49 protein-coding genes are annotated in these 51,867 nt (G+C 40.4%); 11 read left to right on the plus strand and 38 right to left on the minus strand.

The window, feature by feature from the left end:
- Positions 1 to 415: 415 nt before the first annotated feature.
- From AC973_RS05185 to AC973_RS05195, 3 genes are all read right to left on the minus strand, one after another.
- Positions 416 to 1,159: an O-methyltransferase gene (locus tag AC973_RS05185; protein ID WP_082148242.1), complete on the minus strand. Its 744-nt coding sequence runs from the start codon at positions 1,157 to 1,159 to the stop codon at positions 416 to 418.
- A gap of 52 nt (positions 1,160 to 1,211) precedes the next feature.
- A complete protein-coding gene (locus tag AC973_RS05190) occupies positions 1,212 to 2,555 on the minus strand; it encodes a hemolysin family protein (protein ID WP_048728149.1) in 1,344 nt (447 codons plus the stop codon).
- A gap of 300 nt (positions 2,556 to 2,855) precedes the next feature.
- Entirely contained in the window at positions 2,856 to 3,068 is a 213-nt protein-coding gene (locus AC973_RS05195) for a hypothetical protein (protein WP_048728152.1), read from the minus strand.
- A 249-nt stretch (positions 3,069 to 3,317) separates the two neighbouring features.
- Between AC973_RS05195 and cbpA the strand changes: the two genes are divergently transcribed.
- Positions 3,318 to 3,965 carry a cyclic di-AMP binding protein CbpA gene (gene cbpA, locus AC973_RS05200; RefSeq protein WP_048728155.1) on the plus strand — a complete coding sequence of 216 codons (648 nt, stop codon included), beginning with the start codon at positions 3,318 to 3,320 and terminating at the stop codon, positions 3,963 to 3,965.
- 67 nt (positions 3,966 to 4,032) lie between these two features.
- Here the strand turns inward: cbpA and AC973_RS05205 are convergent, their stop codons facing one another.
- The 12 genes from AC973_RS05205 to AC973_RS05260 form a co-directional block, all read right to left on the minus strand.
- Positions 4,033 to 4,638: an MBL fold metallo-hydrolase gene (locus AC973_RS05205; RefSeq protein ID WP_048728158.1), complete on the minus strand. Its 606-nt coding sequence runs from the start codon at positions 4,636 to 4,638 to the stop codon at positions 4,033 to 4,035.
- Between the two features lie 84 nt (positions 4,639 to 4,722).
- Positions 4,723 to 5,217 carry a QueT transporter family protein gene (locus AC973_RS05210; RefSeq protein ID WP_016897820.1) on the minus strand — a complete coding sequence of 165 codons (495 nt, stop codon included), beginning with the start codon at positions 5,215 to 5,217 and terminating at the stop codon, positions 4,723 to 4,725.
- Positions 5,218 to 5,422: 205 nt separating this feature from the next.
- Positions 5,423 to 6,130, minus strand: a complete 708-nt coding sequence (locus AC973_RS05215) for a DUF2179 domain-containing protein (protein WP_048728161.1) — start codon at positions 6,128 to 6,130, stop codon at positions 5,423 to 5,425.
- 27 nt (positions 6,131 to 6,157) lie between these two features.
- Positions 6,158 to 6,823 carry an ABC transporter permease gene (locus tag AC973_RS05220; RefSeq protein WP_048728164.1) on the minus strand — a complete coding sequence of 222 codons (666 nt, stop codon included), beginning with the start codon at positions 6,821 to 6,823 and terminating at the stop codon, positions 6,158 to 6,160.
- Positions 6,823 to 7,806 (minus strand): osmoprotectant ABC transporter substrate-binding protein, encoded by a 984-nt coding sequence (locus tag AC973_RS05225; protein ID WP_029315839.1) that lies wholly within the window; start codon positions 7,804 to 7,806, stop codon positions 6,823 to 6,825. Before AC973_RS05225 ends, AC973_RS05220 begins: the two co-directional genes overlap by 1 nt.
- Positions 7,790 to 8,440: an ABC transporter permease gene (locus tag AC973_RS05230; protein ID WP_048728167.1), complete on the minus strand. Its 651-nt coding sequence runs from the start codon at positions 8,438 to 8,440 to the stop codon at positions 7,790 to 7,792. Before AC973_RS05230 ends, AC973_RS05225 begins: the two co-directional genes overlap by 17 nt.
- Positions 8,440 to 9,660: an ABC transporter ATP-binding protein gene (locus AC973_RS05235; RefSeq protein WP_048728169.1), complete on the minus strand. Its 1,221-nt coding sequence runs from the start codon at positions 9,658 to 9,660 to the stop codon at positions 8,440 to 8,442. Before AC973_RS05235 ends, AC973_RS05230 begins: the two co-directional genes overlap by 1 nt.
- Before the next feature lie 299 nt (positions 9,661 to 9,959).
- Positions 9,960 to 10,316: a holo-ACP synthase gene (gene acpS, locus AC973_RS05240; protein WP_048728171.1), complete on the minus strand. Its 357-nt coding sequence runs from the start codon at positions 10,314 to 10,316 to the stop codon at positions 9,960 to 9,962.
- A 324-nt stretch (positions 10,317 to 10,640) separates the two neighbouring features.
- The gene (locus AC973_RS05245; protein WP_048728173.1) at positions 10,641 to 12,182 is read right to left on the minus strand and encodes a DEAD/DEAH box helicase; all 1,542 of its coding nucleotides are present in this window, start codon (positions 12,180 to 12,182) and stop codon (positions 10,641 to 10,643) included.
- Positions 12,183 to 12,459: 277 nt separating this feature from the next.
- The gene (locus AC973_RS05250) at positions 12,460 to 13,854 is read right to left on the minus strand and encodes a UDP-N-acetylmuramoyl-tripeptide--D-alanyl-D-alanine ligase (protein WP_048728176.1); all 1,395 of its coding nucleotides are present in this window, start codon (positions 13,852 to 13,854) and stop codon (positions 12,460 to 12,462) included.
- A 126-nt stretch (positions 13,855 to 13,980) separates the two neighbouring features.
- The gene (locus tag AC973_RS05255; RefSeq protein ID WP_048728180.1) at positions 13,981 to 15,033 is read right to left on the minus strand and encodes a D-alanine--D-alanine ligase; all 1,053 of its coding nucleotides are present in this window, start codon (positions 15,031 to 15,033) and stop codon (positions 13,981 to 13,983) included.
- A 46-nt stretch (positions 15,034 to 15,079) separates the two neighbouring features.
- Positions 15,080 to 15,796 (minus strand): hypothetical protein, encoded by a 717-nt coding sequence (locus tag AC973_RS05260; protein WP_225968936.1) that lies wholly within the window; start codon positions 15,794 to 15,796, stop codon positions 15,080 to 15,082.
- Positions 15,797 to 15,983: 187 nt separating this feature from the next.
- On the opposite strand from AC973_RS05260, the gene AC973_RS05265 reads away from it, so the two are divergent.
- A complete protein-coding gene (locus tag AC973_RS05265) occupies positions 15,984 to 16,688 on the plus strand; it encodes an SMI1/KNR4 family protein (RefSeq protein ID WP_048728188.1) in 705 nt (234 codons plus the stop codon).
- 69 nt (positions 16,689 to 16,757) lie between these two features.
- Here the strand turns inward: AC973_RS05265 and AC973_RS05270 are convergent, their stop codons facing one another.
- The 3 genes from AC973_RS05270 to cysK all read right to left on the minus strand — a co-directional run bounded on the left by AC973_RS05270 (position 16,758) and on the right by cysK (position 19,482).
- Positions 16,758 to 17,462 (minus strand): class A sortase, encoded by a 705-nt coding sequence (locus AC973_RS05270; protein ID WP_048728192.1) that lies wholly within the window; start codon positions 17,460 to 17,462, stop codon positions 16,758 to 16,760.
- A 546-nt stretch (positions 17,463 to 18,008) separates the two neighbouring features.
- Positions 18,009 to 18,572: a serine O-acetyltransferase EpsC gene (epsC, locus tag AC973_RS05275; protein WP_048728194.1), complete on the minus strand. Its 564-nt coding sequence runs from the start codon at positions 18,570 to 18,572 to the stop codon at positions 18,009 to 18,011.
- On the minus strand, positions 18,562 to 19,482 hold the full coding sequence (gene cysK, locus AC973_RS05280) for a cysteine synthase A (protein ID WP_048728197.1): 921 nt from the start codon (positions 19,480 to 19,482) through the stop codon (positions 18,562 to 18,564). Before cysK ends, epsC begins: the two co-directional genes overlap by 11 nt.
- A gap of 277 nt (positions 19,483 to 19,759) precedes the next feature.
- Here cysK and AC973_RS05285 point away from each other — a divergent pair, with 277 nt between their 5' ends.
- Complete coding sequence (locus AC973_RS05285) at positions 19,760 to 20,224, plus strand: GNAT family N-acetyltransferase (protein WP_048728200.1); 465 nt, start codon at positions 19,760 to 19,762, stop codon at positions 20,222 to 20,224.
- A 144-nt stretch (positions 20,225 to 20,368) separates the two neighbouring features.
- Here AC973_RS05285 and AC973_RS05290 read toward each other — a convergent pair whose 3' ends face one another.
- The gene (locus AC973_RS05290; RefSeq protein ID WP_048728203.1) at positions 20,369 to 20,752 is read right to left on the minus strand and encodes a RidA family protein; all 384 of its coding nucleotides are present in this window, start codon (positions 20,750 to 20,752) and stop codon (positions 20,369 to 20,371) included.
- 87 nt (positions 20,753 to 20,839) lie between these two features.
- Positions 20,840 to 21,691 carry an aldo/keto reductase gene (locus AC973_RS05295; RefSeq protein WP_048728206.1) on the minus strand — a complete coding sequence of 284 codons (852 nt, stop codon included), beginning with the start codon at positions 21,689 to 21,691 and terminating at the stop codon, positions 20,840 to 20,842.
- Between the two features lie 252 nt (positions 21,692 to 21,943).
- Here AC973_RS05295 and AC973_RS09960 point away from each other — a divergent pair, with 252 nt between their 5' ends.
- On the plus strand, positions 21,944 to 22,192 hold the full coding sequence (locus AC973_RS09960) for a hypothetical protein (RefSeq protein WP_048728210.1): 249 nt from the start codon (positions 21,944 to 21,946) through the stop codon (positions 22,190 to 22,192).
- Between the two features lie 171 nt (positions 22,193 to 22,363).
- Here the strand turns inward: AC973_RS09960 and AC973_RS05305 are convergent, their stop codons facing one another.
- From AC973_RS05305 to AC973_RS05375, 15 genes are all read right to left on the minus strand, one after another.
- A complete protein-coding gene (locus tag AC973_RS05305; RefSeq protein ID WP_048728213.1) occupies positions 22,364 to 22,789 on the minus strand; it encodes a hypothetical protein in 426 nt (141 codons plus the stop codon).
- A gap of 190 nt (positions 22,790 to 22,979) precedes the next feature.
- Entirely contained in the window at positions 22,980 to 23,246 is a 267-nt protein-coding gene (locus AC973_RS05310; RefSeq protein ID WP_048728216.1) for a type B 50S ribosomal protein L31, read from the minus strand.
- A gap of 104 nt (positions 23,247 to 23,350) precedes the next feature.
- Complete coding sequence (gene rho, locus AC973_RS05315) at positions 23,351 to 24,643, minus strand: transcription termination factor Rho (RefSeq protein WP_048728219.1); 1,293 nt, start codon at positions 24,641 to 24,643, stop codon at positions 23,351 to 23,353.
- A 216-nt stretch (positions 24,644 to 24,859) separates the two neighbouring features.
- Positions 24,860 to 26,140 (minus strand): UDP-N-acetylglucosamine 1-carboxyvinyltransferase, encoded by a 1,281-nt coding sequence (locus tag AC973_RS05320; protein ID WP_016897839.1) that lies wholly within the window; start codon positions 26,138 to 26,140, stop codon positions 24,860 to 24,862.
- A 443-nt stretch (positions 26,141 to 26,583) separates the two neighbouring features.
- The gene (gene fba, locus AC973_RS05325) at positions 26,584 to 27,438 is read right to left on the minus strand and encodes a class II fructose-1,6-bisphosphate aldolase (protein WP_048728222.1); all 855 of its coding nucleotides are present in this window, start codon (positions 27,436 to 27,438) and stop codon (positions 26,584 to 26,586) included.
- 247 nt (positions 27,439 to 27,685) lie between these two features.
- Positions 27,686 to 28,966 (minus strand): NAD(P)H-dependent oxidoreductase, encoded by a 1,281-nt coding sequence (locus AC973_RS05330; RefSeq protein WP_016897841.1) that lies wholly within the window; start codon positions 28,964 to 28,966, stop codon positions 27,686 to 27,688.
- A gap of 19 nt (positions 28,967 to 28,985) precedes the next feature.
- Positions 28,986 to 29,591 (minus strand): NADPH-dependent FMN reductase, encoded by a 606-nt coding sequence (locus tag AC973_RS05335; protein WP_016897842.1) that lies wholly within the window; start codon positions 29,589 to 29,591, stop codon positions 28,986 to 28,988.
- A gap of 37 nt (positions 29,592 to 29,628) precedes the next feature.
- Positions 29,629 to 30,573 (minus strand): FAD:protein FMN transferase, encoded by a 945-nt coding sequence (locus AC973_RS05340; RefSeq protein ID WP_048728225.1) that lies wholly within the window; start codon positions 30,571 to 30,573, stop codon positions 29,629 to 29,631.
- A 19-nt stretch (positions 30,574 to 30,592) separates the two neighbouring features.
- Positions 30,593 to 30,967, minus strand: a complete 375-nt coding sequence (locus AC973_RS05345; protein ID WP_048728228.1) for a YbaN family protein — start codon at positions 30,965 to 30,967, stop codon at positions 30,593 to 30,595.
- A gap of 164 nt (positions 30,968 to 31,131) precedes the next feature.
- On the minus strand, positions 31,132 to 32,442 hold the full coding sequence (locus AC973_RS05350) for an MFS transporter (protein ID WP_048728230.1): 1,311 nt from the start codon (positions 32,440 to 32,442) through the stop codon (positions 31,132 to 31,134).
- A 126-nt stretch (positions 32,443 to 32,568) separates the two neighbouring features.
- Entirely contained in the window at positions 32,569 to 33,210 is a 642-nt protein-coding gene (pyrE, locus tag AC973_RS05355) for an orotate phosphoribosyltransferase (RefSeq protein ID WP_048728233.1), read from the minus strand.
- Between the two features lie 12 nt (positions 33,211 to 33,222).
- A complete protein-coding gene (pyrF, locus tag AC973_RS05360) occupies positions 33,223 to 33,930 on the minus strand; it encodes an orotidine-5'-phosphate decarboxylase (protein WP_082148243.1) in 708 nt (235 codons plus the stop codon).
- Between the two features lie 388 nt (positions 33,931 to 34,318).
- Positions 34,319 to 35,920 (minus strand): CTP synthase, encoded by a 1,602-nt coding sequence (locus tag AC973_RS05365; RefSeq protein ID WP_003142285.1) that lies wholly within the window; start codon positions 35,918 to 35,920, stop codon positions 34,319 to 34,321.
- Between the two features lie 232 nt (positions 35,921 to 36,152).
- The gene (gene rpoE / locus AC973_RS05370; protein ID WP_039935367.1) at positions 36,153 to 36,731 is read right to left on the minus strand and encodes a DNA-directed RNA polymerase subunit delta; all 579 of its coding nucleotides are present in this window, start codon (positions 36,729 to 36,731) and stop codon (positions 36,153 to 36,155) included.
- Between the two features lie 71 nt (positions 36,732 to 36,802).
- Positions 36,803 to 37,255, minus strand: coding sequence for a DUF1934 domain-containing protein (locus AC973_RS05375; RefSeq protein WP_048728243.1), 453 nt, complete (start codon positions 37,253 to 37,255; stop codon positions 36,803 to 36,805).
- Positions 37,256 to 37,382: 127 nt separating this feature from the next.
- Here AC973_RS05375 and AC973_RS05380 point away from each other — a divergent pair, with 127 nt between their 5' ends.
- Both AC973_RS05380 and AC973_RS05385 read left to right on the plus strand, forming a co-directional pair.
- Positions 37,383 to 38,297, plus strand: a complete 915-nt coding sequence (locus tag AC973_RS05380) for a lipoate--protein ligase family protein (RefSeq protein WP_048728246.1) — start codon at positions 37,383 to 37,385, stop codon at positions 38,295 to 38,297.
- Positions 38,298 to 38,359: 62 nt separating this feature from the next.
- Positions 38,360 to 39,748: an HD domain-containing protein gene (locus AC973_RS05385; protein WP_048728248.1), complete on the plus strand. Its 1,389-nt coding sequence runs from the start codon at positions 38,360 to 38,362 to the stop codon at positions 39,746 to 39,748.
- A 588-nt stretch (positions 39,749 to 40,336) separates the two neighbouring features.
- Here AC973_RS05385 and AC973_RS05390 read toward each other — a convergent pair.
- From AC973_RS05390 to AC973_RS05400, 3 genes are all read right to left on the minus strand, one after another.
- Entirely contained in the window at positions 40,337 to 41,578 is a 1,242-nt protein-coding gene (locus AC973_RS05390; protein WP_048728251.1) for an MFS transporter, read from the minus strand.
- Positions 41,579 to 41,772: 194 nt separating this feature from the next.
- Entirely contained in the window at positions 41,773 to 42,924 is a 1,152-nt protein-coding gene (locus tag AC973_RS05395) for a pyridoxal phosphate-dependent aminotransferase (protein WP_048728254.1), read from the minus strand.
- Between the two features lie 147 nt (positions 42,925 to 43,071).
- On the minus strand, positions 43,072 to 44,667 hold the full coding sequence (locus AC973_RS05400) for an ABC transporter ATP-binding protein (RefSeq protein WP_048728257.1): 1,596 nt from the start codon (positions 44,665 to 44,667) through the stop codon (positions 43,072 to 43,074).
- A gap of 375 nt (positions 44,668 to 45,042) precedes the next feature.
- Here AC973_RS05400 and AC973_RS05405 point away from each other — a divergent pair, with 375 nt between their 5' ends.
- From AC973_RS05405 to AC973_RS05425, 5 genes are all read left to right on the plus strand, one after another.
- Entirely contained in the window at positions 45,043 to 46,128 is a 1,086-nt protein-coding gene (locus AC973_RS05405; protein WP_048728259.1) for a hypothetical protein, read from the plus strand.
- Between the two features lie 87 nt (positions 46,129 to 46,215).
- On the plus strand, positions 46,216 to 47,325 hold the full coding sequence (locus AC973_RS05410; RefSeq protein WP_048728262.1) for an NAD(P)/FAD-dependent oxidoreductase: 1,110 nt from the start codon (positions 46,216 to 46,218) through the stop codon (positions 47,323 to 47,325).
- Positions 47,326 to 47,783: 458 nt separating this feature from the next.
- Positions 47,784 to 49,166: a citrate synthase gene (locus AC973_RS05415; RefSeq protein ID WP_048728265.1), complete on the plus strand. Its 1,383-nt coding sequence runs from the start codon at positions 47,784 to 47,786 to the stop codon at positions 49,164 to 49,166.
- 50 nt (positions 49,167 to 49,216) lie between these two features.
- Positions 49,217 to 50,068, plus strand: a complete 852-nt coding sequence (locus AC973_RS05420; protein WP_003142301.1) for a phosphosulfolactate synthase — start codon at positions 49,217 to 49,219, stop codon at positions 50,066 to 50,068.
- A 104-nt stretch (positions 50,069 to 50,172) separates the two neighbouring features.
- Positions 50,173 to 51,552 (plus strand): MmgE/PrpD family protein, encoded by a 1,380-nt coding sequence (locus AC973_RS05425; protein ID WP_048728270.1) that lies wholly within the window; start codon positions 50,173 to 50,175, stop codon positions 51,550 to 51,552.
- Positions 51,553 to 51,867: the final 315 nt, after the last annotated feature.

The following is a 51,867-nucleotide window of genomic DNA, read 5'->3' on the forward strand; positions in this document are numbered from 1 at the left end:
CTTCATTAGCAACTCATATATCATATCATCTTCATACGAGGTTTGTCAACAAAATGTTTTAAAAAGTTTTTTTGCTGTTTTATACAAACGATGTTGTTTTGACGACTTGAATATCTTATCACTTGGCTTGAGTTGTTGTCAACAAGAATTTAAAATTTCTTTTTATCTCGTTGTCGCCCTCAACAAGCAACTTATGTATATTAACTCAAGTTTAGAACTAAGTCAATAATTATTTCCCAATAGTATTTAACGCACGATGTCGTATCCGCTATTGGATATTTATACTATCACCCTATTCTATCAAAGTCAATGGTTTCGGATTAAAAACATTTGACTGATTTTACCTTCTCAAATTTCAAATTAAGAAAAAAGCCGTGAAGTTCTCTCCACGACTTGTTTTCTATCCATATTTCCCCTAGAAGTTTTTCTCTAACAAGTAGGAGAAATCTGTATCACCAATTTTCTCTACAAGTAAGACTCCATCACCTAGAGGTAGGACAGAGGTTTTTAAGTTTGGATGACCTACTACTTCTTCTAAAAGGAGATTTAATTTTTTATGGATTTTCCGCACACGTTTTGGAATGGTATCCAATTCATTAAAGACTGTACCGCCTTGGAAGATATCGTCAATCATCAAAATGCCGCCTACTTCTAGTCGGTCCATGATTAACGGGAAGAAGTCGAAGTATTTTGCTTTCGCTGAATCTAATAAGGCAAAGTCATATTTAGCTTCTAGAGTGGGCAATATATCTTTGGCGTCACCTTCATGGATAGTCACTTGGTCTGCTACACCTAATTTTTCAAAGTTGACTTTAGCAGCAGCAATCATTTTGTCATAACGATCAATGGTATCTAAGCTTCTTTCAGGGTGGTCATAAACCATTAGTGATCCGGAGAATCCAATGGCCATACCAATTTCTAGAATTTTCTTTGGTTGTTTAATACTTAATAGAAAATCTAAGAAAACTGCTGTTTCATGAGGAATTACTGGTACGCGGTTTTCATGGGCGTAATCTTCTAATTCTTTTAATGGTGCTGGAAAGTCGTTCTGTCCAGTACGCATGAAGTTCAATACACCTGCTTCTACTACTGGACGGTCCATCATTTCATTTTGCACTACTTTTTCTTTAGTCTCGTTTACTTCGTTTGCTTGAGTCATATTTACTCCTTTTAGTTGAAAAAAGTCCGGAAAGATTCCGAACTTTTTAATGCTATTTATTTTCTTCTTCTACTTCTTCAGCTAATTCATCGATATCCAACTTCTTAACCTGGATACCACGGATACGTCCATTTTCTACTGCAGTAGTCATTAGTTTATAATTTTCGATTCGGATTACTTCTTCTGCTCGGTCTTCAGGGAAGTAACCTAGAATTTCAATCATGTAACCTGCGATGGTATCTGATTCATCGGATTCTACGCTTGTTTTAAATAATTGGTTAAACTTATCGATTGGCATGATTCCATTGATGATGTAGGTGGTATCATTGATGCGTTTGTAAAGATGTGAAATTTCATCATACTCATCTTCAATATCGCCGACGATTTCTTCGATTAAGTCTTCTAGGGTAACTAAACCAACTACACCATTATACTCATCTTTGATGATGGCTAGATGTTGGTGATTTTTCTTAAAGTCGAATAGTAAATCATCAATAAAGCTTGTTTCCGGTGCAAAGAAAGCTGGTTTAAGAACGTTGGCGATTTCGATATTTTCAAAACCTACTTTACGCGCTTCACGTAAAATATCTTTTGTATGGATAATCCCAACAATGTTATCTTTATCATCTTTAAAGACTGGCACACGAGAATATTGCGAGCTTAAGATTTCATTTACGATTTCTTGGCTGTCATCTTCAATATCTACCATAAAGGTATCTGTACGAGGTGTCATTACCTCTCTAGCCAATTTAGTATCCAAGGATAATACACCTTGCATCATCTGGAACTCGTCACTATCAATTACACCTTCACGACGTGAGGAATTAATAATCCCTTGAATTTCTTCACGAGTAAATTGTTGGCTGTCTTCAGAAAACTCGAGTGGAGTGATTTTCTTCAATACATTTGTTGATGCTGTTAGCAACCATACGAAAGGTTTGAAGAATGTTTTTAACACAGAAATAATGCCAGCTGATTGTCGTGCATACGATTCAGGTACTTGTAAGGCTAATTGTTTTGGATATAACTCACCTAATACCAATGTAAAATATGACAAGATTATGGTTACAGCTGCTGTAGCAATTGTCTCACCTGCTGGAACACCAGATAGATACGGTTCTAAATAAGAAACGAAGGTAGTAGACGCCGCTGCAGACGAGAAGAAACCAGCAAAAGTAATCCCTACTTGAATCGTCGATAAGAAATCATCAGAGTTTTCAAGAAGTTTCAATACTTTTTGGGATTTTACGTCTCCTTCTTCTGCCATGGTTTCTAGTTTTGAATGGTTCACCGATACAAAGGCCATTTCAGCCCCTGCCAGGAAGGCATTCACCAATGTTAAAATAATAATTAGTAATATCTGTCCACCTACGTTTGAGGCCCCAGGATCTCCCATAATGTCGAATTCTCTCCTTTGTTATATGTATGTACAATAATCTGATTTTAGTATACAACCCCTAGGTTTAAAAGGCAAGATTCAACTTATAAGTATGGGTAAAGATTGCCGACCTCATCCTGTTTTTAAGCTTTTGAACTAACTCTTTTGCAAAAAGACCGAACCCAACAAACTAAAGAAGTTGTATAGAAAGCAAACATTCCTCACTTTTACAAATTCTAATTCTGTTCAATCAAAAAAGGCCCCTCACGCATGCAAGCCCTTAAACATTTTAAAGATTTATATGATTATTATTTAGTTTTAGACCGGGTTGATACGGTTAGCGTATACGTCAGCAGAAGAGTAACAAGTATCTTCAAAGTCAGTGAATGAATCAACTAGGTCACCACCAGCTCCAGTGTTCGCTGCAATTAATACTGGATATTTGGAGTGGCCTTGCAATACTTTGTTTTGTTCGTAAACAACATCTGCGTCTAAATTATAGGGCTGTTTAGTTAAATCTACTTTAGCCATGTGTGATATTCCCCTTTAAAAATAAGCAAACGCTTACTTGATGCTTATAAACGTCTACAGATGTTTATTAATAAAATTATCATAACAATAATTTCAATAAATATAACTCCTCTAAAGGATTTTTCCTACTTTATTTCATTTTTTAAACATTTTTTGCAAGGTTCTAACCTTACTATAATCTTTAGCATGATTTTGCCATTTTTATGATATAATGAGCTATGAATACAATGAAAGAGCGAGGTCATACATATGAACATCCGCGAGTTAAGCATTAAGAGAGAGGACGTTAAATATGTCACTGAGGCTAATACTTTACAAGAAGCCTTAGACATTATGAAAGAAAATAATTTCCGGTCCTTACCCATCTTAAGTCAGTCCGGAACGATGTATCGCGGAAACATTTACCGACAGCACATTTATAAGCGACTATTAAATGGTGAGTCTTTAGATGTATCTGTTACCCATCACTTAAAAAATGCGACAAAATACATCTATACCAATTCAACCCTTTTCCAAACAATTTTTGCTATTCGAGATCTACCATATATTAGCGTTTTGAATGAAGACCATACCTTCTATGGAATCCTAACCCACCGTGCGTTTGAACGTGGTTTATTCAAGGCATGGTCGCTAGATGAAGATGGTTTTGTTTTAACTATTCAGGCAAACCAGGAAGATCAAGGTGCATTAGCAGTAATATCGCGAATTATCGGTCGTTTTGCATCTATCAACACGGTTGTCACAACCGTTGATCCTAAAACCGATCTATCCAATATCATCATTTCATTAAAAGGTGACTGTTCACATCAGTCGCTTGAGAAAATTATTACAAGGATTGAACGAAAGAATTATAAGATCCTTTCAGTGGGCAATACTAAATCAATTGCCTTAAGCTAAATACGATTCTACAAAAAAGCCTAGCCCTTTGCCTGTTTTTAAGCAGTCATTGGTCTAGGTTTTTATTTTATTTATGTGTTTGTAAGAATGGATTATTCGCCTTTTCCTGACCAATCGTTGTAATGCCACCATGCCCTGGTAAAACTTGGGTTTCATCCGGCAGGGTCAATAAATGACGCTTGATACCAGTAACTAATGTATCTTGGTCACCGTGGTCTAAGTCGGTTCGACCAATGGTTCCTTTGAATAAGGTATCGCCCGCAACGACAAAGCCGTCTTCCTCAAAAATATATACAACGGACCCTGGGGAATGCCCTGGTACGTGTGCGGTTTTAAAAGTGAATCCGGCCACGGAGTGTTGCCCCATTTTATCCCAATAATGGGTACGAGTTTTAGGAACTCTGGTTTGCTTGTCTTTCAACCAGTCGGCTTCAATAATGTGCTGCCAAACGTCGATGTTGTAGCGCTCACGGATGTCTTCTACGGCACCGATGTGGTCGAAATGGGCGTGGGTCAAGAGAATCGCTACTGGATTTAACTGGTTTTCTGCGATTAGTTGTTCGATTGTTTCTACTTGGTCACCAGGATCAATAATCAGTGTGTCCTTGTTGTCTTTGACGATAAAGTAAGGATGTTCTTGGACAGGTCCTACTGTTAATTGATATACATGCATGCGTTATCCCTCCACCTTTACTAGACGGTTATAATGTGTCTTTTCTCACATATTTTAGCAATCAACCATCTAAAGGACAAGCAATTAACCTTCCATCAATTTGCGGAAGTTTAGGCGCTTGTCTAAGTAGTAGAATAGTGGTGCGGTGATTCCCATGATGATGAGTTCACTTAAGAATGTAGTAAAGTAAGTCAACCAGAATGGGAGTTGGATGACCCAGAATAATTCTAGCGCGATGATGAATATCATGACTGAGAATACCAGACTGATGATAATCATGCGTTGTTTGATGTCTTTAGCGAATCTGAATAGGTACTCGGCCACTAAGAATGATAGCAATGTATGTAGTGTCCCAAATACGATATCGTAAATACCTAGAGATGCTGAGAACATCAGGTTAGATAGGAATACCCCCAGCACCACGCCCCATTTGTAGTCTTTGTGGAAAACGGCTAAGTGGTTCAAGCCCTCTGATACGCGGAATTGTATGGCGCCGAATCCTACAGGTTGGACGAAATACATTAAAACGATGTAAATCGCGGTGATCATAGCTGAGTTCACCAATTTTCTTGTTTTCATAAAAATGCCTCCTAGTTTTTTTCTGTTGGATGGTTGCGAACAACAGTTATAAAAATACAGTAACTTTGACAATAATACAAGATAAGATAGCAGGCATTTACGCCTATCGTTACAGATTTATCACACCTTACTGAAATCATTAGTTTAGGTATCAAAAAAAGCAGTGACTGATTTTTGGTCAGTCGCTGCTTTTTTGATACGCTACTTATTCTTTATCTGAGTTTTTATCTGATTCTTGATTTAACTCTTGTTCAAATGAAGTGTCTTGTGTTTCTTGGTTGACCTCTTCTTCGAATAAATAACCTGTTTCTTCCACGTACTCTTCTCTTGATTCTACTTCTTCAACCACAATATTGTCGGTTTGTTGGTCTTTGGCTTTCGACCGTTTAATCAAACGCGGGTTCACCCGTTTAGACCAGAAACCGCCATGGATATATTTGGCATCATAAGATAGGTAGAACGCTTTGGGGTCAATTTCATCAATAGTCCGGTGTAGATAGATTTCATTTGACCGCGGTGTCAGGATAGTTAAGATCAACCGGTCACCGTCACGGCCGTAACCTACTTGAATGGTCACCCCGTAGCCACGTTCACGTAAGGCGTTAGCTAGGGTATGGTCATCATTTTGCACATAGACTTCGACAACTGAATAACCCAATGCGAGTTTATTTTCAATCATCATTCCACAATAAATCCCAACACCGAAACCTAAGGCATAGGCAATTAGGTAAATCGGATTAGATAAATATTGCATTACCATAGATAATCCTAAAGTGTAAATTGTCACCTCTACAACAGCTATTACCGGCGCAATCTTTTGGTAACCACGTATGGCTAATAGAGTGCGTATGGTATTCAACATGATATATATCAGGTTGATGAGAAAGATTTGCAGTAATAAGCTCCAATCCATAGTCTCATCCTTTCATTTGTTGCTAGATTATTTGGTTGATGAAGGGTCTAGTCGTTTTTCAATTAGTCCTAACAACCAGTCAGCTAAGATTGACATAAGTGAGATTGGAATCACAGCTGCGATGATGATAGAAGTACCATCTGACGCATTTACACCGCGTTGCAACACGTCACCAAGTCCACCGGCACCAACGAATGTACCGATTGTGGAAATTCCGATACCTGTAATGAAGGCATTACGGATACCACCCATAATAACTGAAAGCGCTAGTGGTAATTCAACTTTATAAATCACTTGCCAAGAGGTCATCCCCATCCCTTTACCAACGTCTACCATTGTATCATCTACACTGATAACACCGGTATAAGTATTTCGTAGAATTGGTAAGATTGAGTATAGGAAGATAGTAAATACTACCAAGTTAGGTCCTAGACCCATCACTAACATAACTACTGAAAGTAAGGCTAAGTTCGGCACAGTTTGAATAATGTTGGCTAAACCTAAGATAAAGCTAGATGTTTTACGCTTGTGGGCAATAAAGAAACCTAAGGGTACGGCCACAATAATCGCAAAGGCTACCCCGTAAGAGGTCATCAATAGTTGGCGGAAGAATTGTGATAGTAGGTACATCCCATTTTGCTGGAAGTAATACACGATTTGCTCAAATAAGTCTAATTGTGTAACGTCAACCATTATTCTTCACCTCCTAAATTATCTTGCGACACTGGTTCAATAAAGGGTTCTGCATCTTCGAAATAGTTATTTTCTTCTAAAAAGCGTTCTGCAACGACTTGTGGTTCCAGTAAGTATTGGTCACTTTGGAAGTTTAATTCTTGCATGGTTTCGTCAGAAATTGTACTAGCTAATTTTTGGAAAATGCCATCCAATTCAGGGTACTGTTCGCGTGCTTCATTTGTAACAACTGCAGCCCCATCATATGGTGGGAAAAGACGTTTATCATCTTCAAGGACAACTAAGTCCTCAGAAATGATACGACCATCTGTTGAATAACCTAATACAACATCCACTTCACCAGATGATACGGCTGAATAAACCAAACCGATCGTCATTGGGTACAATTCAGAGAATTCAAAACCGTAAATTTCTTTGAAGGCATTGTAACCATCACCTTCACGATTTAACCAAGTATTATCTACACCAACTGAAAATTCGTCAGCGTATTCTTCTAAGTCAGATACTGTTTCTAAACCATATTCTTCTGCATCTTCACGGCGAACCATGAAGGCATAAGTGTTGGCAAAACCATAACCTGGTGTGTACCAATGCATATCATATTGCGAATCAAATTCTGAAATAACTGTTTCTAAGGCCACTTCTGGATCTGTTTCAGCTTCCATACCCAGCTCACCTGTTAGTGAAGTCCCGGTATAGTTTACTGCTGATACGTTGGCGTCCCCTGTTTCTAAGGCCTGGTGGTTCATGGTTGATGAACCCAAGTTTGGAATGATGTTTGTTGTGGCATCCGTATAGTGGTTGACCATACCTTCAACAAGGTAACCTAAGATTTGACGTTCTGTTGTTGATCCAGAAACGATGGAAATCCCGTTTTCAGATGAACCCCCTAACCCAGGCAGTGAACAAGCTGTTAAAATAATCGTCGATAAGACAGCAACAACCGATGTCTTAAGATATTTCATCTTACGCAAGTGATTCATCTCCTTTCTTAGAAGAGGTTGTTGGTGTAACCCAATCCTCTATACGCGCCATCACCAAGTCAACAATGACCGCAAGGATGGTTACAGGAATCGTACCACCTAAAATTAAGTCTGGTCTAAATAGGTTCAATCCGTTAAAGATCATATCCCCTAGGCCACCACCACCGATATATGAGGCAAGTGTTGTCCAGGCGATAACATAGACTGTTGAAAGACGAATACCCGCCATAATAACTGGTACTGCAAGTGGTAGTTGTACTTGACGAATAATTTGCATCCGTTTCAACCCCATCCCCTTAGCAGCGTCAAGTAGATCTGGGTTTACGTTCGACATCCCTAAGTAAGTATTACGGAGAATCGGTAATAGCGAGTAGATAAATAAGGCGACAATTGCCGGCACCTTACCAACACCTAGGAAGGGAATCATTAAAGCTAAAAGTGCTAGCGTTGGAATTGTTTGTAACACTGATACGATAGAAATCACGACATTGGCTACTTTGGGTACTTGTGACAATAAGATTCCTAGTGGCACAGCCACAATAACCCCTATACCTAGGGAGATTAGTGACATATAGATATGCTCCCAAAGTAGGCGAATGACTTCACTACCTTGGCTGGCAATAAACTCTTGCATTATTTATCAGCTCCTTCAGTAGTCGCATCAATTGGGTGAACTGCTGTTGTTTCTGCGTTTTCAAATACGGGTTCATCAGTTAATTTGTCGATTTCTTCCTCGTCACCCCAAATAGAGTTGTAAACAAGGTTTACTAATGCGGAACGGGTAACCAGACCAGTTAAACGACCTTCCCGGTCAACAACTGGCATGTTAGGAATACGCCCTTTTAAGATTTGAGTAGTTGTATCTTGCACTAAAGCATCCTCAAACACTGGGCGAATTCTTGTGTGCATGACGTCTGCAACAGATAAACTTGAGTTTGCTGTACGTGAAGCAAGGTCATTTAAAGTTAATAGGCCTTTTAGATGGTGGTCATCATCGATAACAAATAGTGAATCGACATGGTTGTCACGCATGATTGTAATCGCCTTAGCTAAAGACATCCCTAAAGTAGCAGTTAATGGTGTAGTTAACATGATTTCTTTTACTGTAATGAAATCAGTTTGCGCTTGCATTAAGCGTTCTTCACCTAAGAAACCACGTACATGTTCGTTAGCTGGATTACGTAAGATTTCATCTGGCGTATCATATTGGATTAAGTCACCCTCATGCCATACTGCAATACGGTCAGCCAAGTTTAAAGCTTCATCCATATCGTGCGTTACAAACACAAAAGTTGAACCAAATTCAACCTGTAGTTCTTTAACCAATTCTTGTAATGCATCACGGGTAATTGGATCTAAGGCACCAAATGGCTCATCCATCAAAACGATTTTTGGATTGGCTGCTAAAGCACGGATAACCCCGATACGTTGTTGTTGTCCACCTGATAACTCGCTTGGATAGCGGTCTAAGTATTCTAAAGGTAATTCAACCCGGTTCATTAAACGTTCTGCGATATCTCTGTTTTTCTTCTCATCCCATTTTAGTAAGCGAGGTACTGTTACGATGTTGTCGTATACAGTCATATGTGGCATTAATCCTGTTTGTTGGATTACATAACCAATTCCGCGGCGTAATTCTACTGGATCTTTTGAAGTTGTTGCTTCGCCGTCGATCAGAATTTCCCCACCAGATGGATCGTGCATACGGTTAATCATCCGTAGCGCTGTTGTTTTACCAGAACCTGAAGTCCCAATGAAACAAACAAACTCACCATCATCAATTGTCAAAGAGGCATCTTTAACAGCGGTTGTGCCCCCTGGATATACCTTTTCAACATTCTTGAACTCTATCATTACTTAGTCCTCCTAATTTTTACCTTTTTATAAAAAAGTCTCTTTTAACTCTATCAAAATTTGAAAAAATGACCAAATTTATAGCTATTAATCTAGCAAAAAAGGCGATAAATCCGCTTTTTCAAGACGTTAACTTAACAATTGACAATGTATAAGTTATAGGGAATTGCACGCCCTTTTTATAACTTAAATTGATTTTTTAAAATATACAATAATTGTACACTTGTGCTGTAAAAATGATGAAAGCTAACCACTACATTATTTATAATATCTAAACGGAGATAGTTGTGCTAATTAAACTACGCTTCAATAATAACTGTTGCAGTAGCATAATAATCTGTGTGGCTGATGGTAATATGTACCGGCGTATCTACTTTGTCACAAATAACGAGGGGTTTACGCTGGTCATTATTCACAATTTCAATATCTTGAAAATGCAGCTGGCTCGAAATACCAGTACCATATGCCTTGGCGAACGCTTCTTTTGCCGCCCACCGACCTGCTACAAATTCCACTTGCCGTTTTTCGTTATCAATACTAGTGTATGTATTCAACTCATTTTTCGTGAGTAATTTACCAACAAATCGCGAATTGTTGGCAATCGCCTCCTTAATACGCACTGTTTCCACTAAATCTGTTCCTAAACCAATAATCATGGGGCCTCTTCCTATCATCAATTACGATATTATTTATATATATTTTAACGTATTTACTTCAAAACTGCACCTTTATGATAAGCAAAAAAACAGGCAAATGAAGTTATTTAACCTCACTTACCTGTTTGATTGGGTCGAAAGTCTATTAGGGTTTGGATGCTAGTCTTTAAAACTTTGCACTATAAACTCTTAAACTTTGCACTATAATAGGGCTTTAAAAGTCAGACTTGGCCGACACTTCACAAAATACTTTCAACACTTAGAGTGTTTATTCGGCTTTTGTTCCATCGCGATACAAGTCTAAACGACTTTTGTCACACCTTACTAACGAATTTTAAATTCTGCTGATTTACCATTAGATTGTTTGTTACCACCGTTTGATTTTTTACGGTCGTAGTTGTTACGGTTTTTGTCTTTAGCATTACCTTTGTAACCACCTTTGCGGTCACTACCACTACGGTCGCCACGGTTGTTGTTACGGTCACGGTTACCACCGCGATTACGGTTACCATTACGGTTGAAGTTACGTTTGTTACCGCCACCGCCACGGTTTGGTAATGGACGTTCTGGTGTGATATCTACTTTTACAGTAGAAGGATCTTTAACTAATGAACGGACTAAAGCTAGCGCAATTTCTTCTTCAGTATATGTTTCTGATAAGAATTTCACAGCATCTTGGTACATTTCTGTATCATCGATTTCAGTCAATTCTTTTACAACTTTTGCGATATTCGCAACTTGTCCATTAAACGCTTCTTGTGATGTAGGTGGACGAAGTGCTGTCATAGGTTTCTTGGTTAGGTTTTCAATCGTGTGTAGGTAAGACATTTCATTTCCTGTTACGAAAGTTACTGCCATACCTTCTTTACCAGCACGACCTGTACGACCAACACGGTGAACGTATGATTCAGGATCTTGTGGAATATCGAAGTTGTAAACATGTGTTACACCAGAGATATCTAATCCACGCGCCGCAACGTCTGTCGCAACTAAAATATCCAATTTGTTGTTCTTGAAGTTACGTAAAACGCCTAAACGTTTATCTTGACTCAAGTCACCATGGATACCCTCAGCAGAATAACCACGTTCAACTAAACCACGTGCCACTTCATCTACACGACGTTTTGTACGGGCGAAAACGATTGACAATTCAGGATTTTGTACGTCGATAAAACGTGTTAGTAAATCGAATTTTTCGTAATCTTTACAACGTGTATAGTATTGATCAATCAATTCAGCAGTCATTGCTTTCGCTTTGACATGTACTGTTGTAGGATTTTTCATGAAGTTATCTGCAATACGTTTAATCTCTTTAGGTACTGTCGCAGAGAATAATAACGTTTGACGCTCAGTCGGTAATTCACGAATGATTGATTCGATATCTTCAACGAAGCCCATTTTTAACATTTCATCAGCTTCATCTAACACTAATGTTTCAACGTCTTTTAATTTTAATACGCCACGTTTAATTAAATCTAAAATACGTCCTGGTGTACCGATAACAACTGGTGGGTTCTTTTTCAATAATTTGATTTGGTGTCCGATAGATGCTCCACCGTAAACAGTTGTTGTGTGGATGCCTTTCATTTTACCTAGTCGGTATAATTCTTCACCTGTTTGTACAGCTAACTCACGTGTTGGCTCTATAATTAAGGCTTGTACACGACTGTTGTCATGGATTTTTTCTAACAATGGTAAACCAAAGGCTGCTGTTTTACCAGTACCTGTTTGGGCTTGTCCAAAGATATCTTGTCCCTCAAGTGCCATCGGAATGGTTTCGGCTTGGATTGGTGTTGCTTCCTCAAAACCCATTTCTTCGACAGCGCGAAGCAGTGGCTTTGATAGATTCATTTCATTAAATTTCATCTAGTCTCTCCTTTTTCTACTTGAGTGAACTATTTATCCATGTGAAAAATCTTTCTCACATAACAAAAATAGCCGAGTATGCCAAATGCATCAGGCTCGACTACTTCCAACTGATATTGATTACTTTGGTAGCAGACAAATCTACTACTCCTCTAAACATACTCAAGCTAGAATAATATAGCACATCTAAAGACTTGATACAAATAAAACATGCATCTCTCACGAGAATTTAATTATAGCATCAGCCGTTTCGTTCGAAAAAAAGTGGCTATGAATCCTAGCTCGCTGACACTCTTAACGCTTCCACTAACTCAATTAATCCCATACCATTACTTGCCTTCACTAAGACCTTGTCCTCTGGTTGCAAAATGGCTTTAACTTCTTCAATCAAGGCTTCTTTGTCTGACTCAATATAGGTAATTAAATCTGGATGCATCCCCTTTTCAACCAAAGCATCTTCTAGTGGTTGGATGCGCGGTCCATATAAAAAGACATGCTTGAAGGTATTCAAACCAATAACAGTAGCAATCTCTCTATGCAATTCATCAGAGAAAGCACCCAACTCTAACATGTCTCCTAAGACTAAAATCTTTTGAGACATACCTTTTGAAGCAATGGCTGAGAAGTTTCGGATGACAGCTTTCATGGCTGAAGGGCTGGCATTGTACGTATCATTCAAGATTTGCGTATCTAAAATTCCACGTTCCCATGAACCACGATCAGCCGTAATTGAAAATTCAGCTAAATTAGGACGGACTTGCTCCATTGATAAACCAAATGAGTAGGCAACCCCTAAGGCATATAAGGCGTTCTGTACGTTATAGCCACCTGATAAAGGAATTTCCATTTTTAATTCAGGTGACAAATTGGTATAGAAGGTCGATTGGAACTGGTCCATCATCACGTCAAAGGCGAAGATATCTTGATCATCATTTAAGCCAATTGTTAAAGTCGATTGCGGTAAATCGGTTGGCATTTGGTCGACAATTAAAGGCTCATCCCCCGGGTAAATAAAGGTCCCTTCTTCTTTCAAGCCATCTAAAATTTCCAACTTAGCCTTGGCGATATTTTCCCGTGACCCTAGGAATTCGATGTGGTTTTCCCCAATCATGGTAATGACCACAACATCCGGCTCCGCCAATTTACTCAAGAAGGAAATCTCACCAGCACCTGACATTCCCATTTCTAGGACAATGACGTCTGTATCTTCTGGCATATCTAGGATGGTTTTAGGTAAACCAATATCATTGTTGTAGTTACCGTTTGTCTTGTGGACTTTTAGGGCCGTCGATAGGGCTGCTGCTGTCATATCTTTGGTGGTTGTTTTCCCAGAAGAACCGGTAATCCCAACCACTTTCGGCTTGATCCATCCTAGGTAAGCCTTGGCAAGCGCCTGCATGGCAACCAGTGTATCTTCTACTTGAATAATTGGAAAACCAACAGGCGCTTCATTGGGGTCGTTGGACCATAGGGCCGCAACAGCCCCGTTTTCAATGGCTTTATCAATATAAGAATGGCCATCTGTCGCACCTTTCAAGGGTACAAACAAAGCACCTGGGGTAATTAATCGCGAATCGAATTCGACTGAATCAATTTCTGTAAACCGAGCTGTTGATGTGAAATCATTTGCCTCAACAGCTTTTACGATATCTTTAATTTGTGTGGGTTTCATACTTGCCTCTCTAACTACTAAAGGTCGCTCATTCTTGCATCAAGCGCCTTAGCTGTAATCGCTTCTGTGATTTAGTGACTATTTAGACTACTTATTTAAGGTATTCTATCAGACTTGCTACAGTGACTAGAGTGACTGCTGAATACTTTGCTTCTTATTATAGCGACTTAACCCTAATTGAATCAATTCTTCTAATAAATCAGCGTAAGATTTACCGCTCGCTTCCCATAAAGCTGGGTACATAGAGAATTGTGTAAACCCTGGTAAGGTGTTGACCTCGTTAATATAAATTTCCCCAGATTCAGTTAGGAAAAAGTCCGCTCGCGATAAACCCGAACCGTCTAGGGCTAAGTAAGCCTTACGTGCATAGTCTTGCAATTTCGCCACCGTTGGCTCGTCAATCGCTGCAGGAATGATCATCTCAGTGGTATTGTTCAAGTATTTCTCTTCATAGTTGTAGAAACCTTGCCCTTTTGCCAATTCACCAGGTAATGAAACGAAAACTTCGTCGTTCCCCAAGACTGCTAGTTCCACTTCACGCGGATTTTGCACGCTGGTTTCAACTAAAACACGGCGGTCGTATCGGAAGGCTAAGGTTAAGGCTGCTAATAATGAAGCATCATCAATCGCTTCAGATACCCCAACACTTGACCCCATATTGGCTGGTTTCACAAATACTGGGTAGGCCAGTTCATTGGTTACTTTTTCAATGGCCACTTCCTGGTTTTTCTCCCATTCGTATGAAGTTAGGTCCACAAATGGCACTTGCGGTAAACCCGCTTGGTTGAACAAGTGTTTTGAGACAATCTTATCCATACCAGCCGACGACGCTAAGACGCCTGCACCAACGTAAGCCACATTTAAACTTTCGAATAAACCTTGAATGGTCCCGTCTTCCCCGTTTGGTCCGTGTAGTGCTGGGAAAACGATTTGGTCAGTCCCTTCCCGCAAAACGTCAGTAGGCACTATCGCTTGGCCCACTTGGTCTAGCTGGAAGTTTGCTTGCGCATCTGGTTTTTCGGTCATGTTCGCACCTTTAAACCAGTGGCCTTGGCGGTCAATATATACCGGTGTTACGCTATGGCGATCGTATTGAATTTTTTGCATGATGGCTGTTGCGGTTAAGATAGAAATATCATGCTCCGCACTTTTTCCACCGAATAAAACGATAATTTCCATGAAAATTCCTCCGTCGATTGTCTGTCGTATTAAAATCTGTCAGTTTTTAAGCTTGGAAGTCCCAAGTTTCGCTTGTTAAATCATAGGTGAGTCGGCCGAATAATAAATGTGAAGCCTTGTCTGTTTCAACAAAACGTGGGTTATCTTCAGCGAGGTATACGCGAAATTCCCGTTTGTTGGTGCCAACATGATCAGCACCTTCAAAGGTAATGAGGATACCGTCGTGACTTAACCGTGCCAGATGACCCAAAATTGGCTTGGCCGGTATGGGGACTGACTTGACTGTTTTCACTACCGGCTTCTTGCGGAATAAAAACATGGGCTTTTGCTCCTGTAAGTCTTCAGTCACCTTGGCCGCTAGGACGTGGCCTAGTTGCTTGAAGAAGTCGTGAATGTCTCGGTAGTACATTTTAGTTGTTGGGTATGAATTGGGATAGGTTGAACCAAAAAAGGTAAATCGGTTGCCCAATTTATAGAAAGTCGGCTGGTTCAACGGTGCATCCGTATGGCCTAAAAATAAAAGCTCCGCAATTTCCTGGTCAGATAGCTGTTGGAATAGGGATTCATATTTAAAATCAATCCATTTGGTTTGGGATTGGACTTCGTTAGCTTGGCCATCAATAAATTCTCTCACAGCCTCGTGTCCGCTCACTATATGGAAACGGGTAAATTCATCAAAACGGCCTAAATGGTTTGGGTTCTTGATGAGTAACAAGTTATTTGGTACTTTATTTACCGCACTTGTAAAATATTTCAAACCCACTCCTAATGATTGTACCTGATTCGAGATAGGGTTTGTAAAAATGTATATATAGTCATTTGTCACAGCTGTGCACCTCTTATTCCAGTAAATATTTTATCAAATTACGTTTCAAAACACTATCTTTCGTCAGATAAAAGCTTTAAAATACCAATGATTGATAGTCAAATCTTTAAGGAGGCTTTTCAACATGCACTTGATTGCATCTCCATTGCAAAAACAATTTTACACTTATTTACCTAAATCACCAATATATAAACGGTATTCTGTCGCAGATTTACCAATTTCTTATCATAATCTGGTCAACCAACAAAATGGTGGTTATACCTCACACAGTTACGTGGCGAGCAAACGCCCAAGTCGAGACGCTCTTACCGCCGTCTACATCCCTTACATCGCCGGCATGTACGAACAAAAACCAGGCGCCGATTACCACATCCCGTCCATCACTAGGCAAAAGGACTTCGTCCACCGACCTAACATTCCAGATACAGGGATTATCTTTTACGAAGACCACGACCGCGTCGCCTATTTCGACTTTAGTCAAGTAAGCGATAAAGGCGAACCAGCCGTAGCCTATATGGATGTTGGCTTAGGCCAAGTCAGCATTTTAGCGCCCGACTTTGCTAGCTTTTTAGACCTATTCGAACACCGCTTTTTAGGACTACCAGCACCAACATTAGTCTCCTATCACCGGGTGAATGTGGCCATCTTACAAGCCAATTCTTTCCAAGAAATCGCTGACCTACTTGCGGACTACGGCCCACTTTTAGGGCAAAAATGGCAAAATGACTGGCAAGACTTGCTGGCTCATTTCGATACAAAACCCTTCGACCAATTCCAAGCAGCCTTGAACACTTACAGCCAAGGCCACAAATCAATTTTATCCTTATAGGATGCTATTCAAAAACGGCTAACCCTTTCAAATGGGCTAGCCGTTTTTTGTCTCTATTATTTTAATACACTACTGAAATAATGCTTGCACATCAGCAGGCGCCTCACTGAAAGCCACTGTTTCGGTTAAATTCCCTTGCACAATCCACCGTTGGGTCAAATCAGCTGTACACGTCATCAAGGTAATAATAGGATTACCCGTCACTTCTTGCGAAATATACTGCACTTGATCAGGATTCACTGCTTCAACGAAGAAAGTTTCATATACGTAAACGTTGGTCAAATCTGTCAGGTAAATTTTATCCCCAACCGTCACTGAATCCGAAATGTTATTCAGTAAGATATCTGTCCCGTAGCCGATATGGTGGCTAGCTAAAGTATAATTCCCTTGGCCCATGACTTGGTCTGGGAACATAGTCCCTGCACCCGACACCATGGCTACATCAGACATGCCTTTAATGATTGCGGTATTTAAATTGGCATCCGGAATAGCTACTGCCCCCAGGACATCCAAGTCTGCTTCGCCCGATTCGATGTCCGTCCGCACTTGGTTGACTTCTGTTGCCGACACATTGCGAACCTCATTGAAATCAAACTGGCCATTTGACTGGTCCGACGCATTTTCTTGTAGCTCTTCAGCCGTATAATTTGCTACCGCCACATCTTGCTGGTTTAAATACACCTGTACCACTGGCCAAGCCTGGTTGATCATAATGACTATCCCAATCACCAATAATATCAGTCCTAAAAACCGACGAAAGCCCACTCTTCTCATCACTAGACACCTACTTCCAATTCGCATTATTTTCCAGGCTCATTATGACACATTTTCCAACCATCCGCTATCTAGACCTTTGTCACAAATTCAATCCACAAACAAGTTTTTGACTTTCCACCAACTTATTCACACCATTTGAAAAATAACAGCCTTATTTATCAAGTTTTCAACCGTTTTTACACAAGTTTCCCACAACCTGTTGATAAGTATCCAGATATTTACACAGATTTTACACAAAAATACCCCCGTTTACCCACATACTTATCCACAAATCCACAGACTCATACACAAAACGCAGACAAAAAAGGACACCTTTGCCTTAAAAAGTGTCCTTTTCTCTATTTTACTGTGGATGAAGGCGGTTTTAGCCACACATATCCACTGAATGATAAAACTTATCCCCATTTCAAGCATACTTGTAATATCGGATGCCAAAAGTCAGAATTATCCGACACTTCCAAAAATACCCCAATTACTTGCAATAATTGTTCGGCTTTTGGTCCAGCGCTTCAATTCTTAGCGACTTTTGTCACACCTCCTATGTTAAATACTATATTCACCTATTCGGTTCCAATTCTTGTCATGTAAAATAATGCGGGCAGGCACCCCAACGGCCGTCGCATAGGGTGGCACATCATGAATTACAACAGCATTGGCCCCAACTTTGGCATGGTGGCCAACAGTGACATTACCTAAAACAGTTGCGTTTGCCCCCACCTCAACGTCATGTTGGATGGTCGGATGGCGCTTTGCCCCCTTGTCATTACCAGTCCCGCCTAAAGTGACCCCGTGGTACAACTTGACCCGGTCGCCAACAATAGCCGTTTCCCCAATGACAACGCCCATGCCGTGGTCGATAAAGACATCATTCCCAATTTGGGCCCCAGGATGGATTTCAATGCCTGTATCCTTGCGGGTCGCTTCTGCCATTTTCCGGGCACCATAATAGTCTTCTTGTAAATAGAGTTCTCGCTCTGCGATATGGCGGACCACTGCTTGGAAACCTGGATATAGAAAGACTTCTTCTATGGAATGGGGCGCTGGATCATGGTCATAGATATATTGGGCGAAGTCGCGGTGCGCTTCATTTAATTCATCACTCAGCATGCCCATCACCGAATTGGCCGGTTGATAGGTAACGTTCACCTGAATCTGGGAATACGGTCACAACAACCTTGCCTTTACCTAACTCTTTAGCAAGTTCTTTAGCCGCTACGTAGTTGGCACCTGAAGAGAAACCAGCAAAAATTCCTTGAGAAGTCGCCAATTCTTTGGCTGCTGCAATAGCATCTTCATTTGAAACAGTCGCCACTTTATCTAAAGCAGATTGGTCTAAGACTTTAGGAATAAAGTTGGCACCTAACCCTTGAATCTTATGAGGACCTGCTTTACCTTCAGTTAATAGCGGTGAATCACTTGGTTCACCACCCCAAATAACAGTAGCTGGATTCTTCTCTTTTAAGACATGACCAACACCTGAAATCGTACCACCAGTACCGATACCAGCCACAAAGCCGTCAACATTCGGTAAGTCAGCTAAGATTTCTTTGGCAGTTGTTTCCTCGTGGGCAATCACATTGGCTCCGTTTGTAAATTGACCAAATACCACACCATTACGTTCAGCCGCAATCTTCTCAGCCGTTTCACCAGCCAATGACATACCACCTGATTTATCTGTCAAAATCAGTTCCGCTCCGTAAGCTTGGATCAATTGACGACGCTCGATACTCATTGATTCTGGCATCACGATCACGACATTGATGCCTAAGGCAGCCCCAACCATAGCTAACCCAACACCCGTATTACCAGAAGTCGACTCAACAATCGTTCCACCAATGGCTACTTTACCTGAATCTAACAAGTCTTGGACAATGTATTTTACGGGACGGTCTTTTACCGAACCTGATGGATTATTTTTCTCTAACTTGACATAGATATCCGCAGAATCTGCATCTAAACCATTAATTTTGACCAAAGGTGTATAACCAATCGCGTCTACAATATTTTCAAATAACATAAAATCCCTCCATATATAAGCTATCATCATTTTTTGACTACTTGCTTTCACGCTATACTTTTCTGAATTTCTCAAGAATTTTCTAACTGAAAGACAAGTCAACTATATACTCGAATAGTACCCTTTTCATTGCACATAAGCAATTGCTTTGCTCAGTTTTTGATGATGAATAATTGAAGGATTTTGATTGTTTTTACCTATCAAAAATATGCATATTCATTTTGAATACAACTCACAAAAGTGTATGATAAAATCACAAAATACATTGGAGGTATATATGGACATTCGATTCGCACAAAACCAAGATATTACAGACATTTTAAACTTACTAGAACAAGTTAACTTAATCCACCACCAAGCTCGGCCGGACATCTTGAAGGAAGCGCCTAAGTATACTTCGGATGAAATTGCGAACATTATTGAAGATCCACAACGCCCAATTTTAGTCGCTGTTGAAGGCAATCATATACTTGGTTACATGTTTGGGATTTACCAAGAAACCGCTGAAAGTGAGTTTCTAGTTGGCGAGAAATTCTTATACATTGATGATATCTGTGTTGATCAAAACGCCCGCGGCAAACATGTCGGCCAAGCCCTTTACCAAGCCACTAAAGAATTAGCCGCCGATACAGGTTGTCGCCGCATCACCTTAAACGTTTGGGCCTTCAACGACTCCGCCAAATCCTTCTATGAAAAAATGGGCATGCAGACCTTTAAAACGACATTAGAAGATATTTTATAGCTTACTACAGCGACTTAACGAACATGTTAGGTCGCTTTTTTTTAAAGATTTCTACTATCAAAAAAAGAGTAGCCTCCTTTTAGAAAGCTACCCTAATAAATCATGCATATTTTTATTTAATGAATTTTCAATGATTAACCTTCATTAACCTTCGACGGCAACTGCTTCGATTTCAACAAGCGCGCCTTTTGGAATCGCGGCTACTTCAAAGGCTGCACGAGCTGGTGTTACCCCTGCGAAGAATTCAGCGTAAACTTCGTTCATGGCTGCGAAGTCATCGATATTGTCTAATAAAACAGTTGTTTTCACAACGTTAGACAAGTCTAGACCAGCTTCCGCTAAAATCGCTTGAATATTTGTTAAGGATTGGCGGGTCTGTCCTTGAATGTCATCCGCCGCAAATTCACCTGTTGTTGGGTCAATTGGTAATTGTCCAGATACATATACCGTGCCGTTTGCACTAATCGCTTGAGAGTATGGCCCTAAAGCTGCAGGCGCCTTTTCAGTTGCAATCGCTTTTTTTGTCATATATAACATCTCCTCTAATTTAATTTTAATAAATATAGGTCTATTATCAACTAAATCAGTGAAATTGTCGATGATTTAATCCAAAAATTAGTGACGGCCGATTAACCAGTTTACTGTTTCAGGGTCGTCGTGGTCAAAGAAGGCAGATTCCGCCATATCCAAGGTCTCGATTTTGGCCAAATCTTCAGCGCTCAATTCAAAGTCGAAGATCGCAATGTTTTCAGCCATCCGTTCTGGCCGGACTGACTTAGCTAAAGCCACAACCCCTCTTTGCATCAACCAGCGGAGTACCACTTGCCCGGCCGTTTTCCCGTATTTAGCCCCTATTTCTGTCAAAACGGGATTCGTGAATAAACCGTGACGACCTTCTGCGAATGGTGCCCAAGCTTCCACCTGAACGCCTACTTTATTATGCCAATCCAGGTCACTTTGACGTTGGTACCACGGATTCACTTCAATTTGGTTGACTTGCGGTTTTACCTCATTGAAGCCCGAAAATTCCACAATTTTAGCTGCTTTAAAGTTAGAAACCCCAATAGCCCGCAATTGACCGCCATTTTGAGCAGCCACTAAAGCCCGCCAAGCCCCGTAAATATCACCATAAGGTTGGTGGATCAGATACAAATCTAAATAATCCAAGCCCATAACAGCCAAGGAGTTTTCAATGGTTTCCTTCGCAATATTTTCTGGCGTTTGTTTAATAAAGAGTTTAGAGGTTACAAATAAGTCAGGTCGTTCAACTAGGCCTTCTTCAATCGCCCGTTGTATCCCTTCCCCTGTTTCCTTCTCATTGCCATAAGCTGACGCCGTATCAATCAACCGGTAGCCCGCTTGAATGGCTTGGTAAACTGCCTCCGCCGTCTCTTCAGCTGGAATTTGGTAAACACCAAACCCTAATTGGGGCATAACTACACCGTTATTTAAAGTTACTGTTTGCATGTGATTTCCTCCTTAGGTTCAAATCCTCATCTATCAGTTACAAAGTAATTGTAAACCCTAGAGTGAACTCCAGGGCAAGTGATAAGGTGAAAATCAGAGCTGATAATTCGAAAGGATATCCAAAATTCAGAAAATATCAGCATGACCCATTATAGGCTATCTCTTCATCAAAGGGTCTTTTGGCGTGATAAAAGGGATAGCATTAGTAAGCGTATAAGGTAGGTTCAATAGTGATAATTTTTCCACAAAGGCTTGGATATACTTATCGGACGCAAAACTTCGCTTGAAATCAAGATTAAACTGACCAGTGGCGCAAATCATGTTGATGCCAAAACCCACCACACCCGAATTATAAAGGTGAATGCTGTCGATATGTTAGGCATTTTCATTCAAAACAAATTGACCAAGATTGCTGATGACATAGGAATTGAACACCATGTCATTGGAATAGGTCATCATACCCTGCATTTCGACAAAACCGTCCCAATAAATTTGAATTAAGTCCTTACTTTGGTCATAGTCATATGGTTCAAGAAATGGTTCGACTGTTTCACCCTCAAATAGGGCATCACTCGCTAAGCGAATACCTGCTCTAGATGCAGTACTTTGGTAGCGTAATAGACAATAATAGTAAAACAGGGTCTCGATAAAGGGATTAATCCCTTTCCCGTCTCATAGGGCATGGTGGAAGGACACATAAATTGACGCTTGAGCATAAGTAACCGCCAGCAAGTGGTAGCCGTTAGCAAGCCCTCCCAGTTGCGGCAGGTCTTTGGACTTGTGCCCAAGAAGGGATTGGTCATTTTGAACCAAATAGAAGTCGCCATCCACCTCTACCAGTTTGGCATTGAAATAAGGGTATCGTTGCATGGTCGTCAACAAGGTCTGATTAAGGGCATCGCCTCGAACCGCATCCACCATGCGAATTTCAAACACGTCACTCTCCTTGCCCTGCTTTTTATATAAATAACTTTGACCAGACCATACTTTTTCTTTCGTTTTACCTTCAATAGAAGCAGATGTATTAATCAAAATTTGTTTATGTTGTTGTTCAGAATCGTGATCATTTTTTCCATTGTGTTTGTTATCATAAAACACGCCTTTGATTTATGAGGATTACTATAAAGACCAAGTGTTTGTGTAATATGTGCAAAATGTTTACGAAAGGTTAATAAGGTAAATTTCCCATAAAAGTTGAAAACTGCTATAAATTTAGTCAATAAAAAAGAGCACCCGACATGGGTACTCTTGGAAAATATGGGTGACATAAATGCCACACTTGATTTTCTTATGCTTCTTCTGCGTTTTCGTCTTTGAGACCGTATTTTTTGTTGAAACGGTCCACACGTCCATCGGCTTGTGTGAATTTTTGACGTCCAGTGTAGAATGGATGTGAGTCTGATGAAGTCTCAACACGGATTAATGGGTAAGTATTGCCATCTTCCCACTCAACTGTTTCAGCAGAATTAACTGTTGAACCAGATAAGAATTTGTATCCTGTACTTGTATCCATAAATACTACTGGATGGTAATCTGGATGAATTTCTTGTTTCATTTGTACATACTCTCCTTTTCGCCCTGAACTTCTGCAGCCCAGAGATTATTTTTAACATAACACGAGTAGTCTATCATAATGTCCTATCACTTTCAAGTAGATTTTTATGATTTACCTTTTTTCCCCTTATCTAAAAAGGTACCAAGTCGGTCAATGAACTGGTCATTAGTTTCAGTTTTCTTCATTTCCTTCAGCATTTCACTGGTATAAACCAACATATCGCCCTTCATCGTTTGGCGCAATTTCCATAAAACTTTCAAGGACGACTCATCATGCAACAACTCTTCCTTACGCGTAGACGAACGACGAATATCAATCGCTGGGAAGACACGAGACTCTGCCAAGTCACGAGATAAGTGAATCTCAGCATTACCCGTTCCCTTGAACTCCTCATAAATCATATCATCCATACGAGAACCCGTATCTACTAAAGCTGTCGCCAGAATAGTTAAGGAACCCCCATCTTCAATATTTCGGGCTGATCCAAAGAATTTCTTCGGCTTATAGAAAGCCGCTGGATCAATACCACCAGATAGCGTCCGGCCACTCGGCTTCTCAACCAAGTTGTAAGCACGGGCTAAACGCGTAATTGAATCCATCAAAATAACCACATCACGCTTATCTTCTACCAAACGGCGAGCCCGTTCTAAAACCAATTCCGCAATCCGCACATGGTTTTCAGGTCGTTGATCGAAAGTAGAAGAAACCACTTCCCCATCAATTGACCGCTCCAAATCCGTCACCTCTTCAGGACGCTCATCAATTAACAGCATAATCAACTCAACCTCCGGATTATTAGCTGTAATCCCGTTGGCGATTTCCTTCATCAAGACCGTCTTACCAGCCTTAGGTGGTGCCACAATCAAACCACGTTGACCATAACCAACAGGCGAAATCAAATCAATCATCCGCGCAGACAAACGTCCAGGTGTCGACTCCAACCGTAATTGCTCATTCGGGTAGACTGGCGTCAAGGCTGGGAAATGCGCCCGTTCCTTCGCCTCATCCGGGTCCTTACCATTCACCGCATACACATGCATCAAACCCAAATACCGCTCAGAAGCCTTAGGCGGACGAGCGGTACCCGACACCAAATCCCCATTCCGCAAACCAAACCGGCGAATCTGAGAATTCGAAATATAGATATCCTCCTGACTAGGCGAATAATTAATCGACCGCAAGAAACCAAAATCAGACCCCGTAATATCAAGCACACCCTCGACATTCATAAAGCCCTGACTCACCTCTTGTGCCCGCAAGACAGCCATAATCAGCTCCTTCTTATTCATTTGACTATAATAAGGGACCTTATACGCCTTCGCATACTGGTAAATCTCCTTCAAAGTCATAGCCTGCAAACTATGCAACTTCACGTGTTCTTGCTCATTATCTGACATAAAAAAACCTTCATTTCTATCAATACTTAGTTACTTTCTGGAAAAGGACGACCGCCTAGAAGCTGAGTGCAAAAAGATGTCGCTAGCTATCACGAAGCCAGTAGCTCCATGGGTATAAGAAGTGTTAAGAGAGGACTTGATTGTTGTTTGGGTAAAAATGCAAAGGACTGCGACACCCTTGCCACAGCCCTAACATGCATCACTACAGCGACAACATTAGTTTACTGTAGAATAATCGTATTGTACCAATTGAATATCAGCACCTAAAGCTGACAATTTTTCATCGATATGGTCATAACCACGTAAAATATTACCGGCACCATATAATTCAGTTTCACCTTCAGCCATTAACGCAGCAATCACTAGACCAGCACCAGCACGTAAGTCTGAAGCCGTCACAGTTGCACCTGTTAATTGGTTAGGACCATTGTAAGTAATTTGATCATTGTGTTCTTCAATATTTGCACCCATACGCGCTAACTCAGGCACATGTTTCACACGTTTTGGATAAATAGTATCCACTAATTTACCGTTACCATTCGCTGTTAATAATAATGGCGTAACAGGTTGTTGTAAGTCAGTTGCAAAACCTGGGTATGGCGCTGTTTTAATATCTACAGCTTTTAATTGCCCGTCATTTGGATGAATGTAGATAGCATCATCGCTGATGTCCATTTTGACTCCCATCTCACGTAATTTCGCTAGGAAGCTTTCAATATGTTCGGCAATTACGTTGTTGACAGTAACCCCTTGGCCAACTGCCGCAGCAGCTGCAATATAAGTACCGGCTTCGATACGGTCAGGAATTTGTTGGTGAGAAGTACCGTGCATTTCGTCCACACCTTCGATACGGATAGTAGAAGTACCCACACCTTTAATCTTAGCACCCATTTTGTTTAAAAGCATTGCAATATCAATGATTTCAGGTTCGCGGGCTGCATTTTCAATGACAGTTGTCCCTTTAGCGCGAGAAGCTGCCAACATAATGTTGATGGTTGCACCAACGCTGACAACATCTAGGTAAATTTCAGTACCTGTTAGGCCATTACCGTTAGTTGTTAAATGCATAGCACCTAATTCATTGCTTACTTCAGCACCTAAAGCTTCAAAACCTTTTAAATGTAAATCCATTGGACGAGGCCCCAAGTTACAACCACCTGGTAAACCAACAACACCCTCACCGTATTTACCTAATAAGGCACCCATGAAGTAGTAAGATGCGCGCAAGCTTTGGATCTTACCATCAGGCATTGGAATATTTTCCATGTTCGTTGGGTCAATACGCAGCACATGCTCATTGAAATCAACGTCTACATTAAAGTCTTTCAAAATTTCAATTAAAGCGAACACGTCGTCAATTTCCGGTACGCCCTCAATTACCACCGGTGAATCCGCCATAATCGCTGCAGGAATTAGCGCTACTGCACTATTCTTCGCTCCAGAAACTGTGATCTCACCCTTTAACGGATTACCACCCTTGATGATAAATTTTTCCATTATAAAACCCCTCACTCATCGTTTTCATTTTCGTTTTATTTACGCTATTTTTCATTCTGTTAATTTCATAGTTTAGCTCTTTTTTGTTCATTAATTACCTATATTCGTCACACATGCTATTTTTGCACACTTTTCCGATTTTATGATAGATAATGCAAGATTGATTATACCTAATTCTCTATGATATAACTACCGTCCCCGCCAATTTTAATGGTTTTTTTAACTTCTATGTAAAATTTGACATATATACAATCAGTTATGGGAGCCATTTAATTTATTATAACCCAAGAATCAGCCATTATTCATCCGGAAGGTTTAAACATCTTGCAAAAAGGGCAATTTCACGTAAATCTGAGGATTTCAAGTACAAAAAAAGAGCAACAACCAAAAGGTCATTGCTCGAAAAAGGATATATAAAGCGGAAATTCACTGGCTAAAATGAATTATGCTTTGTTTGATGAACCAAACATACGTAATGTTTCACGTGCTGTTTTAACGATTGCAGCTTTACCTGGTGCTAAAACTTTACGTGGGTCGTATACTTTGTCATCGTTGTTTAAGTTTTCACGAACTGCAGCAGTAAATACGACTTGTAATTCAGTATTTACGTTGATTTTCGCATGACCGCGTTCGATTGCTTTTTTAACTTGCTCTTCTGGAATACCTGAACCACCGTGTAATACTAATGGTGTGTTTGTGTATTCAGAAATTTCTTTCATTTCATCGAAACCTAAAACAGGTTCGCCTGAGTATGGACCATGAACTGAACCTAAGGCTGCAGCTAATGCGTCGATACCAGCTTCGTCAACGATACGTTTACATTCTTCTTTATCTGCGTAGTTGATACCAGCAGTAACGCCGTCTTCAGTACCACCAACAGTACCGATTTCACCTTCAACAGAAGCACCACGTTCGTGTGCGTATTCTACAACTTGTTTAGTCATAGCGATGTTGTCATCAATTGGGTGATGAGAACCATCGATCATTACTGAAGTGTATCCAGCGTCGATTGCACGTTTAGCAGTTTCAAAAGATGAACCGTGGTCTAAATGTAATGCAACAGGAACAGTGATTTCCATTGTTTCAACTAAAGCTTTAACCATAGCGGCAACAACTTCTGGGCCACCCATGTATTTACCAGCACCCTCAGAAACACCTAAAATTACTGGTGAGTTTTCTGCTTGGGCTGCTTCTAAAACAGCTTGAGTCCATTCCAAGTTGTTAATGTTTAATTGTGCTACTGCATATTTACCGTCTTTCGCTTTTGTCAGCATGTCGACCATGTTTTCTAATGGCATAAATAGATCCCCCTGATTTTTAATTTTGATGTGCTCGTGCTTATTGTAACCCTTATCAATTGCATTTTACAAGAGTTTTGTCTCATAAAAATTAAATGTTAAGTGATGCCATAAAATAACAATTCGCAAACGCATACATCGTTTTTATTATTCTGTTCATACAATTTTTGCAATAATAATCCTAATCGTTTATAGGCTTTTTTGACTGAAAATAATCATTTTCCCCTAAACCAGGCTATTACACTGACTAAGACTGGCTAGCACTCGAATCTTCATCAGTAGCAATAGCTGCAGTGGTCGTATCTGCTACTTCTGCATCACTCGCACCACTTTTAGCATCAGCTTCCACAGCGTTTTTGTCATCGTGACTCCATGCACCATTCATTGAAGCGCTAGTTGAAGCATCAGTTGTATCTTCCTCAATTTTCACTAACTTTTGTCCTGTTTGTTCTAGATACCACTCAATTACAGGTTGCAAGTCTAAAACATGCTCATTGATTCCACGATACTTACCATCTTCATCATGAATAGCTACATAATTATGGACAACATAATTTTCTTTATGGATTGGTACGTGTACATGAACACCTTCCATGTTTCCTGACCGCAATTGAGAAATTACCCAAGAAACGTTCTTCACAGCACGTGGTGGGTGAACAGCACCAAGTGGGCTACCAACATCTTTTTCGTAACGAGAAGCAAACATGTCTTGACCAGGTTTCACGCGATTATAATAGATGTATTGGTTATTTTCATCTGCATAAGTCAATTCAAGAGGAATTGTCTTTAGGAACCAGTTTAATTGGTCTACTGTTAACAACCCTCTATCCAGTTTCACATAGGTATCACCTTCGACAGCGCCCACTTTTGCTGCAGCTTGCTCAACCCAATCCGGTGCGGTCATGTCTACACCCTCAATGGTTGTGTCACAATGCTTAGTTGCAGTTAAATCTTCCTCAGGGAATACGGGGTTATCTTTAAGTGGTTGAACAGATTCAACGTATTTCATAAACTTCTCTAAGCTACCTTTCAAGAAACTTACAGTGCTAGGTTCAACTAAATCACCATTAGCATTGATTGCCTCTTTACAATTTCCTAATAGGAACTCTTGCCCTGGCATGACTAAAGCATCAATTCCTGGTGCCTCAAGAATTTGACGTAAGTGTAATTGTGATCGTGATGTTCCTTGATCTAGATAAGAAGCACCAATGATTTTTACAGGTTTGTTTTTCAATGGATGAATTGTGAAGGATAACCATTCCAATGCACTCTTCAATGGCCCTGGCGTTGTATGGTTGTGCTCCGCTGTAGCAATAATCACACCATCTGCTTGGCGGATTTTCCTATTCAATGTATGAACAGGCCCCTCCGTCGCTAACTCCGGGTTATCTTGGTTGAATAAAGGTATTTGGTCAATTTCAAGAATCTCTAGATCAAATAAATCAGTGAATTCTCTTTGAATATATTGTAACAATAAACGGTTATATGATTTTTCAGCAGTTGAGCCAACAATTCCAACAATTTTCATTTTGTCACCCTAGTCCTTTCTACTTGGTCCACTCGTAGTTTTCAGCAGCTGCTTTTGTATCAGTTCTTAGCTGCGTAAATTCTTGTGTATGATCAATAAATTGAATAAATTCTTTAAAAATAGCTTCTAATTGTTCAACAGATTTTTGGTCACTTAAATCACCATCATCATCAAAAGCTTGTAAAGAATTTCCTAATAAAAATTCTGAATTTGGTATCACACGTGCTCTAATATCTGGTGAGTCTAGAATTTGGCGCAAGTGCATTTGTGCTCTAGAAGATCCTAAACGACCGTTAGAAGCACCAGTAATCATAATTGGTTTATCTGCTAAGGGATAAATATAATAGCTTAACCAATGTAAGGCATTAGTTAGTGAAGAAGTAATGGAATGATTATATTCTGCAGCACTAATAATGACCGCATCTGCCTGCTCGATTTTTTTCGCGTCCTCTTCAACAATATTTGGAAGTGTCTTATCTTCTGGTTTAGTAAATATTGGATAATCACGGATTTCCAATAATTCAATTTCAGCTTGATCTGCAAAATGTTTCTGAATATATTTAAGAAGTTTTCTATTAGTAGATTTCTTAGAATTTGTACCTACGATTCCGATAATATGCTTCATGATTTTCTGTCCTTTCTAATAGTAGAAATATAACCTGCTAACAAATAAGTTCAACTTTGCCCTCTAAACCAGAGGTATAGGTGATTTGTCCCTGTCGGTCAACAACCAACACTTCAATCTGGTCTATTTGTGCTGCTTGATTGATAATTGCTTCCTTAGATAAGGGAAACAATCGCGTAGTCCAAATCTCACCATCTAACGAAGATTCACTTACCACAGTGACACTGCGAACGTCCGCTTGAAAGGGCTTACCATTTGTGGAATCTAAAATATGGTGGTAAAGATGTCCATCCTGTTCGAATACACGTACGTAATCCCCAGACGTTACAACTGATTGGTTACTTAAATCGACAATAGCCTTGTTATAACCACGCGTTTGGTCGGGATCTTGGATACCTATACGCCATTGTGTACTTTCTGTATGATTGGGTCGATGGCCATAGAATCTAAGGTTACCGCCAAGATTAATAGATGCCCTGGTTACGCCTTGATCTTTGAAATAAGCGATAATTTGATCTGCCGCATACCCTTTTGCAAGCGCACCTAGATCAATCGACATCCCTGGCTTAGCAAGGTAAACTGTTTTTTCTATTTCATCCAGATGAATGTCATTCGGGTCTACTAAAGTCAGCCGGTTATCAATCTCTTGCTGGCTAGGTTTACGATAATCCGCAAAACCAATCCGCCACAAGTTAACTAAAGGCCCAATAGCTATATTTAACTTTCGTCCCGATGCAATACTCTCTTTTTTACCGATTTGAATGAGATGAAATAGCTCCGGATGAACGCGTACAGCCTTTAATCCTGCCATTTGGTTAACCGCCATTAATTCAGAAGATGGGTCATTCGCTGAAAAACGCGCTTCCAATTGAAACAAACGCTGGACTGCAGCAAGTAATAAAGAATGACTATTTGGATGGTCAACCATTAGGTCAATCGTCGTACCCATCAAATTTATAGAATGCCGTTGCTCAAAGTCCAAATCACAAGCCTCCAACTCCTTAAACCTCTTCCACCCTAAATAGTAGAAAGTAACCAAAAACTAAACCGCAAACGCCTACAAAAATTTGTACACCTCTTAATGGCATAAGTAACATTGATAAACCCATCACAAGGTAAGTTGTCATTAGGATATGAACTTTTTTGCGCTTGCTGATACCACCTTGTCGCTTAAATTCGCCAACATACCGTCCATACAAACGAGTAGATTCTAACCAGTTTTTAAATTGCGGTGAACTTCGCGTGAAAAACCAGCCAGCAAGCAACAAGAAAGGGGTTGTCGGTAGAACGGGCAATATGACTCCTACACTCCCTAGGACCACACTTAACAAACCCAAAATTAGAAAAACCTTTTCTTTAATAGTCCTCATTTCCATTCCTCACCTCTTGAGAAAACATTCACATGATAGGTCTACCTCAAATTACCAAATTATATTTATTCCGTCAATGAAATATCCAAATACTAAAAAGAGGGTGCAACATTTGTGTTACACCCTCTAAAATATGTCTTATTTTATTATCAATCTTGAACCAAATTGTATTACTTATCTAGCGCCTTATGACGAATATTTAATTGATGTTGTTCATAGTTCGCTTGTTTTAGTTGTGGCAAGCTCATCATGGCGATAAAGCTGACTAGATAAAGGCTTGCTAAGAAAAGCATTACCATACCTACACCTGAAGCATCTAAGATAAAACCAATGATAACTGATGAAAAACCACCCACTGCACGTCCAACATTCAAAATAGTATTATTGGCGATGGCATTCACTTTAAATGGATACAAACGAGAAATCATTGCACCATAGCCTGCGAACATGCCGTTTACGAAGAAACCTACGATAGCGCCTCCGATTAAGATGGTCATAGCTGAATTAGCAAAAGTGAACAGATACACTGAAACTGCTGATGCAATTAGATACATACCATAAGACAATCTTGGACCTAATCTATCTAAAATTTGTCCAAATGTCAGCATTCCCAAGCACATACCCAAGATTGTCGTTACCATCCAAGTAGATGACCCAGAAACCGTCACACCAACTTGTTCTTGCATGATTGTTGGTAACCAGTTCATCATCCCAAAGTAGCCAGCGATTTGAACAGTTGTCATCACCATTAAGATGATTGTTTGATAGGTTTGCCCTGGTGTCTTAAATAATTCGCTAATAGAAGGTTTTTCATTTTCCTTAATACCTACTAAGTCTTCTGTGACTTCATCTGTATTAATCCCTAATTCATCTTCCTTAATAGTTAATTTCGCCCATACCACCACTAGGATTGGTAAGATACCGAATAGGAATAAGCCCCTCCAACCAAGTGTTGGCACAATAAAACCTGCAAGTAAGGCTGATGAAATTGATCCGATTTGACCAACAATCCCATTTAAGGATGAAATTCTCCCTAACTGTTTAGCCGGCACAAGTCCAGCCATGATGGAAATCGCTACTCCGTACTCACCACCAACTCCGATACCCGCGATAAAGCGTAATAGGTATAGGTATTGAATATTTGGCGTGAAGAAGATTAAAGCTGTTGCGATAGAGAAAGTTAGAATCGTTAAGTAGAAAACCTTCATTTTGTCCCAACGGTCAGCTAAGACCCCGAATAGTAAACCTCCAGCTAACATCCCTAAGTTGGTAATAGTGGCAATCCAACCCGCCGCTACACTTGAAATCCCTAGTTGGCTAATAATTGATGACATAGAAAATGATAAGAACATCACGTTTAAATCGTCTGTTCCTGATGCAACAATCGCCGCAATCAAAGCATTACGTTGCGATTTATTTAACTTATTGTCCTCTGCATGTAATAAGTCATTTGTTTCATTTTTTTCAATCGTTTTTTCCATTTTTGTGCTCCTTTTTTGGTAAAACTGGTGTAATTCCCTCATTTAATCACCATAAAAATAAAATTGGGCAAAAAAAAATAAGGACATAAATCTGGTAAAGCTATTTATATAGTAGAATTATCCACATTAACCGTGAATTTCTGACCAAGCTTTCGGATCCTTATACCAATCCATCAACTTGTCATAGTACGGTGATAATTTAGGATCTTTTACTGCATAATCCAAAATCTTCACGTAATTCGTTAGTGTCATCAAAGGATAACCCTCTTTTTCAAAGGCTTCTTTTGAAGCTGCTAATAAGTAGTCAAAAATAGCTACTGCTGCAATAACTTCTCCGCCCGCTTCTTGAATCTTGTCAGCTGCTGTAATCACGCTACCACCAGTTGAAATCAAGTCTTCAATGATCACTACTTTTGCGCCCGCTTCTAAAGCACCTTCAATAGCATTTTGTTTACCGTGATCTTTGGCAGAAGAGCGCACATAGATCATTGGTAAATCTAAGCGTTCACTTACAAAGGCTGCATGAGGAATACCAGCAGTTGCTGTCCCTGCAATCACATCTACATCAGGGAAGTTCTCTTTAATCAACTCTGCAAGTGCATCTTCTACAGTTGTACGCACGCTCGGGTATGACATGATTAGTCGGTTATCTGTATAAATCGGGGCTTTAAGTCCGCTTGCCCATGTATATGGTGCCTCAGGGCTAAAGTTTACTGCCTTAATTTCTAGTAATTTTTGTGCTACTAAATCCGCCTTTTCTACTGTCATCTTGCACCCTCCTTATTGTCCAGACCAATCAGCTGTGATTTGGTCATAAGTGACTTTTGAATTATCCGCTTGTGTAATTGGTCGTCCCACCACGATGTAGTCAGAACCACCTTGCGCCGCTTGGCTTGGCGTCATGATTCGTTTTTGGTCATCCGCAACAGAAGTAGCTAAACGGATACCCGGTGTAATCGTTTGGAAGTCTTCCCCACAAGCCTCTTTAATAGCTGCTGCTTCAAGTGGTGAACAAACCACACCATCAAGGCCCGCTGCTTTCGTTAATTTAGCGTAGCGCAATACTGAATCCAATACTTCACCTGGAATGCCTTGTTCTTCGTTCATTTGTTCAGTAGAAGTGGACGTTAATTGAGTGACACTAATTAACATAGGGCGTTTACCTGTCGAACCTGCCTCTAAACCACGAAGCGCTGCTTGCATCATCTCTTTCCCACCTGCCGCATGTACATTGACCATTGCAACACCAGTACTGGCTAAAATGGCCATTGCGCGCTCAACCGTATTTGGAATATCATGTAATTTCAAGTCTAAGAAAATATCATGGCCTTTTGCTTGTAACTCTTTTAAGAAAGCTGTCCCACCAGCATAAAACAATTCCATACCTACTTTTACATTTAGTTGTTGACCTTGGAACTGATCAAGGAACGCAAATACCTCTTCTTGATTAGGAAAATCTAAGGCAATAATTGGTTTCTTCGGATCCACATGGCACTTCCTCTCATATTTTTCTGTTTTTTTCATTTTTCTCTCATTTATCTAAAAATGGGCAAAAAAAATAACCAACAACGAAACAAGGTTGCTGATTATATACTAGCGGATGCTGGTCTTAAAATTTGTTCACTGACAAAATAAAGTGGTTATTCTTGTGAGCGAACAGCTCTTATGTTCAGGGCATCCTTACGCTAGTGCAGTTTCCCCTGTTTTTACTCTGTTGGCTATTGTACCGACTTAGAAAGTTAGAGTCAACACATATTTTAATAAAATATTTACAATTATTATTAAAGACTGTCATATCAACTATCGTACCGATAAAAAAATCCGCTCCTTTATACGAAACGTACAAAAAGAACGGATAATTTGCATTTTATAATTCTTACGCTTCTAAGGCTGCGCCAATAAAGCCATTAAAGATTGCTTGTGGACGGTCTGGACGTGAGATGAATTCTGGGTGGAATTGAGATGCCACAAAGAATGGATGTTCTGGAATTTCTACGATTTCAACTAAATTACCATCTGGAGAAGTCCCTGAGAAGACCATACCTGCCGCTTCGAATTCTTCACGGTAAGCATTGTTAAATTCCCAACGGTGACGGTGACGTTCTTCAACTAAAGCTTCATTATTGTATAATTCACGTGCTTTAGAACCTTCTTTAAGGGCACAAGGGTATAAACCTAAACGTTGTGTACCACCTAAGTTTTCTAGTCCTGATTGTGTTGTCATCAAGTCAATTACTGGATGTTCAGTGTTTGGATTGATTTCTGTAGAGTTGGCATCTGTGTAACCTAAAACGTTACGTGCAAACTCGATAGAAGCTACTTGTAGACCTAAACAGATACCTTGGAATGGTACATTGTTTTCACGTGCATATTTAATTGCTTGGATTTTACCTTCAATACCACGGTTACCAAATCCACCTGGTACTAAGATACCGTCAGCATTGCCAAGGATCTCTTGTACGTTTTCCGCTGTAATGGTTTCAGAGTCGATCCAGTCGATGTCAATTTCTGCGTCATGGGCATAGCCGGCGTGGCGTAATGATTCTGCTACTGATAGGTAAGCGTCTTGAAGAGATACGTATTTACCTACTAAAGCGATTTTCACTTTCTTAGATAGGTTTAGTACACGATTTTCAAGGTTACGCCATTCACGCATATCAGCTTCTGGTGTTTCGTCTAGACCTAATACTTCACATACTTTATCGTCTAAACCTTCTTGTTGTAGACGCAATGGTAGTGTGTAGATTGTTTCTACATCACGGTTTTCGATAACGGCATCTTCTTCAACGTCACAGAATTGTGCGATTTTTGCAGTCATACCGTCTGGTAGTGGGTGTTCTGAACGTACAACTAAGATATTAGGTTGAATCCCCATACCACGTAATTCTTTCACAGAGTGTTGCGTAGGTTTTGTTTTCAACTCACCAGCTGCTGCGATATATGGTAGTAAAGTTGTGTGGATGTAGCATACGTTGTCAGCACCAACTTGTGAACGCATTTGACGTAATGCTTCAACGAATGGTGTTGATTCAATATCCCCAACAGTACCACCAACCTCAGTAATCACGACATCAGCGCCTGTTGTATCACCTGCACGTAAGATTTTATCTTTGATTGAGTCAGTGATGTGTGGAATGACTTGGACAGTTGCCCCTAAGTAGTCCCCGCGACGTTCTTTGTTGATAACTTCTGAGTAAATTTTACCAGTTGTTACGTTTGAATATTGATTTAAGTTGATATCAATAAAACGTTCGTAGTGACCTAGGTCTAAGTCAGTTTCAGTTCCATCGTTTAATACAAATACTTCCCCGTGTTGATAAGGGCTCATAGTACCTGGGTCAACGTTAATGTATGGATCAAATTTTTGGATGGTTACTTTTAAACCTCTATTTTTTAATAAACGTCCTAAAGATGCTGCTACTAAACCTTTACCGATTGAAGAAACTACCCCACCGGTTACAAAAATATACTTTGTCATGATATCCTTCCTTTTCTAAAAATTTTTATGCTTACATAAGAAGGGAGATGCGGATAACTATTTTCCTTAGAAAAAATAAAAAAATCCCCATCTTTCCTAGGAAAGACAGGGAGTAACGTGTTCATCTCACAATAGTTATGAAACTAAAGTGCCCAAAAAGAATAATAATTCATTTACTTATTCGAGTCAAGGAAAAACAACATGTTTTTTTATAGAGGTTTAGAAATCTTTGTTAGAAGTCTTCTTCGTCTTCCTCATCATCATCTTCGTCAACTAAGCTAAGGTCGCCTTCAAGACCATCTTCAAGATCGTCTTCTTCCTCGTCGTCGCCTAATTCCCCTAAATCAGAAGAGTAAGCTGCGATTTCGTCTTCTTCATCTTCTTCTTCGTCATCGTAATCTTCTTCGTCTTCAACGTAGTCCACATCTTCTGGGTCGTCAGACGCGTAGTCAATTAAATCGTCATCTTCAACAGACGCCAATAGACTCTTGCTACCTTTGTGTTTCGCTTTAATATCGTCGTCATCAATAGAAGAAACAATTTCTTCATCGATTGAATCAACTGCATACCACTCACGTAAGCCCCAACGGTTTTCACCTAAAGAGATAAAACTACCATCATAGTTCATTTCTGTGTAGAAATTCGCCATTTTGCTTTCTAATTCATCTTGTGGCATATTCAAGAAATCTTGAATTTCAGCTAATAAATCATTGAACTCGAATACATTATTCGTTTCCACTAAAATTTGGTATGCGACTTCAACCATTGATAACTGTTCTTTGTTTTGACCAGCAAATCCTTTTAATTCCACTACTAGTTCATCCTTTCGCCTTATAACCAACGCACTTGTGATTAATCGTCTAGTATATCCATTATATATTACTACACATGGGCCCTTGTTTGCAATTCGATTTGGTATTGACCAATCATTTCTTCTGATTGGTATAAGTTGTATGTCATCTGGGCATTAAAGGTATCCGCATCGTTTTGATCTACATTAAGTAAATTTAATTGTCCTTGGAAAGTAATTGCTTGTGCATCTGTCACATGGTAGAGGATATCCGTTTTTTTACCTTTGACTAAATTCATTGTCGTTTCTGTACCGTTCACTTGACGACGGATAGTCACTTTATCGTTAGCTTCAAATTTTAAACGGACAGCTACCGTGTTTTCAGTGATTTTTTCTTCATATTCTACATAAATAGCCTCGCCGACTTCATAGTAGTAACCCTTTGTTTTAGTGGTAAACTCCTCTTGCACTTGTTGGCCATCACGATCTTGTTGGATATAGTTTTTAACTTTTAACTGGATTGCTTGTTTACCAGCATTTGCCATTTGGCAACCTCCTCTAATGACAATTTTTCTTGTATATTTAACCTCTCCTATTCTAACACGATTCGCTTAGACTTCAAAGATTGGATACTTTTGAAACCGCCGTCAAACAGGGGAAACAGCTACTTTTATGGTACAATATAGACAAATTGGCGGGAAGGACTTTCACATGATGTTTGACGACTTTAAAACAATCGACAAACCGCTGGCTATGGCGGTCTATAAAGATATTACTCAAAATAATCAAGCCTATGGTTTAGAGGAGGCAGATAAAGCCTTGTTACCCTTTGCAGTTGATGATGCCATCTTGAATGCTATTAACCAAGAAACTTTTGAAGCGCCCTTAGCCATTCATTTCTGGCCAACCCGCCCGACCGTTATCCTTGGTGGGATGGACACCAGGCTACCAGACTTTAATCAAGCTGTGACTTGGCTGTATGAGGACCAAGCCATTTTGCCAGTTGTACGACCAGCTGGTGGTTTAGCGGTTGTATCTGACCCAAATGTCTTGAACGTGACCCTATTGATGGACACCAAAAACCAAGCCTTTACCATTGATCAGGCGTATGAATTTATCGTCGCACTCTTACAAGAAATGATGAACGCATATGGTATATCACTAGAAGTCGGGGAAGTCGCGACCTCCTACTGCCCTGGTAAATTTGACGTATCCATTCGTGGGCAAAAAGTAGCCGGTATTGCCCAACGTAGAATCGGTCATGCAGTAGGTATCTACCTCTACATGTCAATCACCGGAGATCAAGCCAGTCGCGGCCAATTAGTCGCTGATATGTATCATGAGGGGCAGGCGAACCAAGACGAAAAAGGTCGCTATCCTCAAGTTGACCCAAGTGTCATGGCCAACTTGTCCGACTTTGCGCCTATCGATACTGTCGAAAAATTTGTTGATGACCTATTAACGGTGATTGCGGATGCTGGGGTTGAATTAGACGAACGGAGTCAAGAGACTTTGGATACGGCGACTTATATCCAACGAATGCAGAAACGAAACCAAGTCCTTTACGATATATTAACAAATCAATAGATAGAAACCGCCCGCCTTCACGTATAAATATAGAGAGGCAGAATTTGACAAAGGAGACTGTTATGAGTATTGCAGAAGCGAGTAAACGCATACCCGAGAAGGTATTTCGGGACCCCGTGCACGACTACATCCACGTCCAACACCAGGTAATTATGGACCTGATCAATTCTAAAGAAATGCAACGCCTACGCCGAATCAAACAAATGGGGACGGCTTCTTATACCTTCCACGGGGCGGAACATTCACGGTTTAGCCATTCATTGGGTGTGTATGAAATTGCTCGGAAGATTTGTGATAAATTTGTACGAAATTATGCCGTTGAAGATGGTGGCGCTTGGGACGATAGTGAGCGATTGGTCGTCTTATGTGCTGCACTCTTACACGACATTGGGCACGGACCTTTCTCCCATACCTTTGAGAATATTTTCAATACTGACCACGAAACCATGACAAGAGAAATCATTTTGTCAGAAGCCACTGAGGTCAACCAGATTTTACGAGGGGTATCAGCTAATTTCCCAAGACAAGTAGCGTCTGTCATTGATAAAACATATCCAAATCCGCAAGTTGTTCAGTTGATTTCTAGTCAAATAGACGCTGACCGAATGGATTATCTACTCCGTGACTCTTACTTCTCTGGCACTAATTACGGGAACTTTGATTTGAGCCGGATTCTACGAGTGATGCACCCTTATAAAGATGGTATTCGTTTTGACTACAACGGTATGCATGCAGTGGAGGACTATATCACTAGTCGTTATCAAATGTATATGCAGGTCTATTTCCATCCTGTTTCAAGAGGGATGGAAACGCTACTCCACCATCTGTTAAAAAGAGCTCAAGAAATGTTTCTGACAAAAAATGAATTTACCAGTCGTGATACCCACGCTTCATTCTTAGAGCCATTCTTCACTCAAGATTGGACGTTAGAGGATTACCTGCGCCTAGATGACGGGGTCTTACAAACTTATTTCCAACACTGGATTTTCTATGCAGAAGACCCAGTCTTGCGAGATTTAGCTGACCGCTTTGTTAACCGTAAACCATTTAAGTCAGTCACTTATAACGAGGTTGAAAACCAAGAAGACGTGAAAGTATTGATCGACTTAGTGGGCAAATTAGGCTACGACATCCAATACTATGTTGCTATGAACTCGCGCTTTGATTTACCGTATGATTTCTACCGACCAAGCGCCGAGAAACCACGTACGCAAATAGAATTAGTTGAGAAAAATGGCCACATGGTCGAATTGTCAAAAGCTTCAAGTTTAATTGCAGCCTTTACTGGCCAGCAACGGGGTGATGAACGATTATTCCTGCCAAATGAATTATTCTATGGGAAAAACCGTGACAACATTACCTTGTTTGAACCTATCCTGAAGCAAATCCACGCCATGACCAAAACAGGTAAAATCACACCACTAGACGAAAACTTGGTAGATGAATTTTAGTGGATACATTTATCTAGCCTTCAGATAGAATAAGATGTTGTTATTTACTTAATATAATGAACTGAAAGGCTTGGATACTGGACAATCAAACCAAGCACCACATTGGGATCCAGAAAGAGTCAAAGCTATTTTGAATAAATAGTTTTAAGTAACTAGTCTTAAGCAAATAAGCTTAAAATTAAGGAGGGATTTTTTTATCAAGGATTCGAAGTTGACTATCACGCTTGTAGTCGGTGTTGCGGTGAGCCAGTATATCATTTCCCTCTTTGACTTGATTACGTCACCCTTTGTCAATATGCTTGTTTTAGCATTTCTAGTGATTGCCACGAATGACCTATACAAGCTATTTCAGCGTAAAAACCACTAAGTCATTTTTCAAATAAAAAAGAGCAGCAAATCGCTACTCTTGTATACGTGGAGGTCGTAACATTCGTTTCAACCTCTTTTACTTATGAAAGCTCGCTTATAATTGGGTTTCAAAAAGTCAAACTCTTCCGACACTTCCCAAAATACGCCAATTACTTAGCAGTAATGGTTTGGCTTTTGGTCCATCGCGTCTAGTCTAAACAACTTTTGTCACACCTTGCTTTATTTCACTTTAGCTATTGGTTTCCCTGCTTCTAACAAGGCTTTATTGCGCAGGAAGCCAAATGACAGGATAACTAAGGCAAATCCTGCGAATAATAGGATATAAGAAATGGGCATAAAATCGGCTAAGGGGCCAAACAAGGCCATTCCTAAAGGCATCATGGCGGTGTTGATCATAGACATGACCCCAAACACCCGACCTAGATAGGCTTCTTCCACATGGTCTTGAATCAAAACCATAGATGGGGTATTGAATAAAGGGACGGCAATCCCTGTAATGACCATCAGGACGACATACAACCAGAAGTTGCTGGTCGAACCTAATCCCAAGGTGCAGGCCGCCAAGATAAAGGAACCCAAGGCCATGGTCTTGATTCGGTTGGGAAATCCTTGCCACCAAGAAATCAAACCGCCACCTAAGACGAACCCGACTGAGAAAGCAATTTCAATAGCTGACAACCGCCACACTTCGTCTCCGTATGTCCTTGTCACAACTAAAGTCGGTAACATGGAGGCTGGCGCGATTAGTAACATGAAGATTCCGAAGAAGATGAATAGGTTTCTTAGGAAGTCATGGTTTTTGACGTAGCGGACACCCAACATAAAGTCGGCAGTATAGGACGCCGACTGGTTTCTACTAGCCTTGTCATGGGTCCGCACTTTCAAAAATAACATGGTGACAATCGCTAATCCCGCTGTAACCACATCGACCAGGAAGATGTAAGCCAGTGGCCAGGCTGCTAGCAAACCCGCTGATATCAAGGGCGACCCGAAGTTTAGAATCCCTTGAATAGAGGAATTGAGGCCGTTAATCCGAGTTAATTCTGATTTAGGGACGATTTGTGGCAAAATAGCACCCACTGCCGGAGTTTGGACGGCTGCGCCAAAGGCACGAATGGCCGCCACAATCAGTAACATCCAAATCTCTTGGTAACCCTGCATATACAACAAGGCTAAAATAAGCGTAGCTACCGCAATCCCACCATCAGCCCACATGATTAATTGCTTTCGGTTAAACCGGTCAGCCCAGACCCCTGTTACTGGTGACAGTAAAAAGGTTGGTAAAAAGGCGCAGATGATATACAAGGTCATCATGACACCGGACCCGGTTTCAATCGTAATATGCCACATGATGGCATATTGGACGATGGATGAGCCGAATAGGGAAATCCCCTGACTGGTTAGGAATAAAGCGACATCCCTTACCCAGTTTTTATTTGCTTGTTCATTGATTTCATTCATGGAAATCTCCCCCATATTTCAAACTTTCTTCGCCTTCCATCTTACTCGACCAAGCCGTCCCTGTCGATATTTAAGCCGTTCAAATGGGCATGTACAGGCAACTTATATTCAGTTTCCAAACAAATTGGAACCCACTTTGACGAAACAAAAAATCGAGACCAATGGCCTCGATTTTATTTGATCTATTTATTTTTCTATAGTACTTCCATAAAGGCTGCCATCCGGTCCATGGCTACGGCAATATCCTCGTAGGCCGCGGCATAAGAGAAACGGAAGTAACCTTGGCCGCCTGGTCCAAAGGCTGAGCCAGGAATGACACCGACTTTCGCTTTTTCAGCTAAATCTAGAGCAAAGGCTTGGTCATCATCACCGTATTTGGCTGGAATGCGGGGGAATACATAAAATGCGCCAGCTGGATGCGGGATATCAAATCCCATAGCTGTCATCCGGTCCACAATCATCTTACGGCGGAGATTGTATTCACCCTTCATGTCATCAATGGCTTGGTCGCCGTCATTATAAGCAGCTACCCCGGCCCACTGGTCAGGTGTTGATACACAGGTTACCATGGTCTGGAAAATCTTGAACAACTCTTCGTATAGGTCAGCTGGAATATGTAAGAAACCTAGTCTAAATCCAGTCATCGCATACGACTTTGATGCCCCTGCAAGTAAAATCGTCCGTTCTGGTAACTCTTGCACCATTGAATAGTGGTCACCTTCATAAACCAAATCCCCGTAAATTTCATCCGACAAGACATAAACATCCGGATACTTCCGCAAGACCTCCGCCAATCCCTTGACCTGATCCTTAGAATAAGTGGTTCCAGTTGGATTGTTTGGATAATTCAGCATCAACAACTTGATCTCAGGATGACCTTGTAGCTGGTGGTCCAAAGCTTCAGGCGTTAAGACAAAACCATCAGCAGACGTATCCACAAAAACCGAATCCCCACCAGATAAAATAGAAGAATAGCCATATAGTGGGAAATACGGCGAAGGAATTAGGACCTTATCGCCAGGATTCAACAAGGCCATCATGGTAATCATAAAACCTTGACTAGCCCCCACCGTCACCATAATTTGTTGCCAGTTTAGGTCTAGTTGATGACGACGTTGGTAGAAATTAGCAATCGCCTGACGCAACTCCTGCAAACCATCCGAAGCCGCATAATGGGTAAAATTCTTATCCAAAGCCTCTTTCATCGCATCCTTAATAAATTCAGGCACATCAAAATTCGGCTCCCCAATCGTAAAATTCAACAAACCAGGAATCGTCGACACCTGCGCATCAAAAGCCCGAATCTCAGACGGCGTAATCTGCTTCAACCGCTCATTAATCGTCATACCACAAAAATCCTCTCATTAACCGGCCAGTCCCCCAACCGTATATTCCCTATATTGTAGCACTTATCCCCAAAAATCGTGATGCGTTTTCTAAACCTTTTTGTAAAAGGGCAAAAGCCCGTCAAGATAACCTTAGTTATAAATTAGTCATGTGCCTAAGTGCAAAATACCATCTAGTGATGCTTCAATCTCGCTGTGTAGATGATGTGTAATCATAATCACGGTCAGACTTGGATCTTTCATTAAATCTTTTTCAATTTTCAAGGCCGTCTCCTGGTCAAGTGAGGATGTCCCTTCATCAAGTAAAATAATGCTTTTACCATGAGCCAACCCTCTCGCTAAGGCTAATCGTTGCTTTTGTCCGCCCGATAATAAACGTCCACTTTCGCCGATATTTCCATCTAACTGTCCATTCAAATCTTGTACAGTTGCTTCTAAACCAGCCTTTTTGAGCGCAGCCCAAATAGTTTCATCAGAAAAATCATTATTCAAACTCACATTATCACGAATTGTTCCTTCAAATATATAAGGTGTTTGATCTAAATACATCACTTCTTGTCGAATATCAAAGCCATCAACTGCTTTCAACTCATTACCCATCAAACGAGCTGATCCAGTATAATTAGTTAATTTACCATTCAAGATGTTCAGTAAGGTGGTTTTGCCTGACCCACTTGGCCCAATAATGGCGTATTTATGCCCAAAATTAAAATGATAATCTAACTCTTCAAAAACAAACTGATTATCATAAGCATAGGATAATTTTTTCAAATCAATACCAGTTTCATCTACAACAAATTTATCATATATAGGTTGGTCCACTTGTTCAATAGACGCAAATTTTTCAAAGATTGGATATACCATTCGAACTTGTGTCCAGTAATTCGTTATATTCCCCACACTATTAAAAATTTGAAAACTTAATCCTTCTGTTGCAGAAATCGACCCAATTGAAATAACTTGTCGAAAAGCCAGTACAGCACTCAAGACCCAAACACCAATTTGTCCAATTAGATTCCCAGATGCACCAAGAATAGCTGAATAAGTGACTTGTGTATGTTGGTTAACGGTTGATTGAGCTACCTTTTTAGAGCCCTCTTCAATGCGACGCGTAATACGAGATAAGAGATTATAAGAAAATAGTGTATCAAATCCTTGCAGTGTATCAGTAACAATCTGCATAAATTTTTCTTCTTCATGGGTTACTTCAAGTGTAGCCTCTTGAACCCTTTTAGTCACTAATTGAGGCAACCATAAGGTAAAGATGGCAGAAATCAATGAAAATAACAGGATTGACCAATGGAAGTATAATAAGGCAATAATGGCACCAATACCTGTAATTGTTAAGGTAATAATTTCATATATTCCAGCAAAGCCATTTTCTTCAATAGTATTTATATCATTTGTCAACCATGAGGCGAACGATGATGAATGTTTGTCATGAAAGGCTTGATAAGACAATTTTTCAATAGATTGGGTGATATCCTTGCGAATCGCTGTCACCATTAGCTGGGTAACTTTAGCTTGATAGGGTATTTTCATTAGTAAAGTTACAATATAAGCGATCTGCAAAAGGGTCACCCATATAATTGACACTATCATGGCTCGCCAATCAAAGGCAATTAAGGCATTCAAGACATTTGCATTTAAGACACTAGCCACAATTTGTGCCACTGCTCCTAATAAAATAATGAAAATTAATAAAGCATTTTCTTTCCAATACAATTTAAAATACTTCTTCATAGACCCCCCTATGCCCAAAAAAATCCCAAACAAAACTTTTCCCAAAAAGATTGGATAATTAGAAATTTAAAACAATCTATCATTTTTTATAATTATATTATCATATTTATAAGAAATTAAAAGCTAATTTTCATTTGTAACAATTTTCTACCTTTGTTTTCACTTGGCATGTAGATTCGTGGCCCACAGCTTTCAAAAGTGCGACAAAGATTCCTAACCTTTAAAAATTACAAAAGATTTAAAGGCTACCGCTATTGGTCTAACTTTTGGTAGTATATAATAAAAAGGAAGTGGCATCATAAGGGATGCCAACAAAAATGGTTTAACCCTTTTTCTAAATAAATGTACCAAGTGTAATAATAAGGAGTGTATACAATGGCACAACGAAGATATAATACGGATGCGAGTGTCAACCAGATGCAATCTTTGCGGGCGGAAACACATCAAAAAGCCAGCGCCTTGTCGGCGGATATGCGGTCCTTCTTCCAGGATTGTGAGGGGTATTTTCTAACGAGTGGTCCGGCGCAACCTGCGATTTATCAGGAGTTATCGAAATTGGTGGACCGATTGCAGGTCGCGGAACTGCGACAAATTTCAGCTGAGGAAGTGCTGGGGATGTCGGGGGAGGATTATTGTAAGTTGACCCTTCGTCGCTTGAATATTGAACGATATGATTTTAATTTAGCTAAGTATGTACCAGCTGTTCTATCATTTGTGGTCTTAACTTTAACCATTTATGCGACTTATATGTTTATTGCCGGTTACGCATGGTGGGGTGACTTTGCTTCTGCTATCCAGATGCCAGTTGCGGTATCAATTTTAGGATTGCCCCTACAGGTTTTCGTGATTTTCACAGCCATTTTCTTCTGGGTGACTTTCCAGCGGAATACTGCCTTTGGTCGCAAGTGGTACCAAGGCTTTAATGTCTTATATTTATTGGCCGGCATCTTTTCTGCCGCACTGGTCTTCACCCTACCCTACATTATTCATTCATACCGGGTAGCGCAGATTAACCTACCAGTCTGGTTGGTATGGGCCATTGCCATTATCGCTATGGGATACTACTTCTTGGTCTCTTACTTCAATGTGGGCGACAAGGTAGACTTATGGATTTCAAACCGAGCGGCTCAGTCGACTTTAAGTGATGACGACACCTATTCACCAACTTTAGGAGCTTATTTAACAGGTCAACCGGGTAATGACGACAAGGATTTAACACCAGTTCGGGAATTAGACCAAACACCTGATAGTAATAATGAGGAAAAACCAGCTGTCTCTGATGAACCCATGCGTTTAAATAACTTGTGGAATACTATCATGTTAAAACGGCCGATTATTAACCGGAAGACTTACCGGGAAATGCAAGACCGTCAAGAACGCGATGGTTACAGCGATAAGGCAGATAAAGACAACAAGAAAAATAGCGAATCTGGCAAAACCAGTCAGCGCCGTAAAAAATAAGGGCTAGCAAAAGCTGAAATTCGCTGATATTGGTACTGATTAATAGTACTGATACATTGTACCGATATATAGTAAGGAGCTAACTAAGTGAAGATAGCAGTAATAGGTGGCGGGATCCTTGGATCGACCGCTGCCTTTTATTTAACCAAAGACCATGATGTAACCCTATATGACGACGGAATTGGACAGGCTACTAAAGCGGCGGCCGGCATTATCTGCCCCTGGTTCTCTAAACGTCGCAATAAACCCTGGTACCGCCTAGCCAATGGTGGGGCCCATTTTTACCGAGACTTATTGAAAGATTTGGCGGACGCTGGGATAGTGACCCAGGCTTATCAACAAAAAACGACTTGGTTGTTGAAGAAGAAGCCCAAACTGATCGATGATTTGATGGCGATTGCTGAAAAACGACAAGGAGAAGCCTCTTTAATCCAAGAAATTAACAAGTTATCCCCAACTTATCAACAGGCTCGATTTCCCCATTTTCACTATGACAACGACCTGATTGAAACGGATGGCGGTGCAGTAGTAGACGGTCAAGCTTTATGTCAGGATTTAATTACCGCAGCTAAGGGGGAAAATCTAAAAGTTGTGAATGGTCGGGCTGATTTAACTTTCTTAGATGATGGTAAAGTTATGGTGAAAAATGACCAAGAAGTCTATGATACCGTGGTTTTAGCGACTGGTGCTTGGTTGGGTCAGGTCCTTGACCCACTGGGCTATCAAGTAGATGTCCGCCCTCAAAAAGGCCAACTGGCAGTGTTTGAAACCGACTGGAATACCCAAGCATTACCCCTGATTATGCCTGAAGGTGAAGGTGATTTCATACCTCATTTAGACGGGAAAATCTTTGTGGGCGCTAGTCATGAAGACGATCAAGGCTTTGATTTGTCCACAGACCCAAGCCAATTAGTGGATATCTTTTCCACAATCTATCAACTGGTCCCTGAATTGGCTAACTATCCAGTCACTGACTATAAAATCGGTAGCCGGGCTTATACCTCTGACTATGCGCCCTTCTATGGACCATTGCCTGACCGGCCAAATGTTTATGTTGCATCCGGCTTGGGTTCATCCGGTTTAACCACCGGCCCTTTGATTGCTAGAGAGATGAGTCGCTTAATCAATAATGAGGAAACCTTGCTTGATCCTAGCGACTATGCCGTTGAAAATTATATCCAAAAGCGTGTCCAATAGTAGGAAAGTCTTTCAAATCATTTCAAATAACCAATGCAATACACAGTCCTTGCTGCATCAAATGAATCAGCAAGGGCTTTTTTTGGTGTTCATTTATATTTATTTGCACACTTAATTTGCATAACTTTTAAATTATTTTTCTACCTCTTCCAGTTCTGTGTCTTTTCTTACAAATCTCACATGGTTTGCGGAGAAAATCTCACATTGATGAGAAAATCATGTGAGGTATTTTTCTGTCATGTTACTTTTTTGAAAATATTTTTAAATTATTTTACACGGCGCAAACCCTTGTGAAATAAGAAAAAGATGAGATTCACTCTCATCGCATTCTTAAAATAGTGGTTGACATTCAAATATAAAGTGACTAGGATACAGTTATCAAAACTGACTTGTAGCGTTTTCTACAGCGTTTTTGTTTTGCATGTTTTATTAAAATTAAAGAAAGGGTGCGGTATATCTTGTCTATCGGTTTTGATAATAGAGAGTTTGGACGTCAATTTGTTGATGTAGTAAAAGATAACACAACTATCTCTCCTGACCATTATTCTACCTATGACTTGAAACACGGTCTACGGAATGACGATGGTACAGGTGTATTAGTTGGGGTGTCAGGGATTGCTTCAGTTTCAGGATATAAAATGCTAGATGATAAAATAATTCCGACAGAAGGGGAACTCCGTTATCGGGGAATTCGATTGACAGACTTAGTAGAGAATTATTTTAAAGAAGATAAGTTCGGCTATGAGGAAACCATCTACCTATTGCTCTCTGGCAGTTTACCAACTAAAGGAGAAATGGCTGCTTTTGATGAATTGCTGGAGGAGAATCGAAAACTCCCCGATAGCTTCATTGAAAATTTCATTATTAATTCACCATCCGAAAACGTAATGAATAATATGCAGCGGGTATTATTGGCACTTTATTCCTTTGATGATAAGGCGGAAGATCGTGATTTTGAAAACCAAATCTCCCAAGTCATTTCCATCATTGCGAAGATGCCACTCATACTTGCCTATTCCTACATAGGTAAGAAGTATTACTACGATGATGCGTCACTTATCTTGCATCACCTGGAGCCGAATATGTCCACAGCTGAAACAATCCTTCATCTTATTCGTCCAGACGCGACATTTACAGATGAGGAAGCCAAGTTATTAGACCTATGTTTGATTATCCATGCGGAACACGGTGGCGGGAACAATTCAACATTCGCTACTCACGTAGTGTCTTCAACAGGAACGGATACTTATTCAACCATTTCAACAGCTTTAAGTTCGCTTAAAGGGTCAAAACACGGTGGCGCCAATTCGATGGTAGAAGCCATGATGCAAGATTTAAAAGCTACAACGGCTGATTGGACGGATAAGGACCAAGTTGAAAAATACTTACGTGACATCTTAAATAAGCAAGCCTTTGACCAGTCAGGTCTCATCTACGGTATGGGGCATGCAGTATATACAAAGTCAGACCCACGAGCTGTTTTGCTGAAAGATAAGGCGAAAGAAATGGCCATTGAAAAAGGCTATTGCGATGACTTCAACCTCCTAAGTAACATCGAAGCCATCACCAAAGACCTCATCAACGAAAAGCGTCCTGGCAGTGAAATTTGTGCCAACGTCGATTTATACACGGGCCTTGTTTATAGAATGCTTGGACTGAGTCCAGACCTCTATACCCCAATCTTTGCCGTCGCACGAACTGCCGGTTGGTGCGCTCATCGTTTGGAACAAATTCAAGACCCGAAAATTATCCGCCCAGCTTATGTCAACATTTCCGAAAACAAGGCCTACCTTGCCATGGAAGATAGGCAAAGCAAACACAGTCAACTAGTTATCAAGTAACGATCAAATAACAACAGACACTCTGGTTTACGAAAGGGAAAGTGATTACTATGGGAAACAACACTGATCTAAACAACAAAGAAGCATTTGCTAAAATTAAACATAACAACCGTCAAGCAAAACCACGTACACGCGGGATTACAGAAATCCGTGGACCATACTATACGGTTATGGGTGAACGCTACTTACGCGATGTGTTAGAAACAATGGGTGAACATGTAGATATCTTGAAATTTGCTGGTGGGTCTTTCACTTTAATGCCTGAAGAAGAATTGATTAAAATTTTAGACTTGGCGCATGAATATGGTGTCAAAGTATCTACAGGTGGATTCATGGAATATGTTTTAACACAAGGAATCGAAGCGGTAGACTACTACATTAGCGAATGTAAACGTGTTGGTTTTGACATCATTGAAATCTCTACAGGCTTTATTACCATGCCAACTGATGACATTGTCCGTTTAGTAGAACGCGTGCAAGATGCAGGTCTATTAGCCAAACCAGAAATCGGTGTGCAATTTGGTTCAGGTGGTACCAACACAATCGAACAAAATGAAGCAGCCGGTCTACTTGATCCCGCTCAAGCGATTGAAGTAGGTAAACGTTGTTTAGAAGCTGGGGCTTACATGTTGATGATCGAGTCTGAAGGAATCACTGAAAGTGTGGCTAGCTGGAGAACAGAAATTGCTACCCGTTTCGCTTCAGAATTAGGTACTGAAAAAGTCATGTTTGAAGCAGCTGATCCGGATGTATTCTCTTGGTACATTAAAAACTACGGTCCAGACGTGAACTTGTTCGTTGACCATAGTCAAATCGTACAATTAGAAGGTATTCGTCGCGGTATCTGGGGTAACAACGAGTTATTCGGCCGTGTAATTACCTTAAACGACGGTAAAAACTAAGTAGTCATATAAACATCAACTATAGGGGGTATGCGTTTTTGACCATATCCTCCTTATATATCTATAAAGAAAATAGACTGAATAAAATATCGGAGGTCGAGTAGATGTCAAACGATAAACAAACATTGGTTCAACAACTTGCAAGCTGGGTAGAAAGCCGTAGCTATGATGACTTATCAGATGAAGCCATTAAAGTATTAAAATTACGTCTCTTAGATAGTATCGGAGTCGGGATCGGCGCCTTAGAAGGCCAACCCGTGAAAGATATCCGCAAGATGACAGAAGATTTAGGTGGCGCCCCACTAGTAACCTTACTTGGTGGCGGTAAATCCAGTCCTGACTACGCAACCTTTTATAACGGGGCAGCTATCCGTTATTTAGACTACAACGATTCATACCTAGCGAAAAACGAAACCTGCCACCCATCTGACAATATTGCCCCAGTATTAGCCGCCACTGAATACGCTGGTGGTAGTGGGAAAGACTTCTTACTTGGCTTAGGCATCGCCTACCAAGTCCAAGCTCGCTTATCTGACGTTGCTCCCGTACGTGACCATGGTTTTGATCATACCGTACAAGGAAGTTACGGTGCCGCTGCAGGTGCGGCCGCTGCCTTGAAATTAGACGCTGATAAGACCGCAAATGCGATTGCCATTGCAGGTACAGGCTACAATTCATTGCGGGTAACTAGAACCGGTGCCCTATCTCACTGGAAAGGGTTAGCTTATCCAAACACGGCCATGGGTGCCATGCATGCGACTTTACTCGCTAGCTACGGCATTACTGGACCTGAAGAAGTATTTGAAGGAAACAAAGGATTCATGGATTCGATTGCTGGTAAATTTGATATCGACTGGTCGAAAGAAGATTTAAACCGAGTAACCAAAACCATCACCAAACGCTACAATGCTGAAATTCATTCCCAATCTTCTATTGAAGGTTTGTTGGAATTGAAAGACGCAGAAAATATCGCCGCTGATGACATTAAAGAAATTCGCTTGTACACCTTTGACGTAGCCTTCAATATTATCGGCGGTGGCGAGGAAGGTGGCAAAAAGAACATCCAATTCAAAGAGGAAGCAGACCATTCACTACCTTACATGCTAGCTGTCGCCTACTTAGACGGACAAGTCATGCCTGACCAATACGAGCCAGCCCGCATTATTAGTTCAGACGTTCAAGACCTCTTACAAAAAGTCCACGTTGAACCAGTTCAAGCATACAGCGACCGTTTCCCAGCAGAAATGGCTTGCCGTATTGAACTAGAAACCAATGACGGCCAAGTATTTGAAATTGAGAAAAATGACTACCATGGCTTCAACACCCACCCTGCCGATTGGGACGTCTTAATGGAAAAATACAAGGGCCTTACAAGTAAAATCGATGCTGACCTAGCAGATAAGATTGCTGCTACCATCAAAGATATCGAAAACGTTGATATCAGCGTCTTAACTGACTTACTAGGACAAGTGAAAGTCAAATAAGTACATTATGCCAACTAAAAAAAGCCTAGCTGAGTATACTTACATACTCAGCTAGGCCTTTTACTTTATTCAAAATAGATGAAGGTAGATTAAAGGACGGAGCCTAAATCGGGCTCACACCTTATAGTCGAGCTCGGACCTCCAGAAAGGACTGCGTTTCAGTTTAAGTTGTAGCTGACTGCGTCATCCACTGCCTTAATCTTCCAACGGTTCATTTCTTGGCGTCGGTCCTCGCATCCATATTAGTCGGGTGCGCTCGACCAGCTCAAGTCCACTTCAGAATAGTTTGCATCACACTTTGTGTGATACGGCACT

The sequence above is a fragment of the Carnobacterium sp. 1290_CSPC genome (assembly GCF_001053265.1).
In the GTDB taxonomy this organism is placed as follows: domain Bacteria; phylum Bacillota; class Bacilli; order Lactobacillales; family Aerococcaceae; genus Aerococcus; species Aerococcus urinaeequi.

Excerpts from the sequence above, each read along its gene's own strand:
- fba (WP_048728222.1), bottom strand. The coding sequence starts at position 27,438 with ATGCCATTAGAAAACATGGTCGACATGCTGACAAAAGCGAAAGACGGT.
- AC973_RS05190 (WP_048728149.1), bottom strand. The coding sequence starts at position 2,555 with ATGGGAGATCCTGGGGCCTCAAACGTAGGTGGACAGATATTACTAATT.
- rho (WP_048728219.1), bottom strand. The coding sequence starts at position 24,643 with ATGTCAGATAATGAGCAAGAACACGTGAAGTTGCATAGTTTGCAGGCT.
- AC973_RS05385 (WP_048728248.1), top strand. The coding sequence starts at position 38,360 with ATGAGTATTGCAGAAGCGAGTAAACGCATACCCGAGAAGGTATTTCGG.
- cbpA (WP_048728155.1), top strand. The coding sequence starts at position 3,318 with ATGAACATCCGCGAGTTAAGCATTAAGAGAGAGGACGTTAAATATGTC.
- AC973_RS05285 (WP_048728200.1), top strand. The coding sequence starts at position 19,760 with ATGGACATTCGATTCGCACAAAACCAAGATATTACAGACATTTTAAAC.
- AC973_RS05395 (WP_048728254.1), bottom strand. The coding sequence starts at position 42,924 with ATGACGATTAATGAGCGGTTGAAGCAGATTACGCCGTCTGAGATTCGG.
- AC973_RS05195 (WP_048728152.1), bottom strand. The coding sequence starts at position 3,068 with ATGGCTAAAGTAGATTTAACTAAACAGCCCTATAATTTAGACGCAGAT.
- AC973_RS05270 (WP_048728192.1), bottom strand. The coding sequence starts at position 17,462 with ATGAGAAGAGTGGGCTTTCGTCGGTTTTTAGGACTGATATTATTGGTG.
- AC973_RS05185 (WP_082148242.1), bottom strand. The coding sequence starts at position 1,159 with ATGACTCAAGCAAACGAAGTAAACGAGACTAAAGAAAAAGTAGTGCAA.
- AC973_RS05345 (WP_048728228.1), bottom strand. The coding sequence starts at position 30,967 with ATGGAAATGAGGACTATTAAAGAAAAGGTTTTTCTAATTTTGGGTTTG.
- AC973_RS05310 (WP_048728216.1), bottom strand. The coding sequence starts at position 23,246 with ATGAAACAAGAAATTCATCCAGATTACCATCCAGTAGTATTTATGGAT.
- AC973_RS05290 (WP_048728203.1), bottom strand. The coding sequence starts at position 20,752 with ATGACAAAAAAAGCGATTGCAACTGAAAAGGCGCCTGCAGCTTTAGGG.
- AC973_RS05215 (WP_048728161.1), bottom strand. The coding sequence starts at position 6,130 with ATGGATTGGAGCTTATTACTGCAAATCTTTCTCATCAACCTGATATAT.
- epsC (WP_048728194.1), bottom strand. The coding sequence starts at position 18,572 with ATGCTGAGTGATGAATTAAATGAAGCGCACCGCGACTTCGCCCAATAT.
- AC973_RS05335 (WP_016897842.1), bottom strand. The coding sequence starts at position 29,591 with ATGAAGCATATTATCGGAATCGTAGGTACAAATTCTAAGAAATCTACT.
- AC973_RS05225 (WP_029315839.1), bottom strand. The coding sequence starts at position 7,806 with ATGAATCACTTGCGTAAGATGAAATATCTTAAGACATCGGTTGTTGCT.
- AC973_RS05330 (WP_016897841.1), bottom strand. The coding sequence starts at position 28,966 with ATGAAAATTGTTGGAATTGTTGGCTCAACTGCTGAAAAATCATATAAC.
- AC973_RS05255 (WP_048728180.1), bottom strand. The coding sequence starts at position 15,033 with ATGGAAATTATCGTTTTATTCGGTGGAAAAAGTGCGGAGCATGATATT.
- AC973_RS05400 (WP_048728257.1), bottom strand. The coding sequence starts at position 44,667 with ATGAAGAAGTATTTTAAATTGTATTGGAAAGAAAATGCTTTATTAATT.
- cysK (WP_048728197.1), bottom strand. The coding sequence starts at position 19,482 with ATGTTATTTGAAAATATTGTAGACGCGATTGGTTATACACCTTTGGTC.
- AC973_RS05375 (WP_048728243.1), bottom strand. The coding sequence starts at position 37,255 with ATGGCAAATGCTGGTAAACAAGCAATCCAGTTAAAAGTTAAAAACTAT.
- AC973_RS05420 (WP_003142301.1), top strand. The coding sequence starts at position 49,217 with ATGGGAAACAACACTGATCTAAACAACAAAGAAGCATTTGCTAAAATT.
- AC973_RS05365 (WP_003142285.1), bottom strand. The coding sequence starts at position 35,920 with ATGACAAAGTATATTTTTGTAACCGGTGGGGTAGTTTCTTCAATCGGT.
- AC973_RS05245 (WP_048728173.1), bottom strand. The coding sequence starts at position 12,182 with ATGAAATTTAATGAAATGAATCTATCAAAGCCACTGCTTCGCGCTGTC.
- AC973_RS05390 (WP_048728251.1), bottom strand. The coding sequence starts at position 41,578 with ATGAATGAAATCAATGAACAAGCAAATAAAAACTGGGTAAGGGATGTC.
- AC973_RS05320 (WP_016897839.1), bottom strand. The coding sequence starts at position 26,140 with ATGGAAAAATTTATCATCAAGGGTGGTAATCCGTTAAAGGGTGAGATC.
- AC973_RS05205 (WP_048728158.1), bottom strand. The coding sequence starts at position 4,638 with ATGCATGTATATCAATTAACAGTAGGACCTGTCCAAGAACATCCTTAC.
- AC973_RS05380 (WP_048728246.1), top strand. The coding sequence starts at position 37,383 with ATGGTACAATATAGACAAATTGGCGGGAAGGACTTTCACATGATGTTT.
- acpS (WP_048728171.1), bottom strand. The coding sequence starts at position 10,316 with ATGATTATTGGTTTAGGAACAGATTTAGTGGAAACAGTGCGTATTAAG.
- AC973_RS05230 (WP_048728167.1), bottom strand. The coding sequence starts at position 8,440 with ATGCAAGAGTTTATTGCCAGCCAAGGTAGTGAAGTCATTCGCCTACTT.
- AC973_RS05265 (WP_048728188.1), top strand. The coding sequence starts at position 15,984 with ATGCACTTGATTGCATCTCCATTGCAAAAACAATTTTACACTTATTTA.
- pyrE (WP_048728233.1), bottom strand. The coding sequence starts at position 33,210 with ATGACAGTAGAAAAGGCGGATTTAGTAGCACAAAAATTACTAGAAATT.
- AC973_RS05405 (WP_048728259.1), top strand. The coding sequence starts at position 45,043 with ATGGCACAACGAAGATATAATACGGATGCGAGTGTCAACCAGATGCAA.
- AC973_RS05350 (WP_048728230.1), bottom strand. The coding sequence starts at position 32,442 with ATGGAAAAAACGATTGAAAAAAATGAAACAAATGACTTATTACATGCA.
- AC973_RS05220 (WP_048728164.1), bottom strand. The coding sequence starts at position 6,823 with ATGGTTGACGTTACACAATTAGACTTATTTGAGCAAATCGTGTATTAC.
- AC973_RS05210 (WP_016897820.1), bottom strand. The coding sequence starts at position 5,217 with ATGAAAACAAGAAAATTGGTGAACTCAGCTATGATCACCGCGATTTAC.
- AC973_RS05295 (WP_048728206.1), bottom strand. The coding sequence starts at position 21,691 with ATGCAAACAGTAACTTTAAATAACGGTGTAGTTATGCCCCAATTAGGG.
- AC973_RS05425 (WP_048728270.1), top strand. The coding sequence starts at position 50,173 with ATGTCAAACGATAAACAAACATTGGTTCAACAACTTGCAAGCTGGGTA.
- AC973_RS05235 (WP_048728169.1), bottom strand. The coding sequence starts at position 9,660 with ATGATAGAGTTCAAGAATGTTGAAAAGGTATATCCAGGGGGCACAACC.
- AC973_RS05250 (WP_048728176.1), bottom strand. The coding sequence starts at position 13,854 with ATGAAACCCACACAAATTAAAGATATCGTAAAAGCTGTTGAGGCAAAT.